Origin of the sequence: Paenibacillus sp. PL91, from assembly GCF_012935325.2 — a bacterium.
Taxonomy (GTDB): Bacteria; Bacillota; Bacilli; order Paenibacillales; family Paenibacillaceae; genus Pristimantibacillus.
Genome location: NZ_JABBYG020000003.1, coordinates 460,745 through 518,415 on the forward strand (window position 1 = coordinate 460,745; position 57,671 = coordinate 518,415).

55 protein-coding genes (2 of these 55 running past the window's edge) are annotated in these 57,671 nt (G+C 42.9%); 13 read left to right on the forward strand and 42 right to left on the reverse strand.

Features of this window, described 5'->3' with window-relative positions:
* The 5 genes from HI950_RS10795 to uptA form a co-directional block, all read right to left on the reverse strand.
* On the reverse strand, positions 1 to 379 hold the 5' portion of the coding sequence (locus HI950_RS10795) for an RrF2 family transcriptional regulator (RefSeq protein ID WP_169083636.1). The gene continues 68 nt to the left of window position 1, outside the view; only the first 379 of its 447 coding nucleotides appear in the window; it begins with the start codon at positions 377 to 379; the stop codon falls past the left edge of the window.
* Between the two features lie 105 nt (positions 380 to 484).
* Complete coding sequence (locus tag HI950_RS10800; protein WP_169084006.1) at positions 485 to 2,641, reverse strand: Tex family protein; 2,157 nt, start codon at positions 2,639 to 2,641, stop codon at positions 485 to 487.
* Between the two features lie 123 nt (positions 2,642 to 2,764).
* Positions 2,765 to 3,430 carry an MBL fold metallo-hydrolase gene (locus tag HI950_RS10805; RefSeq protein ID WP_223285203.1) on the reverse strand — a complete coding sequence of 222 codons (666 nt, stop codon included), beginning with the start codon at positions 3,428 to 3,430 and terminating at the stop codon, positions 2,765 to 2,767.
* Between the two features lie 7 nt (positions 3,431 to 3,437).
* The gene (locus tag HI950_RS10810; RefSeq protein ID WP_169083635.1) at positions 3,438 to 4,004 is read right to left on the reverse strand and encodes a thioredoxin family protein; all 567 of its coding nucleotides are present in this window, start codon (positions 4,002 to 4,004) and stop codon (positions 3,438 to 3,440) included.
* Between the two features lie 61 nt (positions 4,005 to 4,065).
* Positions 4,066 to 4,674, reverse strand: coding sequence for an undecaprenyl phosphate transporter UptA (gene uptA, locus HI950_RS10815; protein WP_169084004.1), 609 nt, complete (start codon positions 4,672 to 4,674; stop codon positions 4,066 to 4,068).
* A 168-nt stretch (positions 4,675 to 4,842) separates the two neighbouring features.
* Here uptA and HI950_RS10820 point away from each other — a divergent pair, with 168 nt between their 5' ends.
* Positions 4,843 to 5,289: a cupredoxin domain-containing protein gene (locus HI950_RS10820; protein ID WP_169083634.1), complete on the forward strand. Its 447-nt coding sequence runs from the start codon at positions 4,843 to 4,845 to the stop codon at positions 5,287 to 5,289.
* Between the two features lie 79 nt (positions 5,290 to 5,368).
* On the forward strand, positions 5,369 to 5,680 hold the full coding sequence (locus HI950_RS10825) for a dehydrogenase (RefSeq protein WP_169083633.1): 312 nt from the start codon (positions 5,369 to 5,371) through the stop codon (positions 5,678 to 5,680).
* An 82-nt stretch (positions 5,681 to 5,762) separates the two neighbouring features.
* Here HI950_RS10825 and HI950_RS10830 read toward each other — a convergent pair whose 3' ends face one another.
* The 26 genes from HI950_RS10830 to HI950_RS10955 form a co-directional block, all read right to left on the reverse strand.
* On the reverse strand, positions 5,763 to 5,948 hold the full coding sequence (locus tag HI950_RS10830; RefSeq protein WP_169083632.1) for an H-type small acid-soluble spore protein: 186 nt from the start codon (positions 5,946 to 5,948) through the stop codon (positions 5,763 to 5,765).
* 55 nt (positions 5,949 to 6,003) lie between these two features.
* The gene (locus HI950_RS10835; RefSeq protein ID WP_169084003.1) at positions 6,004 to 6,219 is read right to left on the reverse strand and encodes a hypothetical protein; all 216 of its coding nucleotides are present in this window, start codon (positions 6,217 to 6,219) and stop codon (positions 6,004 to 6,006) included.
* 89 nt (positions 6,220 to 6,308) lie between these two features.
* Positions 6,309 to 7,739 carry a cardiolipin synthase gene (gene cls, locus HI950_RS10840; RefSeq protein WP_169083631.1) on the reverse strand — a complete coding sequence of 477 codons (1,431 nt, stop codon included), beginning with the start codon at positions 7,737 to 7,739 and terminating at the stop codon, positions 6,309 to 6,311.
* A gap of 150 nt (positions 7,740 to 7,889) precedes the next feature.
* Entirely contained in the window at positions 7,890 to 8,861 is a 972-nt protein-coding gene (locus HI950_RS10845; protein WP_169083630.1) for a glycosyltransferase family 2 protein, read from the reverse strand.
* Positions 8,851 to 10,257 (reverse strand): undecaprenyl-phosphate glucose phosphotransferase, encoded by a 1,407-nt coding sequence (locus HI950_RS10850; RefSeq protein WP_169083629.1) that lies wholly within the window; start codon positions 10,255 to 10,257, stop codon positions 8,851 to 8,853. Before HI950_RS10850 ends, HI950_RS10845 begins: the two co-directional genes overlap by 11 nt.
* A 104-nt stretch (positions 10,258 to 10,361) precedes the next feature.
* Positions 10,362 to 11,300, reverse strand: a complete 939-nt coding sequence (locus HI950_RS10855; protein WP_169083628.1) for a glycosyltransferase family 2 protein — start codon at positions 11,298 to 11,300, stop codon at positions 10,362 to 10,364.
* 8 nt (positions 11,301 to 11,308) lie between these two features.
* Complete coding sequence (gene rfbD, locus HI950_RS10860) at positions 11,309 to 12,157, reverse strand: dTDP-4-dehydrorhamnose reductase (protein ID WP_169083627.1); 849 nt, start codon at positions 12,155 to 12,157, stop codon at positions 11,309 to 11,311.
* Position 12,158: 1 nt separating this feature from the next.
* Positions 12,159 to 13,181 (reverse strand): dTDP-glucose 4,6-dehydratase, encoded by a 1,023-nt coding sequence (gene rfbB / locus HI950_RS10865; RefSeq protein WP_169083626.1) that lies wholly within the window; start codon positions 13,179 to 13,181, stop codon positions 12,159 to 12,161.
* A gap of 9 nt (positions 13,182 to 13,190) precedes the next feature.
* Positions 13,191 to 13,718, reverse strand: a complete 528-nt coding sequence (gene rfbC, locus HI950_RS10870; protein WP_169084002.1) for a dTDP-4-dehydrorhamnose 3,5-epimerase — start codon at positions 13,716 to 13,718, stop codon at positions 13,191 to 13,193.
* Between the two features lie 168 nt (positions 13,719 to 13,886).
* Complete coding sequence (gene rfbC, locus HI950_RS10875) at positions 13,887 to 14,423, reverse strand: dTDP-4-dehydrorhamnose 3,5-epimerase (protein ID WP_169083625.1); 537 nt, start codon at positions 14,421 to 14,423, stop codon at positions 13,887 to 13,889.
* Positions 14,424 to 14,465: 42 nt separating this feature from the next.
* Positions 14,466 to 14,876, reverse strand: coding sequence for a GtrA family protein (locus tag HI950_RS36970; RefSeq protein ID WP_169083624.1), 411 nt, complete (start codon positions 14,874 to 14,876; stop codon positions 14,466 to 14,468).
* Positions 14,877 to 15,431, reverse strand: coding sequence for an acyltransferase (locus HI950_RS10885; protein ID WP_169083623.1), 555 nt, complete (start codon positions 15,429 to 15,431; stop codon positions 14,877 to 14,879).
* Positions 15,432 to 15,433: 2 nt separating this feature from the next.
* Positions 15,434 to 16,375, reverse strand: a complete 942-nt coding sequence (locus tag HI950_RS10890; RefSeq protein WP_169083622.1) for a glycosyltransferase family 2 protein — start codon at positions 16,373 to 16,375, stop codon at positions 15,434 to 15,436.
* Positions 16,365 to 17,456, reverse strand: a complete 1,092-nt coding sequence (locus HI950_RS10895; protein ID WP_169083621.1) for a DegT/DnrJ/EryC1/StrS family aminotransferase — start codon at positions 17,454 to 17,456, stop codon at positions 16,365 to 16,367. The genes HI950_RS10890 and HI950_RS10895 overlap by 11 nt, the downstream gene beginning before the upstream one ends.
* Positions 17,457 to 17,497: 41 nt before the next feature.
* Positions 17,498 to 18,826: a hypothetical protein gene (locus HI950_RS10900; protein WP_169083620.1), complete on the reverse strand. Its 1,329-nt coding sequence runs from the start codon at positions 18,824 to 18,826 to the stop codon at positions 17,498 to 17,500.
* On the reverse strand, positions 18,820 to 19,248 hold the full coding sequence (locus tag HI950_RS10905; RefSeq protein ID WP_169083619.1) for a sugar 3,4-ketoisomerase: 429 nt from the start codon (positions 19,246 to 19,248) through the stop codon (positions 18,820 to 18,822). Before HI950_RS10905 ends, HI950_RS10900 begins: the two co-directional genes overlap by 7 nt.
* On the reverse strand, positions 19,248 to 20,123 hold the full coding sequence (gene rfbA, locus HI950_RS10910) for a glucose-1-phosphate thymidylyltransferase RfbA (protein ID WP_169083618.1): 876 nt from the start codon (positions 20,121 to 20,123) through the stop codon (positions 19,248 to 19,250). Before rfbA ends, HI950_RS10905 begins: the two co-directional genes overlap by 1 nt.
* A 229-nt stretch (positions 20,124 to 20,352) precedes the next feature.
* Complete coding sequence (locus HI950_RS10915) at positions 20,353 to 22,713, reverse strand: glycosyltransferase (RefSeq protein ID WP_169083617.1); 2,361 nt, start codon at positions 22,711 to 22,713, stop codon at positions 20,353 to 20,355.
* Complete coding sequence (locus HI950_RS10920; protein ID WP_169083616.1) at positions 22,710 to 23,915, reverse strand: glycosyltransferase family 4 protein; 1,206 nt, start codon at positions 23,913 to 23,915, stop codon at positions 22,710 to 22,712. Before HI950_RS10920 ends, HI950_RS10915 begins: the two co-directional genes overlap by 4 nt.
* A gap of 18 nt (positions 23,916 to 23,933) precedes the next feature.
* Positions 23,934 to 25,049, reverse strand: coding sequence for a class I SAM-dependent methyltransferase (locus HI950_RS10925; protein ID WP_169083615.1), 1,116 nt, complete (start codon positions 25,047 to 25,049; stop codon positions 23,934 to 23,936).
* Positions 25,049 to 26,362, reverse strand: coding sequence for an ABC transporter ATP-binding protein (locus HI950_RS10930; protein ID WP_169083614.1), 1,314 nt, complete (start codon positions 26,360 to 26,362; stop codon positions 25,049 to 25,051). Before HI950_RS10930 ends, HI950_RS10925 begins: the two co-directional genes overlap by 1 nt.
* A 14-nt stretch (positions 26,363 to 26,376) precedes the next feature.
* Entirely contained in the window at positions 26,377 to 27,153 is a 777-nt protein-coding gene (locus HI950_RS10935) for an ABC transporter permease (RefSeq protein WP_169083613.1), read from the reverse strand.
* A 4-nt stretch (positions 27,154 to 27,157) separates the two neighbouring features.
* Entirely contained in the window at positions 27,158 to 28,123 is a 966-nt protein-coding gene (locus HI950_RS10940) for a GDP-mannose 4,6-dehydratase (RefSeq protein ID WP_169083612.1), read from the reverse strand.
* A 16-nt stretch (positions 28,124 to 28,139) separates the two neighbouring features.
* Complete coding sequence (gene gmd / locus HI950_RS10945) at positions 28,140 to 29,111, reverse strand: GDP-mannose 4,6-dehydratase (RefSeq protein ID WP_169083611.1); 972 nt, start codon at positions 29,109 to 29,111, stop codon at positions 28,140 to 28,142.
* A 25-nt stretch (positions 29,112 to 29,136) separates the two neighbouring features.
* The gene (locus tag HI950_RS10950) at positions 29,137 to 30,213 is read right to left on the reverse strand and encodes a mannose-1-phosphate guanylyltransferase (protein ID WP_169083610.1); all 1,077 of its coding nucleotides are present in this window, start codon (positions 30,211 to 30,213) and stop codon (positions 29,137 to 29,139) included.
* Position 30,214: 1 nt separating this feature from the next.
* Positions 30,215 to 31,519, reverse strand: coding sequence for a glycosyltransferase family 4 protein (locus HI950_RS10955; protein WP_169083609.1), 1,305 nt, complete (start codon positions 31,517 to 31,519; stop codon positions 30,215 to 30,217).
* A gap of 358 nt (positions 31,520 to 31,877) precedes the next feature.
* On the opposite strand from HI950_RS10955, the gene HI950_RS10960 reads away from it, so the two are divergent.
* The 3 genes from HI950_RS10960 (at position 31,878) to HI950_RS10970 (ending at position 35,769) form a co-directional block, all read left to right on the forward strand.
* Positions 31,878 to 34,139 (forward strand): O-antigen ligase family protein, encoded by a 2,262-nt coding sequence (locus HI950_RS10960; protein ID WP_169083608.1) that lies wholly within the window; start codon positions 31,878 to 31,880, stop codon positions 34,137 to 34,139.
* 179 nt (positions 34,140 to 34,318) lie between these two features.
* A complete protein-coding gene (locus HI950_RS10965; RefSeq protein ID WP_169083607.1) occupies positions 34,319 to 35,332 on the forward strand; it encodes a M23 family metallopeptidase in 1,014 nt (337 codons plus the stop codon).
* A gap of 5 nt (positions 35,333 to 35,337) precedes the next feature.
* Positions 35,338 to 35,769 carry a bactofilin family protein gene (locus tag HI950_RS10970; RefSeq protein ID WP_169083606.1) on the forward strand — a complete coding sequence of 144 codons (432 nt, stop codon included), beginning with the start codon at positions 35,338 to 35,340 and terminating at the stop codon, positions 35,767 to 35,769.
* 83 nt (positions 35,770 to 35,852) lie between these two features.
* Here the strand turns inward: HI950_RS10970 and HI950_RS10975 are convergent, their stop codons facing one another.
* The 5 genes from HI950_RS10975 to HI950_RS10995 all read right to left on the reverse strand — a co-directional run bounded on the left by HI950_RS10975 (position 35,853) and on the right by HI950_RS10995 (position 40,360).
* Positions 35,853 to 36,647, reverse strand: a complete 795-nt coding sequence (locus HI950_RS10975) for an ABC transporter permease (protein ID WP_169083605.1) — start codon at positions 36,645 to 36,647, stop codon at positions 35,853 to 35,855.
* Positions 36,640 to 37,560, reverse strand: a complete 921-nt coding sequence (locus HI950_RS10980; RefSeq protein WP_169083604.1) for an ABC transporter ATP-binding protein — start codon at positions 37,558 to 37,560, stop codon at positions 36,640 to 36,642. Before HI950_RS10980 ends, HI950_RS10975 begins: the two co-directional genes overlap by 8 nt.
* Before the next feature lie 451 nt (positions 37,561 to 38,011).
* Positions 38,012 to 38,473: a S24/S26 family peptidase gene (locus HI950_RS10985; protein WP_169083603.1), complete on the reverse strand. Its 462-nt coding sequence runs from the start codon at positions 38,471 to 38,473 to the stop codon at positions 38,012 to 38,014.
* Positions 38,474 to 38,484: 11 nt separating this feature from the next.
* Positions 38,485 to 39,867: a sugar phosphate nucleotidyltransferase gene (locus HI950_RS10990; protein ID WP_169083602.1), complete on the reverse strand. Its 1,383-nt coding sequence runs from the start codon at positions 39,865 to 39,867 to the stop codon at positions 38,485 to 38,487.
* A gap of 52 nt (positions 39,868 to 39,919) precedes the next feature.
* The gene (locus HI950_RS10995) at positions 39,920 to 40,360 is read right to left on the reverse strand and encodes a PilZ domain-containing protein (RefSeq protein ID WP_169083601.1); all 441 of its coding nucleotides are present in this window, start codon (positions 40,358 to 40,360) and stop codon (positions 39,920 to 39,922) included.
* A 131-nt stretch (positions 40,361 to 40,491) separates the two neighbouring features.
* Here HI950_RS10995 and HI950_RS11000 point away from each other — a divergent pair, with 131 nt between their 5' ends.
* Positions 40,492 to 40,860, forward strand: coding sequence for a helix-turn-helix domain-containing protein (locus HI950_RS11000; RefSeq protein WP_169083600.1), 369 nt, complete (start codon positions 40,492 to 40,494; stop codon positions 40,858 to 40,860).
* Here the strand turns inward: HI950_RS11000 and HI950_RS11005 are convergent.
* Positions 40,835 to 40,990, reverse strand: a complete 156-nt coding sequence (locus HI950_RS11005) for a hypothetical protein (RefSeq protein WP_169083599.1) — start codon at positions 40,988 to 40,990, stop codon at positions 40,835 to 40,837. The genes HI950_RS11000 and HI950_RS11005 overlap by 26 nt on opposite strands.
* 213 nt (positions 40,991 to 41,203) lie before the next feature.
* Entirely contained in the window at positions 41,204 to 45,808 is a 4,605-nt protein-coding gene (gene gltB / locus HI950_RS11010) for a glutamate synthase large subunit (protein WP_169083598.1), read from the reverse strand.
* A 429-nt stretch (positions 45,809 to 46,237) separates the two neighbouring features.
* Here gltB and HI950_RS11015 point away from each other — a divergent pair, with 429 nt between their 5' ends.
* Positions 46,238 to 47,590: a stalk domain-containing protein gene (locus HI950_RS11015; RefSeq protein WP_169083597.1), complete on the forward strand. Its 1,353-nt coding sequence runs from the start codon at positions 46,238 to 46,240 to the stop codon at positions 47,588 to 47,590.
* A 2-nt stretch (positions 47,591 to 47,592) separates the two neighbouring features.
* Here the strand turns inward: HI950_RS11015 and kapB are convergent, their stop codons facing one another.
* A complete protein-coding gene (gene kapB / locus HI950_RS11020; protein ID WP_169083596.1) occupies positions 47,593 to 47,988 on the reverse strand; it encodes a kinase-associated lipoprotein KapB in 396 nt (131 codons plus the stop codon).
* Positions 47,989 to 48,191: 203 nt separating this feature from the next.
* Here kapB and HI950_RS11025 point away from each other — a divergent pair, with 203 nt between their 5' ends.
* The 3 genes from HI950_RS11025 (at position 48,192) to HI950_RS11035 (ending at position 51,838) form a co-directional block, all read left to right on the forward strand.
* Positions 48,192 to 49,307, forward strand: coding sequence for an MGDG synthase family glycosyltransferase (locus HI950_RS11025; RefSeq protein ID WP_169083595.1), 1,116 nt, complete (start codon positions 48,192 to 48,194; stop codon positions 49,305 to 49,307).
* An 81-nt stretch (positions 49,308 to 49,388) separates the two neighbouring features.
* Positions 49,389 to 50,804, forward strand: a complete 1,416-nt coding sequence (locus tag HI950_RS11030; RefSeq protein WP_169083594.1) for an NAD-dependent malic enzyme — start codon at positions 49,389 to 49,391, stop codon at positions 50,802 to 50,804.
* Positions 50,805 to 51,196: 392 nt separating this feature from the next.
* Positions 51,197 to 51,838: a YqaA family protein gene (locus tag HI950_RS11035; RefSeq protein ID WP_169083593.1), complete on the forward strand. Its 642-nt coding sequence runs from the start codon at positions 51,197 to 51,199 to the stop codon at positions 51,836 to 51,838.
* Between the two features lie 67 nt (positions 51,839 to 51,905).
* On the opposite strand, the gene HI950_RS11040 is transcribed toward HI950_RS11035, so the two are convergent.
* Both HI950_RS11040 and HI950_RS11045 read right to left on the reverse strand, forming a co-directional pair.
* Complete coding sequence (locus HI950_RS11040; RefSeq protein WP_169084001.1) at positions 51,906 to 52,811, reverse strand: cation diffusion facilitator family transporter; 906 nt, start codon at positions 52,809 to 52,811, stop codon at positions 51,906 to 51,908.
* A gap of 259 nt (positions 52,812 to 53,070) precedes the next feature.
* The gene (locus tag HI950_RS11045) at positions 53,071 to 54,069 is read right to left on the reverse strand and encodes an ABC transporter substrate-binding protein (RefSeq protein ID WP_223285204.1); all 999 of its coding nucleotides are present in this window, start codon (positions 54,067 to 54,069) and stop codon (positions 53,071 to 53,073) included.
* A 281-nt stretch (positions 54,070 to 54,350) separates the two neighbouring features.
* Between HI950_RS11045 and HI950_RS11050 the strand changes: the two genes are divergently transcribed.
* The 3 genes from HI950_RS11050 to HI950_RS11060 are packed head-to-tail and all read left to right on the forward strand — an operon-like array spanning position 54,351 to position 57,278.
* The gene (locus HI950_RS11050; RefSeq protein WP_169083592.1) at positions 54,351 to 55,358 is read left to right on the forward strand and encodes a FecCD family ABC transporter permease; all 1,008 of its coding nucleotides are present in this window, start codon (positions 54,351 to 54,353) and stop codon (positions 55,356 to 55,358) included.
* A 1-nt stretch (position 55,359) separates the two neighbouring features.
* Positions 55,360 to 56,406 carry a FecCD family ABC transporter permease gene (locus tag HI950_RS11055; RefSeq protein WP_169083591.1) on the forward strand — a complete coding sequence of 349 codons (1,047 nt, stop codon included), beginning with the start codon at positions 55,360 to 55,362 and terminating at the stop codon, positions 56,404 to 56,406.
* A gap of 56 nt (positions 56,407 to 56,462) precedes the next feature.
* The gene (locus HI950_RS11060; protein ID WP_169083590.1) at positions 56,463 to 57,278 is read left to right on the forward strand and encodes an ABC transporter ATP-binding protein; all 816 of its coding nucleotides are present in this window, start codon (positions 56,463 to 56,465) and stop codon (positions 57,276 to 57,278) included.
* Between the two features lie 103 nt (positions 57,279 to 57,381).
* On the opposite strand, the gene HI950_RS11065 is transcribed toward HI950_RS11060, so the two are convergent.
* A protein-coding gene (locus HI950_RS11065) for a glycoside hydrolase family 13 protein (protein WP_169083589.1) crosses the window boundary here: on the reverse strand, positions 57,382 to 57,671 show its 3' end. Its footprint extends 1,372 nt past the window's final position; only the last 290 of its 1,662 coding nucleotides appear in the window; the start codon falls outside the window, past its right edge; the stop codon is at positions 57,382 to 57,384.

The following is a 57,671-nucleotide window of genomic DNA, read 5'->3' on the forward strand; positions in this document are numbered from 1 at the left end:
TTTTCTGCTCTATCTCTTGCGAAATATCAGTAAAGGCAGCTTTCATTTTCAGCTCTAAATCATGAAAGCCGATCGTATCCAGCATCCCGCTGCAGAAAGGCTCTCCGACCTTAAGCGCGATATATACTTCAGCGAGCGAGATAGTTTCAGGCGGACGCTTCAATCTATAGCCTCCGTCGCGGCCTTCTCTCGTTTCAATGAGCTGTGCTGCCGCCAGCTTTGCAAGCACTCTGCGCAGCTGCGTCGCCTCCGACTTCAAGCAGTCCGCAATTGCAGCGCTCGGGCAAATTTCCGACTTTTGCGATAATATAACGAGCGCCTGCAGCGATAGTCCGAACCATTTGGGATGGGCGGTACTGCTGCTTTTGTCTGCTTTCATAGTCATCTAACTCCTTTTTGTCTGGTAGTAGGGGATGCCCATGTTATTTCTAAAGTATAAGGGCTTGCCTTGTGACAGGCAAACCCTTATTCTGGGGGATACTGTTTAGTTAGGCTTGCGCATAGTCAAGCTTACGCGGCCCTTCTTCTCGTCAACGCTGAGCACCCATACGGTGACCGTATCGCCAACAGATACGACATCCATCGGACGCTTAACGAATTTATCGCTCAGCTGGGAGATATGGACGAGCCCGTCATTTTTGATGCCAATGTCAACAAAAGCACCAAAGTCAATAACGTTGCGCACCGTTCCATGAAGCTCCATCCCTGGCTTCAAATCTTCAATGTTCAGCACATCCGTATGAAAAATCGGAGGCGGAAGCTCCTCGCGAGGATCTCTTCCCGGTCTAATCAGACTGTCCATAATATCGCGCAGCGTCGGAACGCCAACTCCAAGCGTAGGCGCAACTCGGTCTGCATCCAGCTCTGCAAGCTTCATCTTCAGCTCCTCAGAGCCCAAATGCTTAAGCGTTAAGCCTAGCTCCTTAAACAGCTTGTCTACCACATCATAGGACTCTGGATGAATAGGCGTGCTGTCGAGCGGGTTCACTGGTTCCACGATACGCAAAAAGCCGATGCTTTGCTCATACGATTTAGCGCCAAGGCGCGGCACCTTTTGGAGCTGCGCCCGCTTCACAAACCGACCGTTCTCATCGCGGTATTTGACAATGTTTTTGGCGATCGTTGCATTAATGCCCGCTACATAGGAGAGCAGCGATGCGGATGCCGTATTAACATCAACTCCGACATGGTTAACCGCCGATTCGACTACGCCGCCAAGCGTCTCATCGAGACGTTTCTGGCTTACGTCATGCTGGTATTGGCCCACGCCGATTGCCTTCGGCTCAATCTTGACGAGCTCAGCGAGCGGGTCCTGCAGCCTGCGGGCAATCGATACTGCGCTTCGCTCTGCCACGTCAAGTGACGGAAACTCCTCCTGAGCGAGCTTGGAGGCTGAATAAACGCTTGCGCCGGCTTCATTGACAATTATATACTTCAGCTCGGGCCCGCCCGGAGCAGCCGTCTTACGCTTGCCTATCAAGGTCGCAATAAATTGCTCCGTCTCCCGGGATGCCGTACCGTTGCCGATTACGATTAATTCAACTTTGTATTTATCAATTAGCCCGTTGATCAGCTTCTCCGCCTCTGCCACCTTGTTGTTGGGCGGGGTTGGGTAAGAAACTGCAACTTCAAGCAGCTTTCCAATATCGTCGATAACAGCAAGCTTGCAGCCCGTACGGAATGCAGGATCAACACCAAGCACAATGTTGCCGCGAACAGGAGGCTGAAGCAGCAGGTTGCGCAGGTTTTCGGAGAAGATCGAAATCGCATGCTCCTCCGCTTTCTCCGTCAGCTCGCCGCGCACCTCGCGTTCGACGGAAGGCGAAATTAAACGCTTGTAGCAATCCTCAATAACGGCAACAAGTACATCTCGTACAGATTGGACTGTACCGTTTCTAAGCAGCTTTCGCTGAATATGTTCATGAATACGTTCCGTTGGGACGTCAAATGAAACGCGCAGCACGTCCTCTCGCTCCGCGCGGTTGATGGCAAGCACGCGATGCGGAGGCAGCTTGCGAACCGGCTCCTGGTAGCTGTAATACATATCATAGACCGTTTCTTCGGCGGCATTCTTTGCTTCTGTCTTCAAGAGCGCTTGATCAAAGGTGAATTTGCGCACCCAAGCACGAATAGAAGCATCATCTGCAATATTTTCCGCGATGATGTCCATTGCGCCGTTAAGAGCATCCTGAGCGGTCGGCACCCCTTTATCCTCATTTACATAGCTGGCAGCTTCAGCAAGCGGATCACCGCTGCGAGGCTGCGACCATAGCCATTCAGATAGAGGCTCCAGCCCTCTTTCCTTCGCGACGCTGGCGCGTGTTTTGCGCTTTTGCCGATAAGGACGGTAAAGATCCTCGATCTCCTGCAGCTTCACCGATTTATTGATATTTGCTCTCAGCTCTTCCGTCAGCTTGCCCTGCTCATCGATGAGGCGTATTACCTCGCGCTTTCGCTCTTCCAGATTGCGCATGTACTGCAGCTTCTCTTCGATCGCTCGTAAGTCATTCTCATCAAGCTCGCCGGTCATTTCCTTACGGTAACGGGCGATAAATGGTATTGTATTGCCCTCGTCAAGCAAGCTAACAGCCGATTTCACCTTCGTGATCGGAATGGAAAGCTGCGCAGCAATGCCGTTCATGATTCGCTGGCTTTCAGCCGCCTTCTGCTCTGCTGTCAGCTTTGTTTTACCCGTGCCTTCATCTGATTCCTCTGTAAAATGCTGTACCTTTATATCCGCCAAACGTCATGCCCCTTCCTTGCATCATGCTCCCGTATACGGGTTGTTCGCCATTTCAAAACCTATCGTCGTACGTCCGCCATGTCCCGGATATACAATGACATCTGGACTTAGCTTGTACAGCTTTAAGCGAATGGAATCATACAGATCCCGCTCGCGTCCGCCAGGCAAATCCGTGCGGCCAACCGACAATTTGAACAGCACATCGCCAGAGAACAAATGGTTGCCGCACAAGAGGCTGACACTGCCGGGCGAATGGCCTGGCGTATGCATAACTCGGAAGGATAAGCCGAGCAGCTTTAAGGTTTGGCCCTCCGCAAGCGCAAACTCAGCAGCTTCCGTAGAGAGCGGCGGCGTTACATCCTGCCATCTCATCGAGCCGTTCTTGCGCGGATCGGTTAGCCAGTCCGCCTCCAAATCATGTATGTAGACCGGGCAGCCGGCTGCCTTGCGCAACTCGTCTACTCCGCCCATATGGTCAAAATGCGCATGCGTCAGCAGAATAGCTTCCACCTTTACGCCCTCAAGCCGCTCAAGCAGCTTTTTGGGATTCATGCCCGGATCGATGACGATAGCCCGTTCTGTAGGCTGCTCTCCTTCGCTCGATGCCGGTTCTGTTACTGTAATCAGATAACAATTTGTCTGCAGAGGTCCTAATGTAAAGGTTTCGATTTTCATATTTGCGCTCATGCCCTTCTTAAAACGACTCCAGCAAAGTACGGAGCTCTTTAACGATTACGGATTGATATTCGGTGCCTTCACCGTAGCGCCGGCCAATCTCTTGCCTTGTAACAGCGAGGTTATCTTGATAATCTGCTGCTTCACGATCTGGATTTTGCTGTTTGAACGCAATCATCGCTTCCTGCACGTGGCTAGGACGCGGTCCCCATTGTCCAAGCACAGCACCGCCTGTATCCGCAATAATAACGACGGGAACGGAACGGCCGCCCATCGTCAGAAATTGGTCCATCGTATCGAGATGCTCTTCCATAATAAGCACTTCTGTCGGAATTCCGCTATTCTCAAGCGCCTTGAATACAACGGGAATGTTGCGAACAACGTCACCGCACCAATCTGCCATCAGAATCAGCACGCGAAGATCATCACGATTGTTCAGCGAATCGAAATATTCCTTGTCGCTCTCATCTGTCCAGACAAACTTTTCGGACCATTCGATAAACTTCTCTTTATTTTTTGTCATGCCGTCAATGAACTGCTGTGGGCTAATGCCTTTGCCGAGCTTGTCTGCTACGCTTTTGCTCATAAGAATCCCTCTTTCATCCATTTAATGGTTAATGATTCATTCTGCTTCCTTCACTATTCCATTATACCGACTTCCCGCGTGAGCGCACAAATTTGAAAAGAACATATACGATCAGAAGCGCTATTGCAATTAAGATGGCTGGCTGTACATATGGCGCAGCTTTCTCGTCGATTTTATCCCAGTTCTCGCCAAGAGATTTGCCTAAGTAAACAAATAAAATGGACCAAGGCAGCGAAGCAAGCGCTGTGAGTAGTGTAAATAATCCAAAGTTCATACGTGCCATACCGGCTGGAATCGAAATAACTTGTCTCATTACTGGTACGAAGCGTGCTGTAAACACGATACCCGCACCATACTTGTTGAACCATCTCTCCGAAATGTCGACATGCTTTTGCTTGATTTTAATATACTTGCCATACTTCTCAACAATTGGACGTCCGCCGTATCGACCGATCCAATAAAGGATCCAGTTTTGCCCGATTGCGCCAAGCGTACCGAATAAAACAGCACCCCAGAAGGAAATATCTCCTTTCCATACGAGATATCCTCCATAGCCTAATACAATTTCACTTGGAATAACTTCAATTAATAGTCCGATCAAAATACCAAAATACCCTAAGCTCTCCACCCATTTCAGTACGCCATCCAAAAGTTCATGAATCAAATCCATTTCTGCTCTCAATCCGCCTTCCTTGATAAAAATGAAACATTTGCTTGCAATTCCAGCACTGAAGCTATTCTAACATACGTTACAGACAGCCTTCCACTTTTGTCATGTGCTGACAAGCCCATGCATAGACTAGCCTTAAATGATACGAAAAGTTGAGGTGATCGTTTCATGTCCAAAGAATTTATCGTAAGCAAACGACAAATTCAATTGTTCATCGTAGTAGCTGCACTGATCATTTTAACCGGCGTTTACTTGAGCTGGAACCAATCGCGAACGGTTAGCGGACAGGCTGCCGAGGCACGAGTCATCCAGCTCGTGACCGGCGAATACAAAACACAAACCGCCGACGGCAAGGAGCTTGAAGTGTATGTCTGGCATCCAGGCACTGTGCACGTAAACAAAGGCGAGTCGATTGAGCTGCAAATTAGCGGCGTCAACGGGAACAGCCACCCGTTTGTCGTTGAAGGGCTGGGCATTCGGGGCGAAGTGACAAAGGGCAAAACAACGGTTGTCCGATTCACGGCCGATAAAGAAGGCACCTATCCGATTCAATGCTTGACCCATACCGATATGCGCCATGGCGGCCCTATGGTCGGTTATATCGTGGTGCAATAACGCTTAACTGTTAATTGAGTGACAGTGACCTCCTTCTCCCCAGGCGCATACATATGGGATAGAGAGGAGTCGGTCTACAATGAAAGCCAACACGCCTAAGCATGACGCCGGCTATCCGACCGCGCGAAAATTCCGCAGAGCCTGCAGCAAAGAGCTTTATCGTACCGTTAAGCGAATGAAGCTGTGGATATCGAAGGAAAAAATGGAGCAAGCTGAAGAGCTCTATTTTAAGAAGGTTATTTTAAATCTTACCTGGATCGTCGAAAATCAGAGCAACCGCAAGGTCCAATCCGATTGGTGGGATGAGAATGTCAGCGCTGAGATTGCGGAGCTATGGGAAGTTGATCGCGCCCGGCTATGTGCTGCCTTTCGTGACGCGTACGGCGGATAAGGCCGAATATACAAATGAAAGAGGCTACCCCGCCAAATACGGGATAGCCTCTTGTCATTTGTACCTACTGTAAAATGAAAGGTTACGTACTGACTTCCTTCAATCGTTCGCAAGATACCGTCTTTGTATTTACCGGGTTGTTCCCAACCATTACGGTCGCCATCCCATTTGTTTCGTCCACATTTTCGATCCAGACCGAATCCTCGTCAAGTTGAACCAAAAAGGTCTGCTCCGACTCATAAATTTGCATTGCGCGCGCTGTATCCATTTAACCAATCCCTCCCTTCTGCCTTTTATTGTATTCCCTGTTTGAATAACTTCTGTTACTTTGATTCCCGCTCCATCGTATCGGTAGTCGACTCGTCGATCAGACCGTTTTGCAGCGTAACGTTGCCGCCGCCGAGGCCTTCATTTACCATCCTGTCGATATCCATAAAATAATCATCCCGGCCCTCATGCTTCGGCTCTGCTGTTGCTTGCTTTTCGTCATTATTCGTATCAGTCACTGTAGAACCCTCCCATAAGTTTTGCGCATGCATGGCGGCTTGCGCATGCATGCGCTGCGTCGGCTCGCTGCTCTGAGCCACTACGAAAAATATGCCCGAAATGGCTTTGAGCCATGCATCCGTCAGAGCAGCGGAGAGAGCATATGAAGCAGAGATTCTGCTGCCTTTTGCCCCCTTGGACGATTTAGGAAGGAGTGGCGCTCCAGTTCCCTACTATTCCGAATATCCTCCATAAAATCAGCCTCTAGTCGATTAATCGTCCCTTCATCAAAAAGCACCGCATTGAGTTCAAAGTTGCTAAGCAAGCTTCGCATATCGACATTCGCTGTACCAACAGTTGCCAGCATGCGATCAACGATCATCACCTTCGCGTGAACGAAGCCCTTCTCATAACGATAAACTTTAACCCCCGCATCCAGCATAGACTGGATATACGATAAGGTTGCCAATAGCACGAGCTTTGAGTCTGCTATGCCAGGAATGATCAGCCTAACATCTACGCCGCTGAGAGCCGCCGTTCTGAGTGCCATCACAAGACTAGGATCTGGAATAAAGTAGGGGGTCGTAATAAAAATTCGCGAGCTTGCTGCGGTAATTGCGGCAAACATAACCTCTATGATTTCATGGTTATGCTGACCCGGCTTGCTTGGCACAATTAGAACACGCTCGTCCCCTTCGCAATTGTGGTGCGGCATATATACTTCGCTATCAAGCTCTTCTTTCGCAGCAAACGCCCAATCGTTCATGAATAGCTCCTGCAGGTAGTAAACCGAGTCCCCCTTCAATTGCATATGGGTGTCACGCCAAAAGCCCAGCTTTGGGTCCTTACCTAAATATTCATCACCGATATTGATGCCCCCGATAAATCCTACCTTTCCATCAACAACGACGATTTTGCGATGATTGCGATAATTTAATTTCCTGTCATAAAAGGCGATACGAGGCGGAAGAAAGCAGCTTGCCCTAACGCCTGCAAGTCGCAGCTCATTAAGATAGGCTTCTCCTAAATGCAAGCTGCCTATCCCATCATATACGACGCGAACCTCTACACCCTCTCGGGCTTTGCGCGTAAGCACCCGCAAAAAACGCGAGCCGATTTCATCATCACGAATTGTGTAATAATCCATATGTATATGATGGCTCGCTTGATCAAGCTGCTCCAATATCGCTTCATAGGTGTCCCGGGCATTCGTTAATACAATAGCTTGATTGTTGCGAGTAATCGGAAAATTGACTAGTCCAGTTAGCATGGCATACAGCTTGTCTTGTTCCTCTAGCTGCTTGTTCCCCATGTCCTTTGCCCCATACACCTTTTCAGACATTTGGTTCGCGCTGCGTATAGCCTCTTGCTTGAATCGTTCTATGCGCCTGCGTCTTGTGAAATCTTTCCCAAGAATAAGATAGGCTATAAAGCCTACAAAAGGGCATGCAAAAACAATCAGCAGCCATGCCGTCAGCTGCGTCGGCCTGTGATGCTCCATAATAAAAACGGCAGCTAATTGGACGATATAAACAACAAGCACTGCTATCAGCCAAATGCACCACGTAGTCATAAAAAAGAACACCTCTTTTCTTCTTGCCGACAGGCCGCTGACAAGTGTCTCTAGTTTGAGCGCAGTGTATGAAACGTATACTTGCTGAACATAAAAAGCCCATCCGATGATCGAACATCGGATAGGCTTTGAAACTGCATAACGATTGGATTATTGTTTTAGCGTTACGCCAGGACGGTTATTCTCGATATGAGTAAGGATAAGGCGATGCATACTAAGCCTTCTCGTGATAAAGGAAGGCAGTCGCCGGAAATTCATGCCTAGCTTATAGCCGATGAGCTTGGCAGCTGATTCGGCAACCAGCCTAGGAATATGGTGCCACTGGCGAGACTGATGCAACTTCTGCAGCTGCAGCTTAACAAGCTTTGAGCCCGCTTTGCCAACAGCGCTGTAAGGCGTTATCCACGCATTGCAGCGCATCGAAATTCCGTTATCGAAATAGCGCTTGAATTGCTGCTTGATCGAGTAATCATGCGAATGATATACGACAGCCTCTGCGCTATAGGCTACCTTGTAGCCAGTCAAGATACATTTTGCAGCCATAAACAAATCCTCATTAAAAATGACGGGCTCTTGAAAACGGCCCATCGCCTCAAACGTATCCCGCTTGATAGCTGAACAAACATTGGAACAGAAAAAAGTTTTTATCCCCAGCTGCTCGATATCTTCATACGACTTGATCTGCGACTCTGCAGGATAATTATATTGTCTGGCAAGCTGCTCCAATACGTTCGCACCCGGTCTCGCAAGCTGTCTGGCATAGGAATAAACAATGGTCTCCTGTTCGATGAGCGGTCTCGTTAATGCTTCTATAAGATTCTCATTATAAGGAAGCGCATCCTGAGTCATGAAGAGCAATATATTGCCTTGTGCTTGATTGGCAGCTTGGTTGCGCGTTCCGCCGTGATCAAAATCTTTTCGTTCAACGTTCATGAGGCGTACACCAGCTTTGCGAGCCCGTTCCTGCGTCCCATCCTCAGAAGCAGAATCAATAACGATAATTTCATGAGGGGGGACAGACTGCCGCTGCAGCCGCTCTAATAGCTCATCAAATTCTGAACCTGCGTTTAACGTAGGAATAATAACCGATACCCGGAATGCTGATTCACTGTTAGTAAGCATTTTTGTTAATCAAGCCCTTCAGTACCGTTTTAAAAATAATTTTGATATCAAAGAAAAAAGTCCAGTTCTCGATATAAAAAATATCAAACATGATGCGGTCTTTTATGGAAGTGTCGCCTCTAAGGCCATTCGTTTGCGCCCAGCCTGTAATTCCAGGCCTGATTTGATGCTTAATCATATATTTCGGAATTTCTTCCTTGAACTGATGAACGAAATAGGGTCGCTCAGGACGAGGTCCGACGACGCTCATATGACCAAGCAGCACGTTAAAAAACTGCGGGAGCTCGTCGAGACTCGTACGACGCAGGAAGCTTCCGAATTTAGTGCGGCGCGGATCGTTTTCCACTGTCCACTGCGTGTCTGAGATTGCATTGTTTGATACGTGCATCGAGCGGAATTTGAACATGTGAAACGTTTTGCGATCCAGCCCCATTCGCTCTTGCTTGAACAAAACCGGACCAGGCGAGGTCAGCTTGAGACCTAAAATAATAAATAACATAATTGGAGAAGTTATAATGATTGCAGCCAATGAAAACGAAATATCAAACCAACGCTTTAGAATACGATTGCTTAGCTCATCGAGCGGTACATCCCTTACGTTAATAAGCGGAATACCAGCAAAGTTGTCAAAAAACGGCCGCGCAGGCAGCAGATCGAAAAAGTCGGGAATGATCAGCGTCTTGACGCCAGTCTGCTCGCAGGTTTCAATAATTTCCGCGTACTTCACATGAGCATCGAGCGGCAAAGCGATAATGACCTCATCGATTGGCTCCTTCTCCAGCTTCTGCTTCAGTGCATCCAGCCTGCCAATAATCGGTTTCATATGCTGATACTCCGGCGCATGATCCGTTTGATAATCATCTAGAAAACCGACTACCTCGTAGCCCAGATCCGGGTGCTGCTGCAGGTTCGTATAAAAGCTGCGTCCCACTGAACCCGCTCCAACGATGAGCACAAAACGTTTATTAAAGCCTTTGCGTCTAAACGAGGCAAGTATCGTTTTTACCCAAAAGCGGTATAACGTTATTGCAATAAAATTCATAATGAAGAAAATCGCCAGAAATTCACGGGAGATATGTACTTCACGCGTAAAGAAGAACAAGCTGAGCAAGCCAAGAAAGCTTATCGTTTGAATTTGTAAAATCCGCAGCACTTCATAGGAATAGTTTTTGCGTCGCTTGGGCGAATAAAACTGAAAGTAAAAACCGATCAGCACCGCTGAAAAGGAATAAATAGTTCCCCACAGCAGGTACGTCGAGAACGACACAGAGTTATAGCTAGGCAGCAGACCGCTATAAAATTTAAGCCAATAAGCGGCCATAAATACGACCAACGTACAGGATAAATCCGCCAACATATATAATTGCGTTAAAAATCGTTGATTTTGCCTAAGCATTCGCCGCTTTCACCCGCATTCTCTTAAATTTCGACTCTATCTGCATTGTACCAAAAATAGAATGCGAGGAGAACCCCATATTTTACCACATTTTTCTATTGGGATTAACGCTTTTTTTGTTTCGCTCTATCCTTCGTCCATTTACGTTTTTGCAGCATGCTTGGCAGTGAACGAAGAATAGTAGGCCAGCAGTGCAGCAAGCCGGGTTCTCGCAATGCAATATAAGCAAGCTTTACAGTCTCAACTGCTAGTATAAGTGGCACAATCGCTAGCGAATGCCAGCCGATAGGTTCATTTTTTATTAATGTAAAGAAACGATTCTGGTAGGAATGCTGCCGCACGAACAACGGAACGCTGCTCCGACTGCCCTTCTTCCAGCCTCGGTGATGCAGCGCGCTCGCTGCCGGTACATAATAGGACGTCCAGCCAAGCTTCTGCGCACGCCACGCCACATCAACATCTTCCTTGTATGCAAAATAATGCTCGTCAAAAAATTGACCTTCGTATTCCACATCGTGAATCATCGCCGTCCGATAAACCGCCGCAGCCCCCGAAACGCCAAATACGGCTTGCGTCGTATTCCAATTCGATACTGGCTCGCCAGCACCAAGGTCAAATGCATTTCTAGTCCGTTTCATGCCTAGTCCCGCGCTATCCATTACTTCTGTATTAGACGCAAAAACGAGTCGACCGGTTGCACTTCCAATCGACGGATCTTGTTCCATGTATTTTATTATTTCAGAAATGTAGTCCGGATCAAGCGTCACATCTGGATTTAATACGAGTACATAATCCGAACGGGTTTGCCGGATAGCCTGATTTTGGCCGCCGGCAAACCCGTTGTTCACTTCGTTCGCTATAAAATGAACGTTGTCCGCAAATCGCCGTACTCGCTCAGGCGTTCCGTCTGTGGACGCATTGTCGATCACGACAATGCGTTCAACCGGGAAGCTTTGCTGCATAACAGCATGGATACAGCTTTCAATGTCTTTAGCGCTATTATAGGTCACTATACATACGCTAGCTGTGGGCACTTTAGTCATACCAATTATCACTCACTGTCTTTGAGAAAGTGGTTTAGCGCTTCACGCCAAGGCCGCAGCACGTTTAGCCCATTGCTGCGAATGGCGGAATGCTCCATAACCGAATATGCGGGTCTTGGAGCCGGTCTTGGAAAGTCGGCCGTTGTACAGGGCTCAACTTGAATGTCCGTAGCGCTATCTTCGAAAATCGCTTTGGCAAAATCGTACCATGAGCAGCTTCCGCTATTGGAAGCATGGTATATCCCGTAGTAATCGGTATGCACGAGCTCTAATAAGAATGCAACTAGATCATGCGTATAGGTCGGTGATCCGATTTGGTCGGCGACTACTTTTAGTTGATCGCGCTCGCCAGCCATTTTCAGCATCGTCTTCACAAAGTTATTGCCATATTTCCCATAAACCCAGGAAGAACGCACGATAAAGAAGCGATCATGAAGCGTAAGTACAGCCTGCTCGCCCGCAAGCTTCGACTTTCCGTATACGGTTTGAGGATTCGTCTGGTCATATTCATTGTAAGGCGCTGCGCTTGTTCCATCAAATACATAGTCCGTGCTTATATAACAAAGCTTAGCGCCAACCTCGCGAGCAGCAACAGCTACGTTGCGTGTAGCCGCTCCATTCACACGAAAAGCCTCATCCGGCTCGGACTCGGCTTTATCTACCGCTGTATAGGCAGCGCAGTGTATGACAACGTCAGGACGATGAAGCGTAAAAAGATTGCGGCAGGCTGGCAGGTTCGTGATGTCCAGTTCATCGCGGCCAAATCCAATGATGTCGGCCGTATCCGTCGTCCATTCTGCCAATTCACGCCCAAGCTGTCCATTTGCTCCAGTAATGATGATTTTTAGTTTAGACATATTATTCATTCGCCTCCAGGCGATCCTTATACTGTGTATCGTAATATTGTTGATAAGAGCCGGAAGTCACTTGCTCCATCCATTCGGCGTTGCTCAAATACCAGCGAATCGTTTCCTTTATTCCGTCCTCGTAATTGAACTTTGGCTGCCAGCCAAGCTCGTTTCGGATTTTGTCAGCATCAATCGCATAACGGCGGTCATGACCAAGACGATCCTTCACATAAGAGATAAGCGACTCGGGTTTTCCAAGCTCTTCAAGAATCGTACGAACAACCTGAAGATTGTTCCGCTCATTCCGTCCACCTACATTATACACTTCGCCGCTGCGGCCTTTGTGAAGAACTAGATCAATAGCACTGCAATGATCCTCTACATATAGCCAGTCACGCACATTCAGGCCATCACCATAAACAGGTAGCGGCTTATCCTGAAGAGCGTTCTGTATCATCAACGGAATAAGCTTCTCCGGGAATTGATAGGGACCATAGTTATTGGAGCAGCGCGTTATGTTAACATTAAGGCCAAATGTTTCGTGATAGGCTCTAACGAGAAGGTCAGCTCCAGCCTTGCTCGCCGAATACGGGCTATTTGGAGCAATCGGCGTATCTTCAGTGAAGAGTCCCGTCTCGCCTAAAGTTCCATAAACCTCATCCGTTGACACCTGAACAAATTTCGTCACATGATACTGCTTCGTAAGATCAAGCAGCGTCTGCGTACCAAGAACATTCGTTTGCACAAAAATTTCCGGATGCAAAATGCTGCGATCCACATGCGACTCTGCTGCAAAGTTGATGACAGCATCGATCCCTTGTTGGAATAATGGCTCTAGCTCTTTCCGTTCGGCAATATCTGCCTTTACAAATGTATAGCTCGGATGCTGCTCGATCGAGCGTAGGTTTTCAAGGTTGCCTGCGTATGTTAACGCATCAACATTGATGATTTCATAGCTCGGATAGTTATGGATCATGTAGAGAACAAAGTTGCTTCCAATAAAGCCGGCACCGCCGGTAACAAGTAATTTCACGAGTCTAACTCACCCTTCATATACAAAGTTGATTTCCGCGTCGGCTAGCATAGGATGCTTGCTATCCTTATCCGATAAGATCGGACTCGATGTAGGCCAGTCTATCGCTAGAGATGGATCGTTCCAGGCGATGCCCCGGTCGTGTTCGGGGGAATAGAGGGCATCAACCTTATATTGAACCTCACAGTTTGGAACGAGAGTACAGAATCCATGAGCAAAGCCCTGCGGAACTAGTAGCTGTCGTTTATTTGCTGCACTTAAAATAAATCCTTGCCATTGTCCAAAAGTTGGGGAGCCTCTACGTATATCAATAACTACATCGTAGATGGCTCCTTCAGTAACTCGAACTAGCTTTGTTTGCGCCTTAGGCGATAATTGATAGTGCATGCTGCGGAGCACTCCGGCTTCTACAGATAGGGAATGATTGTCTTGGAAGAATTCAATATTAATACCATTACTAATAAAATAACTTGAATTAAAGCTTTCTGTGAAAAAACCACGAGCATCTGATATCACTTTAGGCTCAATGATCTTTATATCAAAAAATCAACATCTATTATCTTCATTTATAGCCACCGCCAATTACGCGTTACTCACCGAAATTAGAAGGTAAATTGAAGGTATAAAAATGAAGTTTTGATTCGGCTGTTATATATACATATTCTAATGCATAAAAATTTACACCTAAAAAGTCGGTCTTCTTGCTCAAATGATTTCTTTAAGAAGTGGCAGTGTTTGATCTTTTTTTGAGAGAATTGGATTATCTACTGGCCAGTTAATTCCGAGCTCTGGGTCATTCCACAATATTCCACGATCATTCTCTGGGGAATAATACTCATCAACTTTATAAAGTACTTGTGTGCTAGCTTCTAATGTACAAAAACCATGTGCGAATCCTTTTGGTACTAATATCTGGCGTTTATTCTCAAAACTCAATACCTCACCAATCCATTGTCCGAAAGTCGGTGAATTTCTTCTAATATCAACAACAACATCGTAAATTTTGCCTGCAATAACACTTATCAATTTAGATTGCTCATGCGGATATAATTGATAATGCAACCCTCGTATAGTTCCCACATTTTGTGAAGAAGATAAATTGTCTTGTACAAAACAATAATTCAAACCTAGCATTTCAAAAGATTGTTTATTGTAACTTTCCATGAAAAAACCTCTAGTATCGACATGTACTTTAGGTTCAATTAAACATACTCCAGATAATTTTGTACTAATTATATTCATATACAGGTTCTCCGTTCGCCAATTATATTAAATAAACTTATGCTAATTGAGAACATTACTTTTTTTATTTTTTAGAACATATTTCGAAAGAATAAATGTGATTGGGAACGTTACGATAATTGAAATAATCAGTGAAAATTTCTCATTAATATTCAAAGTATCTACTAAGATAAACATTAGAAGTAAATTTAATAAATACTGCACAAGATAAATAATTGGAAATTTCAAAAGATTCTTCAAAGATATAGGTTGTTTGAAAACAAACAATGTATTAAAAAAATATGAAATAAATATCCCTGCAACATAAGATACAGAATACGAGATAACATATGGATAATGATCTAATAGAACTAAATATAATATATAAGTGATTAAAGTATTCAAAAGACCAACCATACCAAATTTTATTACTACTTTGCTTCTATTCAGAAGTGAATCTATATTTAAATTCATTCACTGAACTTCCGTTATTTGATTATTTATTAATTCATACTTTTTCAAACAAATATCACAAGAATAATTATTATTTAGTTTTTGACCACAAGTACATACATATCCTCGCATTGCAGCTGGATTTCCATACCATAATGTATGATTTGGTATTGATTTAGTAACTACTGATCCAGCCCCAACCATAGCATATTTACCAATACTGTTACCTGCTATAATTGTTGAATTAGCTCCAATTGAAGCAAACTCATTTATAATCGTCTTTTCAAATTCAATAGGATATTGCTTAGAACGTGGATTTAAATCATTTGTAAAAGTAACATTTGGACCTATAAAGACATTATCGCTGATTCTAACTCCGTCCCAGATGTAAACTCCTGATTTAACCGTAACATTATCGCCCAATACAACATCATTTTCTATAAAGGTATGATCATTAATGTTACAGTTTTTTCCTATTTTCGCACCGCTCAAAATATGTGTAAAAGCCCAAACCCTTGTGTCATCACCAATATTATCAGTCTCTACTAATGCTTGTTCGTGCTTAAAATAACTCACATCTAATCACCCTCACTATAAGCTTTATCAATAATAAATGCAGGCCTTTTCCGACTTTCATCAAGTATTCTCCATAGATACTCCCCAATTATCCCCAACATCACCATTATTAACCCGAGTAAGAATGTAATTAAAGCAATGATTGTAGCCCAGCCTTGAAGTGGTATTGAACCAAATAATGCATTGTAGATTACAAACAAACCATATAAAAAACTTAAGATAGCAGTGAAAATCCCTACAACAGACATTACTCTAATTGGAGCATATGAGAAACTTACAAAGGAATCGACGAACAATTTGACTTTCTTACTTAATGTCCATTTCGATTTTCCGTGTTCTCTCTCTTGTCTTACATAAGATAGTGTATCTTGGGAATATCCAAGCCAATAAATTAAGCTCATTATATTTGTATTTTTTTCACCAATTTTATTTATTTCTGTTACTACTTGCTTATCAAGTAATACAAAATCAAATCCACCATTCGGGTATCCTTTTAGAGCGAAACGTCTCATTAGATAATAATAAGAATTTGAGAATAACCTTTGAGAAAAACCTTCGTTTCTCCCAGATCTGGTAGCAAGCACGACTTTGTTGCCCTTTTCCCAGCTCTCTATCATCTTTTCAAATAGTTCCGGAGGATCTTGTAAATCAGCGGAAATTATACCGACACAATCGCCTGTGGCGTGTTGAAGTCCGGCTTGTATTGCCGACATAGACCCAAAATTTTTACTTAATTTAATGACTTTAATTCTGGTATCATTCTCCCGTTCTGTTAACAATAGTTCCAGAGATTTATCTTTGGAACCATCATCTACAAATATAAATTCTAAATCAAATGTTGGAATTAAGTCTTGAAGCCTTTTTAACCTCGGAATTGTATGTGGAATATTCAGTTCATTAAAATATATTGGAATGACGATGCTAAAACGCCTTTTAGTACTCATTTATTGCCTCCGTTACTTTTGCTGCATCCTCTAAAGTCATAACCGGGCTTATTGGTAAACTAAGAACTTGATTATGTATCTTTTCTGAAATTGGATATTTTTCATCATTCCATTCTCTATATGCTTGTTGTTTATGAGGCGGAATGGGGTAATGTATTAAAGTTTGTATACCTTTGTTTGTAAGATGAGTTTGTAGTCTCTCTCTATCATTGGTTCTAATAACGTATAAATGCCATACATGTGATAATCCATCCGCTTGTTCAACTAATGGTAGCGTAACAGCAGGATTAATAATGTTTTGAGAGTAATATACGGCAATATTTCTTCGAACTTGATTATCATCATCTAAATACTTAAGCTTTACTTTTAACACTGCAGCATGCAACTCGTCTAGCCTACTGTTAACACCTTTGTATAAATTCTCATACTTCCGATGCGAACCGTAGTTACGAAGGGCTTTTAATTGCATATAAATTTCTTCATCATTTAATGTGATAGCGCCTCCGTCACCTAGTGCCCCTAAGTTTTTACCAGGATAAAAACTAAAAGCAGCTGCATTCCCTAAGTTACCTACTCTTTTTCCTTTATAAATTGCTCCATGAGCTTGTGCACAATCTTCAAAAACTTTTAAATTATATTTTTCAGCCAACTCATTAATAGGATCCATATTGCATGCCTGTCCATATAGATGAACAACCATAATCGCCTTAGTGCGGGATGTAATCTTCTCCTCAATAGCTTTAGGATCAATATTATAGCTAAGTAGATCAGGTTCTACTAAAATTGGAATCGATCCATTGGCAGAAATGGCCAAAATTGATGCAATATATGTATTTGAAGGAACAATGATTTCATCTCCTTCTCCAATTCCATATGCTCGAATTATAAGAGAAAGGGCATCTAAACCGTTCGCTAAACCAATACAATACTTAGTACCACAATATTCTGCAAATTGTTTTTCGAAATCCTCAACTTGCTTTCCAAGGATATACCAACCTGAGTGCAGAAAATTTGTAAAGCTCTGTGTAATTTCTTCTTCGTGCCTCATATTAATTTGTTTAAGATCAAGAAATGGAATCATCGTCTTCTCCTTTTTAACTATTGGTTCATTTATAATACTACTTATTTAAACCAAATTATTCTTTCCGTTTGCATATCAATGAAATAACTAAAATAAAGCGATATACATATGACAAATAGTAATGAAGAGAAAATATAGAAAAGTGCTTTTTTATTATAAATATATTCATATATATATTGGACACCAAAGCCTGAAAAAAACAACATGATTAAATAAATGGGATAGCCAAATCTTGATTCTATAGCCGTTGTCGCTATAAACAATGCATATCCGACAGACGCTATCACTAAAGATACCGTCATAAAAGTATGTTGTTTACGTAACTTCAAGTATAATACACCCATCCCAATTAAGAACCATTGAATATATAGCAAAATAGAAGGTAATAATCTAGTTGACACCGCTAGATCGTTAATATATGTATCAACATAACCCCAATCAAACAAACCAAAAATATGAACTACTAATACTCCAACGAATACAAAAAAATCACTGCTCATTAGTTGAAACATACTAATATTATTATTCATTATCCAAGGAGTAACATATCTTAAACCAGGATTCTCCCCATCAATTACTACTGTACCATATTTCAAAAGCTGAGTAGCCCAAACTGACTGTTGTTCTAGAAGATTTATATGTATCAAAGGCGTAAAATGATTAAATTTAGTTATATTCATATACAGTTGAGGGAAAAATAATATTAATAGGAGTAGCCCAATAATAATAAACCTAATAGGTTTAAAATTTTTTATGATTGCCACTCTATACAGAGCTATCAAAAAAAACAAAATCATAAATATTGCACTTGAAGGTCTAATTAGAACTGCAGCATAGAGAAGACTAGCAACAATAGCGCCATTTGATAATTTATTTAGATCCGACTTCAAAAGATACATTAAAGATATTATTAAAAAACAGGAAGCCAACAAATCAGTTAACAGCAGTGTCGTTGATTGAATTAAATACGGATTCAATAATCCGAAAACTAGTATAGTAAAAAAAACCGTCTTTCTTTTTTGGAAATCATACGCTGTTCTTGCGATCATAAGTACCGTTATCAAATAAATAATAAACTGGAAGACACTAAATAGGATTTTCACGCTTGCTGCCTGTCCATCAGTGAATATGTAAAATAATGAAATAAGAAATGGGTAGAGATAAGTTCTTAGATCGTCTGCAATATTAAATAACCCACTGTTTAGAATATTTATACCAATGTCATAGTATCTTTTTTCATCGTAATAATTCTCAACGCTATTTTGATCTACAAAGTAAATGAATTGCGTCAATGATATAAGTGAAATAATCGATAATAAAATCCAATCTTTTTTTAATAACTTAATATCCATTTTCATGTTGCTCAACACGAAGAGTAAGCCTCCTCGAATAATTTGTAATCTCTAATGTAGTCTTCTGGGTCATAGTGATGTGATGCTAGCACTAGTAGAACACAATCTGATGAAAAGTCATACATTTCATGCCAATCATTTGGTTCCAGAATAAGCACCTTATGTGGAGAATTTAATAAAACTTCTTCTTTTCTCTGCAAGTTATCCAAATGAACTTTACAGGAACCAGCAACAGTGATTAATGCTTGTCTCGTTTTGTAATGTCCATGAAATCCACGTCTTACATTATTTTGGGTACCATAAATATAAAAAATCCTTTTAATTTCAAATGGAATTGTAATATTTTCTTCAATTACAGTAAGCAAGCCTCGTTCATCACCTAAAACATTTACCTCAATTACCTTACTTACGGCTTCAATTAGACTTTTATTACTTTTCATTACTGGTCCCCCTGTTCAGCTAATTCTAACAAATATTTACCATATTCATTTTTTGATAATGCTCTACCAAGATGAATTAATTGTTCCTTGTTAATATATTGTTTTGAATATGCAATCTCTTCTATACAAGCGACTTTAAATCCCTGTCGTTTCTCTATTGTTTCAATAAAATGCGAAGCTTGCATTAATGATTCATGAGTACCTGTGTCTAACCATGCAAAACCTCTTCCCAATAATTCAACTTTTAAATCCCCTTGTTTAAGATATACTGAATTAATGTCAGTTATCTCTAACTCACCTCTGTGCGAAGGTTTTATTTTTTTTGCTATATCTACAACAGTATTATCATAAAAGTATAATCCCGTTACTGCATAATTCGATTTGGGTTTATTTGGTTTTTCTTCAATTGATATTGCTTTTGAATCTTTGTCAAATTCAACTACACCATATCGTTGAGGATCCTTTACTTGATAACCAAATACTGTAGCACCTTTTTTTCGTTGTACTACTTTTGATAACATTTCGGAAAATCCTTGTCCATAAAAGATATTATCTCCCAGTATTAAAGCCACATTATCTTTGCCTATAAATTCTTCACCTATTATGAAAGCTTGAGCTAGTCCATCTGGAGAAGGCTGAATAGCATACTCGATAGATATTCCAAGGTCATCTCCATTACCTAGTAATTGTTCAAAACGATGTATATCTTCCGGTGTAGTAATTATTAATATTTCTTTAATACCTGCTAGCATTAGCACAGATAATGGATAGTATATCATTGGTTTGTCGTAAATTGGTAATAATTGTTTTGATACCGTCTTTGTTAAAGGATATAATCTTGTACCACTACCACCTGCTAATATTATCCCTTTCAAAATTATACCTCCTATTGCTATCTCTACTAATAAAATTAACTATAGGTTTATCATTTACTGAAAAACCTACCTTTCAATGCACCCAAGCAATATAGCCATAAAAATCAGCCGATTAAGGAAAGCGTTAGTAAAGTTTTAGACCTGATTAAAAGAAATATAAAATAACAAATCAATCTATTACAATACTCCATATTATATCCGTAACAATTCTTATTGTTGAGAATTACTATTAAATATTAATTGTTCTATACATTCTTTTAGCAACATTTTGAAAACTATGATTGTCCTTCATATACTTTTTTGCTATTTGAGACATCTCATAACTAAGAGAAACATTATTGCTAAGTTCTAATAAATATGCCAAAAGCAGATCTTCTTCGAAATTATCTACATCTACCTTCCAAACAATATCATCCGGATATTCAGTATACGATCCAACATTAGAGACAATGCAAGGAATACCATACCCTAGAGCTCTTGTGAGTGTCGCTGAGGTTTCACCCATTGTCGGCCATCTCAAATTAATACAAAGATCACATGATTTAATATACTCTTTAAATACATCAATATCAGGTGACTCTATAAACTTAATAGACTTATCAGCTTTTAATTGTTTAGATAACTTAGATAACTCTTGTTTTATTTCAATTTCAGCATGCCCCACTATATATAATTCAGAATCAGGATTTGTTTTTAGTAGTCTTGCAAAACTTTTTATTATTGTATCAACTCTCTTATTTGGAATTACATGTCCAAACACACCTATTATAAACTTCGAACTGTTAATGTTTAATTTTGCTTTCACATCAGCCTTATTCATAATTGCAACTTCATCTTCAAGTATACATCCTTGAGGTATAACCTCTACTTGTCCAATAAAGTTCGTATTTAATGACAGAGCTTTTTTAATCCAATCACTGTGCACGATGACGTTAGTGCTTAAATCTACGACTTTATTGTAGAGTGGGAACTGCTGACTATCAGGATATGTGCCGTTATCTATTAATTGTTTAGCAGCTTCTAATCCTTTTTCGCCATAATTGTAGTTTAGTTCATTGACAAATTGTTTTTTTAGACCACGTAAATATGTTGTGTACATAAAAAGCCCGTACAAGTTTAAGTCATGCAGCAACACAACGCCAGGATATAATTTAAGTGTCTTATAAATCCAATCATGAAGTTCATTATTTCCAATATGATAGAGCCTGAATTTAATATTATCTAAACCATTATCAAATAAGTTAATATCCCTAACATCGAAGTTAGTATTGATAAAGTCATTAGAAGGTACTATTCCGTTAACGTAAATTATAATTTCAAAATGGTTTTTTAAAGAAACTAGTAGTTCTTCACTATAATCAGAAATTCCTGATGCTTGAGGATTTAACGGGCTAAAAAATGCCAAAACCGGTTTTTCATTTGAAGAGCTAGAACTTGAGATGGATAACATCGTTTCGAATTTATTAAGACTTATCTTTGTTATTTCTTCCCATGAGAACTTTTGGGATTGCTCAATACCCAATTGGCTATACCGTTGTGAGAGTTCTTCATCATTCAACATGATTTCTATAGACTTTGCCAATTCAATAAAATCATATGGATCTACTAATATTGCTGCTTCTTCAGCTACCTCTACTATTGAAGAACTATTTGTAGATATTACAGGGGCTCCGACTCTCATTGCTTCTAAAACAGGAAGTCCAAAACCTTCATATAGTGAAGGAAATATAAAAACATTACATTCCTTATATAAAGATAATAAGCATTCTCTACTAACAAAACCTAAAAACATTATTCTATCACGATTAACATCATGCTCAATTGCAAATTTGTACAACTCTTCTTTCTCTTGTTCATTTTTAATGCCGCTGATAATTAACTTAATTAGGTGATTTGACTTAATAACCTCAGAGAATGCTTGGATGAGACCTTTATTATTTTTTCTAGGATCATAACCCGTTAGTGAATATATAAAGGGCTTTGTTAGGCCTAACTCTTCATTAAGAACTCTCAATTCATTACCAGAACGAGTATTAGTGTAAAGAGCTTCATCTGTTGAAGCATATACTACTTCTATTTTCTTGGGATCTATTTTCATAAAGCTTTCAATATCGCTTTTAGATGCATTAGATATAGTCAGAATCAAATCTGCACTTTTCACTAATTCAAGCCTATCATTATACTGTTTTTGAAGTTGTTTTGGCCATTTATCATAGTATTGCTCTTTCATTACAATTGGAATTAAATCATAGATTAAAAATGATTTTTTCACTTTATTATTTTTAATAATAGGAACTTCTATATCAAACATTAGTGGACTAGTAAAATGTACAATATCAATTCTATTATCAGTTATAAATTGCTCCACATCGGACTCTTCCCAAAACTGGTCTTGATCTAATCTATTATCGAATTGAATTTGCTTGGATACAAAAGTGAATTGCCATACGTTATCTTTTTTTCTCATTAAAAAATATCGTTTTGAGTCATCATGCTGAACAAATGTTTTTAACCAATTATATGTATATACACCTATACCTCGATTTCTCTCATCTGTATATAAGGTTTGAACATCAATTAATATTCTCATTCAGAAAATTCCTCCATTACAAATCCCTTAGACTTGAGGAAGGCCAATATACGTTCTGCTGTTTTCGCCCAAGTATAATAATGCTCAACGTACTCACGACCATGTTTACCCATTTCAGTTAACAAATCAGGTGAATCTATATATTTATTTAACACCTTATTAAAGCTTTCCATATCTTTATAATATAATCCACCTTTACTACGCTCACAGTGACCTTTTGTTACTTCACATAATTCATGTACAATAACAGGTGTATCACATAACCAGCTTTCCATAATTACAATGGAGAAGCTTTCCATTAATGAAGGCTGTATCAAAGCAAGTGAACCCGCAATCGCATCATACTTTTCTTGATCATTTAATTCACCTATTTGAACGATATTCGGTGATGATTTTATCATTTCTATGATTTGGTCTTCTCCTTGACCAACAAAGAGCAATTTCGTTGTTCCCTTATTCTTTTGTGAAAAATTATTAAAAAACTCAATTAGCTGAGGAACGTTCTTTCCAGTTACTTGTCTACCAACATATATGAAATAATCATCAGATATCCCATATTTCTTTTTAAAAGCTCCCGGATTTGGAGCAAAGTTAACTTCTACCCCTCCACCTGAAACAATTGTGTCATTTATCGATATATTATGTATTTTTGCTGTAAATTGTTGTTCTTCAATTGTATTAAACATTATCCCTGCGGTCCTTTTAAACATATCACCTATTACTTTAAAATAAGCCATATCTTCATCATGCATGCATGGAATAATAAAGGAACGTTCAGGAACTAACTTACTTCCCCAATATGTTGTTCCATACAAATAAGGTATAAACAAGAAAACATAATTAGCAGCATTTTCAGCAATAAATTGATTCAATGAATCACTATTCACAGTTTCTAGTAGCAACTGCATTTCCTCTATATAAGTAAGCTCTTTGTTACTTATTAATTTCCCCATCAATTCGTCATATAATTGTTTATTTCTACTCCGCAATGAAAACCGTCTTATTGTATAATCTTCAATTTGATACTTTCCTTCCTTATAAAAATCCTTATCCCAAGGCCAAAAAGAGTCTTTACCACAAGTTGTAAGTATTTCAACTTCATTTCCCGCATCTTGGAGGCTTTTTGCAATCCCACCTGCAAATCGTTCAGCTCCACCTGATATACTATCTGAGAACCATGGAGTAATAACTGCTATTTTCATATCTAGCCCCTTTAATATCTATTGTTTTTTTAAGACTAGTGAATAGTTATAATATTGAATTGGTGAAACTATATTTTCATCTATAGGTCCACTTAAGTATGAGTTAACAACTGAAAATCCTGTAACGACTGCTAGATGCTTCAAGGCTTCCGGTAATAATGGTTTTTCGTGTGTAGGATCTAAATAATAAAGATTATGCATAACATACACAGATGAAGCGTTCGGTGTTTCTAGTACTAGTACTCCATTATTTTTTAATTTGGTTAAACATAAATTTAAAAATTCTATTTTCATGTTTACAGGTAAATGCTCAATCACATGTCCCATAAATATTCCACTTAAACTATTATCTTCAGCTTTATTTAAATAATTAATAGCATCATTAGTTTCAGCACGTAACCCCTTTAATGAACAGATATTAATTAGTTCTGCATCAGAATCAATACCAAATCCATTAATTCCATTTTCTTTCAGTAACTCTAAGAAGTAACCTTTACCACATCCAATATCAAGAACATCTTCACAATCGGCAAAGTACTGGATATATTGAGAATAGATATCTTGAACCGTTTTGGAATCCGCACTAAATTTCTCAGCGAATTTCGAATAATCAAAATCCAAGGTTTTAGTTTTTTTAAACTCAATTTCAAAAAGCTCAAATTTCTCGTTAAGCTCTTGAATTTCAAGGTTTTGATCATAAGTTTGCTTTTGAAGGTTGTAAATCAGTTTTTGTTGATCATTAATTATTTCTAAAGATGCATTAATTCCAAACCAAATATCATGATTTAAATGCTTTTGTTGATTAACAAAAACATCAGCGTACCATTTAGTAAACAATCTCGTACCAATTTTTCGTAAAGGGATAATTATTTTCCCTAACCACTTATATCTAGATACTAGATGTGGCTCTAGAAATGCAACAGGTATGTTAGGAGTTACTCTATGATTTAGTCTTTTAAAATTATTAGAGATATTGTTCATTATTTCTTTGGAACTTTGATCCGTGTTATATATATGTCCGAAATCAGTATTTGTATCAAAAACCTCCTTTGAGGATGTTGGATTATTATCATTTTTTCGTACACCATTTCTTATTTGGTTCATAATAAAACCAGGAGTAATTTTACCCGGCATCAAGATTCCTCCCTACTATTCTCATTTATCCAATGATGATTCAATTTTGCGATACCAACATCGCTAACAGTACTTGAAACTTTAAAAGAGAATCTTTTATCATGATAATCATATTGATTTCCATTTATATCGTGAACCGCTGCTGTGACTAAATAAGTATTAGCAACAAGATCAAGTGAAGTAATAGTAAATGAGATCTCCCCATTATCATTTGCATTTAAATTACCTATAGGATACTGATCTATATAGGTATTTGTACCATAGCAATTAATGTGATCTATAGTATGTATCCCTAATCCAAACACTGGACTATTCACACTATGATTAACCTTATATCTAATTACAATCCTCATAAAATCGCCAGACATAAAGCCAATTTTTTTATTGTTATTTTCATCAGTAAACATTACTTCAATTATTTCAATATTACGATTTCCCCACCTATCAACTGTTTCATGCTCGGTTAATGAAGTGGTTTCGTTAGTAATATCTTGAGTCAGTTCAATTTCCTTAATTTCATCAACTTTTAACTCTTCAAGATTATTGGAAATATCTTCGTCTTCCCTTATAAGTCTTTTATTCTCCTCTTCACCCAAGTAAGTTAAGTACTTATCAATCATTCTTCTTGGTTTTCCCTCATCAACAATCTTACTTTTATTTATCCAAACAACTCTATCACATAGCTTTTCCATAGCTCCAAGATCATGAGATACAAATACAATTGTTGTTCCTTTGCTTTTCAGTTTCATTAACTGCTCCATACATTTTTGTTGAAAAGCAGCATCACCTACTGCCAATACCTCATCGATTAACAAAATATCAGGTTCAACCATTATAGCAACAGAAAAAGCTAGCCTCATATACATACCTGAAGAATAGCTTCGCACGGGATTCTCAATATATTCTTGAAGTTCAGAAAACGTAATTATCTCATTTAGCTTGCTTTTAATTTGTTTTTTTGATAGACCTAGTATCGCAGCATTCATAAAAATATTTTCTCTTCCCGTAAAATCAGGATGAAAGCCAGCACCTAATTCAAGTAAACTTGATACTTTTCCGGTCATATTAATGCTACCATTATCAGGATATAATATTCCTGTCAACAATTTCAGTAATGTACTCTTACCAGAACCATTCCTACCAATTAATCCAACTGTCTCACCTTTTTTTATCGTCAAAGAAACATTATCTAATGCCAGAAAGGCTTCATACTTATTTTTTCTTCGGAAAATAATTCTATCTTTTAAAGTTGAACTCCGCTCTTTGAACACTTTAAAAGATTTTGTAACATCAGTCACTTTTATAACATCCATTATCAATACCATCCTTATATTTCTTCAGCGAAATTACGGCTTAACTTTTCGAAAACAAAGAAGGAGATTTTTAGTAGTACAGCCGAAAATAACAATACAACACCAAGACTAATAAAATCAGGCATTTCATTATAAAAAAACACCTTATGGAAACTTTCGATAATAACTTTTAATGGATTCAGATTAAATATAAATGCGATTTTTTCAGGAATCATACTTGATGTGAAAACAATTGGCGTTAAATAAAACCAGGCCATAATAACAACACCCATAATATGTTCCAAATCACGAAAGAAAACATTGAGACTCGAGATCAATAAAGTCATAGCAAGTGTAAACATCATATGAATAAAAAGAACTAACGGAAGCATTAACAACGGCCAACCTAAATTTATTTTATGAATAAATAGTATTGGAAATAATATTAGTAAACTAAATAAATAATTAATAACTCCTCCTAAAATAATAGAGAGAGGTAAAATTTCTTTAGGAAAATATATTTTTTTTACTAAACCAGCATTCCTTACTATAACTCCAGCTCCTGAAGTTATTGCTTGACTAAATAAAGACCAAGATATTAGCCCTATAAATAAATAAGCGGTGTAATTTTCCATATCAATGCGTACCACATACTTAAATACTATCGAATATACCAGTAGCATCAGCAATGGATTTAAAAGCGTCCAGAAAAACCCTAAAAATGATCCTTTGTATCTTGTCCTTAAATCCGTCAGCACTAGACTCTCTAACATTTGCCTATAGTTGTATATCTCTTTTAACTTCCTAAACATGTATCTATGACTCCTTAGAGGAATTAATTTCAGATCTCCAATAATTCAATATATTAATTAATGATTGATCAAGATCTATTTGGTTCTCCCAATTAGTCGATCTTATAATTTTAGCTGGATTACCGATATAAAGGGGCAAATCAGAAGGCCTCATTCTAGAAGGATCTTCTTGAATTTCAATAGAATCACAAATACTCGCTTCAACATATTTCTTTAATATTTCTTTTATAGCAATTGGCTTTCCAGAACAAACATTGTAGACTTCACCTTTATTACCATCACTTAATAGCTTTTCGTAGGCTACCACAATGTCTCTTACATCACTAAAATCTCGCTGTGCATCTAAATTTCCAACGTTTATTATCGGAGGAACTATCCCCTTCTCAATTTGTGCAATCTGATACGCAAAATCGGAGGTAACAAAACCTAACGCCTGCCCAGGCCCAATATGATTAAATGGCCTTGCATGCACAATATGCAACTGATGTGCACGCGCATATTGTTGTGCAAGCATATATACTGTTGCTTTCGATAATCCATATGGACTAATTGGATGTAATGTTTCCTCTTCATTAATTGGATTTTCAAAATCCGAAACTTTTCCATACTCCTCAGACGATCCTACAGTCAATATTCTCACCGATTTAGCTACATTACTTTTTCTTATCGCTTCCAACAATGCTATCGTTTTGGACACATTGGCTTCGAATGTACCTTGAATGTCTTCCCAAGATAATTTGACTGAGCTTTGACCAGCAAGGTGATAGATATGATCAGGCTTTATTTGGTTAATCGTTTCGACAATACAATCTTCATCATTGAAATCAATAGTTACTAAATTCAATCTGGTGTCATTAAGATCCAAAGATGACATGCGAGTCGCTCCCCAAACCTCATAACCCAAACTAGTCAAATAGTCTGCCAAATAGCCCCCAACAAATCCAGTAATACCTGTAATCAAAGCTCTCATCAATTAATACCGCCTTCTACCGTAAACTTTGTTGTACTTTAGCAAGATCACTATCTACCATCATTTTCACAAGCTGATCAAATGAAACTTCCAATTCCCATCCAAGCTGTTTTTTCGCTTTTGTACAATCCCCTAGTAATAAATCAACTTCTGCTGGACGTACAAACTTAGGATCAATTACAACATAGTCTCTCCAGTTAAGACCGGCATGACTAAAAGCAATTTCAACTAACTCTTCAACAGTGTGTGTTTCACCGGTAGAAATAACGAAATCATCAGCTTTGTCCTGCTGCAGCATCAACCACATAGCTTTAACATAATCGCCTGCAAATCCCCAGTCCCGCTTGGAATCTAGATTTCCCATTCGAAGCTCCGTTTGTAAGCCCAGTTTAATCCTTGCAACGGCATCTGTTACTTTGCGAGTTACAAACTCAACACCGCGACGTGGAGATTCATGATTAAATAAAATACCAGAGCAAGCAAACATATCAAAGCTTTCTCTATAATTAACAGTAATCCAGTGTCCATAAACCTTAGCAACACCATATGGGCTTCGTGGATAAAAAGGTGTTGTTTCCACTTGAGGCGTTTCAACCACTTTACCGAACATCTCACTACTTGAAGCTTGATAATATTTTGCCTCAGGCTTGGTCAGACGAACTGCCTCAAGCATATTAGTTACTCCTAATCCTGTTACATGGCCTGTAAGTACAGGTTGATCCCATGAAGTTCCGACAAAAGATTGTGCCGCTAGATTATAAACTTCATCCGGATTAGCGATACGGACAGCATTAATCAAAGAACCTTGATCCAACAAATCCCCATCAATAAACTCAATCTCATTTTTAATATGATTAATATTCTCTAGAATCGGAACGCTCGTTCTTCTTCGTAGTCCAAATACTTTATATCCTTTTTCCAATAATAATTCTGCTAAATAGGATCCATCTTGTCCAGTAATACCAGTAATTAACGCTTTTTTAGTCATCTTGAGTCATTCTCCTTATATATGTTTATAAATATTGTTCAAGCTTTTGCATTCTTAGTTCCTTAAGCAATAGCTTTACTTCTTGTGCCTTTTCTTTTGTACAAATAAGCGTAACATCTTCTGTATCTACTATAATCAAATCCTCAATACCTAAGGTTGCAATCAACTTACCATTACTTTCAATGATGCAACGCTTCGTATCGATATTTAATATATTCCCTTTAATAACATTTCCATTTTCATCTAAATCATCAATTCTCTCCAAAGCAGTCCAGCTACCTACATCATCCCACCCAAATAAACATGGAATAACAAAAATATCCTCTGCCTTTTCCATTATGCCGTAATCTATCGATTGATCAGGCATTTTGACGAATTCCATTGCAATTATATCATTTTGATTCTCTTTCCCAAAAGCAAATTTCATCGTTTCCAAAATATCATGCATTTCCGGCATAAGCTCTTGTATATATTTTCTTATTACTTTTGTTTTCCAAATGAAAATTCCACTATTCCAATAAAAATTTCCAGCCTCTAAATAATCTTGAGCTGTCTCAAGATTAGGTTTTTCAACAAATTTATTTACTTTAAATACACTGACATTATTGACTGGATTGTTCAAACCAGTACTTTCTATGTAACCATAACCCGTTTCTGGATATGTCGGTTCTATCCCTAAGGTAACTAAGTTCCCATTATCGTTTGCCACTTCAACAGCCGTTTTAAGAATCTCAATAAATCCATTATCGTTCTGAATAATATGATCGGATGGCATAACAATCATTGTACTATCCGGATAACGATCTTCAATAATTAAAGAAGCGAGTCCAATACACGGTGCCGTATTTCTGCCTATGGGTTCGATAATAATATTTTCATGAGGGAGATGAGGAATTTGTGCTTTTAAAAGTTCTGCGTAAAGCTCATTTGTAACAATGAATATTTTGTTAATATCAATTAGTAATTCCAATCTTTCAATTGATTGCTGAATCATAGACTTGTTCCCAGATATATTTAAAAACTGCTTTGGCAGGTTAGTTCGACTCTTAGGCCAAAATCTTTCACCTTTACCTCCTGCCATAATCACACAAGTAATTGTCATATTAACCTCCATTGTTCCACATAGTTATATATTCCAAGCGTTTCTTTATTAATTGTCCTACACGCTCAGGAGAAAAATCGGTTTTTATCGTAATTTCGCCTTGTTTAGCAATTTGATTGCGATAATTTTCATCGTTAAATAGTCTCTTCATATAGTCGCTAGCATGACTAACGTCAGGCTCTGCCCAGTATTGATAAGCTTCATATGGACCATATGTGTATCCTAGACTTACTAGTTCAAAATTAACCGGACAAGAATTACTCTGATTCATAAAATCTGTATTGGAAGACCAATTAGTACCTATTACAGGCTTTCTCAAGTACATTGCTTCCGCTAAACCAAGTCCAAAGCCTTCACTTCTATGAAGGGAAATGAAGCTATCTGAAATGTTAATCAATGCATTAATATCATTTCTTGATAGTACCTCTTTAATTAAATAAATATTTTTATATTCTCCGATTAACTCTTGAAGCATTTGCATTTCTTTAGACTCAGGACTGCTAATATTTACTTTAAGAACTAAACCTACATTGTCATCATCTTTACTAAAAGCTTTTTTAAATGCTTCAACTGATGCTTGTGGATTTTTACGTTCCTGATAGCTTTTCACATCGTACATCGTTAAAAATAAGAATTTATGATCAGGAAGATTAAAATATTTTCTTGTTCTGATTTGCTCGATTTTAACTTCAATCGAATGAGGAATTCTAATTACGGGAACAGGGCTCTTGAGAGATAAAGCTTCAGCAACAAATGTCGATGGAGCCCACACTTCGTCGACTAAACTGAAACTTTCCTTCCATCGATCAGGAAAGTCGGGCAATTCCCAGTGCCAATATCCGATATTGTAACGATTATTGAAAATCCTGTTTCCATAATGAGCATATATTTCCATCATCTGCTCAGCATTAATATGAAATACGTTTACATCATAAAGAGGGCTTTCGATTTCCTTGTGCATCCAGGAGGTATCTGACATTCTAGCACTATTAGTTCCCTTAAAATTTAGAATACCAAAAGGTAAATCACCAGCTGTCAGTGATTTAGCAGCTATTCGACATGATTCCCCTATTCCCATTTCCGCTCTAGCGTACCCAACTAAGTTTATTCCTTTTCCCTCTATTTGAAGTTTAGTTGATTTGCTTTTCTGTTCGATTGGAAAGGCTGACTTCAGCAATTTTCTCTTAATTTGCTGCATTTTATGTGCTGGCACAAATAAAGCTGCAATTTTTTTAGTCGGTATTGCTGCTTTATACAATGCTCTTGAAACTAGCCTTTTAATACTGACCACCACCGCGAATTTCATTGTTATTATCTATGACAGAAACGAATCTGTTTTTAACAATTTCAATATTTAAACTTTATCCCCATCAGAAATGTTGCATTGCATGACGTATTGCTTAGTAAATTTGTCTTATTCATCCTAGCTATTCTACCAAAGTTCCTCCCATATTCATACCTAATTCCATTTCCAAAAACGAAATTTTTGTAGAATCAAGACTTAACTTGTCAATAACCAACAATACCCCATTCCCTACAAATTTGTAAACGCCATACATTTTTAACCTTTCTATTATAGTAATCTACTCCCCCATTTGTTAAAATACTTAATGTAGCAATAACAGTTTCATATATACATAACTATGGATGAGGAGTACTTACGAATGAGCGCACGAAACAATTCAAAAAGCAGTACGCAGACGATATCCGCTGATTTATCGCTTTTGAGGTGGATTGGCACGATTGGAATTGCCCTGTTTCTTATCATTTTCCCTTATAATCGAGGATTGTTCAACGGCTATGAGATAGGCTTCGAGTCTGCAATCTATGGTGCGGCCATCTTTGGATACGTTGTACTGATCGTAACAGCTGCCTACATGTTCCGCAGCACGCTGCTGAGCAGTTACCGCGGTATTTTGTCGATTGCTGTCATGGCGCTTCCGCTCATTTATTGGTTATCTTCTTTCCAAGCCGTATCGAGCTATTATGCAAAGTTCATGACTCTCGTTTATTTTTTGCTAGCTGCTCTCTTTATTAGCGGACTCTATTTTGCAGACACCAAGCTTTCACGCAAAACGATCGAATATGCCCTTATGCTCTCGTCCTATTTAGTCGTCATCTTTGGCTTATTGAATCTGTTCGGCCAAATGTACTATAGAGATGCGCTATGGCTCGCGCATGACGGCTACCGTCTGTCATCCGTTTTTCAATATTCAAACACTTATGCCGGCTTCTTAGCCGCATTGTTTCTAATTAGCCTCTACTATGCTGTACACTGCATACGTCCTTCTGCGCGGCTCATTCATGCAGCTATGCTTGTACCGATTTGGATTTCGTTTATGTTTACCTATTCGCGGGGCGCTATCGTAGTTATACCCGTTATGGTACTGATCCTACTGCCGTTTTTACGCCTGACGAAACAAATCGCGTACATCGTATTTATGGCTTTGTCTGTTGTCGTCTCAATGGCTATATTAGGCAAGCTTACGACGAATGCCGATGCCATTGCCGCACTCGTGCAGCCGACCGAAACGAAAGCGCAAAGCCCAATTTCGTTGTTCAACTCTTTGCCGCTGCAAAACTGGGGACTACTGCTGCTAGGAATGGCCATTACTGCCGGCTTGGTCTTGCTTTACCATGCCAAAGTTAATGCCTTCCTTGAAGCAAAGCTAGGGAATCTATCTACAAAAAAATGGTCATTCGCGGCTGTACCCGTCGTCGCAATCATCCTCGCAGCCGTTGCCGTTGCCAGCCTATTAGGCAGCAGTGCGATCCGCGGCATGCTTCCGGATAAAATTGCGGCTCGCTTTGAAAATATTAATTTACAGCAGCATAGCGTACTAGAGCGCTTGACCTTCTACAAGGATGGTCTTCATGTAGCTCAGGATTATCCGCTTCTCGGCGGAGGCGGCGGTGCTTGGCAAGCGATGTATGAGCAATATCAGAACAATCCTTATTGGAGCAGACAAGCGCATAGCTTCTTTGTTCAGACGCTTGTGGAAACCGGCTGGATTGGTTTAATCGCCCTACTCGCTCTGCTCGTTTTTGTTTACAGCTTATATATCCGTTCCTTCATCCGATATCCAGAGCTGCGTGGAAGTCATTTCATCTTTTTTATTCTTTCGTTAACGCTGCTTATCCACAGCGCGATTGATTTTGATATGAGTTATCTGTTCATCAGTGCACTCTTATTTATTTCACTGGGCTGCATGCTAGCTCCTTATAGCAGCAAGCTTGTGATTGAACGCCTCAAAGAAAAGACGGTACGTCCTTGGCAAAAGGCCGCTTACCCAGCGATTCTCGCTCTATTGTCACTATTCCTGATCGTCGTTGCCATTCGGGAAAACAGCGCCGTTCATAAATACAATCATGTTTATTCGCTAGCCATTCAGCAGCAAACGCCTTTGGACGAGATGGTGCCTCTTTTGAATGAAGCCATCGATGCATCGCCTAAGCATTCGACTTTCTCGTTAACGATGGCAGATTGGATGGAACAGGCTTATAAACAAACGTCAGATCAATCCTATCTAGATAAAGCTTTAAACACGGTCAAGCAAGGTAGAGATTCTGATCCATATAACCGCGGTCTTCTTCTTGCGCAATATCGTCTTCTTCAACAGAAGGGACTATTCGAGGAATCACTTGCTATACTTGACGAGGGTGTCACCAAGTTCCCTTGGGACATCAATTTATATGAAGCTGCGATCATCTCTTATGTAAAAGCAAACCAGACAGCTTTCTCCGAGAAAAACGAAGATAAAGCAAAACAATACGCGCAGCGTGTAGCCGACCTCTCCAATGAAATAAATCGAAGGATCGGTCAGCTTGCCGCCTTACCGGCTGAACAGCAGCAGGGGCGCTCCTTTGCCATTACGCCAGCTATTGAGCAAGCTATTGCACAGGTAGAGCTTGCAGCCGTTAAATAGAGGTTACCATTAATCTTACTAGTATTCCTAAGACTGTCCGCCCGCACGAAATGTGCATGGCGGGCAGTCTTTTCTTATTTCCGCGCAAGTTTTATGGCATGTTTTAAAGCTTCCAAGAATAAATAGCAATAGGACGTTCTGATCGAACATGCATGAGCTCAGCCGGAAGGAGTAGGCTATTGAAACGAGCGAGGAATCCAAAATGGTCCTTTGTCGTGATGCGCGGCGCGGATAAAACCGTAAAGCAATTTCACGTATCGAAGCGATCTGTCTTTGCCGTGCCTACGGCAGCGGTTCTAGCGGTTACGGGCTGCATTGGTGGCCTCCAAATGAAATCAGCCTATGAGCTGCATCATTTGGAGGAACAATTGTCGAAGCAGGATGCTCAGTTTGCTCAAACCGTAACCGATAAAGACAGAGCCATCACCTCTTTGCAGCATGAAATACTCGGTCTATCGCGCCAAAGCCTTGAAATGAAAGCGAAGATCGATGAATTGCAGCAGCTTGAGCTTAAGCTTAAGCAATTTATTGATAACTATGGAAACAAAGCAGCCCCATCTTCCTACCTGAAGCAAAGAGAAGCAAAAGGGTCGACCTCACGGACGCAGCCTATTTTGACCAACATTTCCAGCGCTCACTCCACTAGTCTAGAAGACTCAAAAAGCTTTGCTTTACTCGCACAAAACACCAGCTATGATCTCACTTCACTCGGCAGGATGGTCGATACGATGGAGGAAACACTTGGGTTAACGCTTGAATTGGCACAAACTACCAGATCCACTGTAGATGCTTACCCTTCCTCCTGGCCGACACGCTCAAAGCTGCTTACATCCGGTTTTGGTTATCGCAGCGATCCTTTCACCGGGCGTTCTACGTTCCATGCAGGCATTGACATAACAGGCAAGCTTGACGACCCCATACTTAGCGCAGCAGACGGCACTGTATCCGAAATAGGGTACAATAGCTCTCTCGGCCATTACATCGTTATCGACCATCTAGGAGGCTTACAGAGTGCCTATATGCACTTAAAGGAGGTCGAAGCGAGTAAAGGTGACGATGTCGTCCGTGGCGAGAAAATCGGCTTATTGGGCTCAAGCGGCAGAAGCACGGGTCCGCATTTGCATTTTCAGATCATGCAAAAAAATGAGCCCGTCAATCCAATTAAATTTCTGGCACTCATAAAGGAGGACTAGCATTTATGTTTAAAGACCACAAACGGCCCGTATCAACCGATACGCTGATTGGTCAAGGCACGCTGAGTGAGGGCAAAATGAACTGTGAGGCAAGTCTTCGCATCGAAGGCGAATACCGTGGCGATATTGAATGCAAGGCTGATGTCATCATTGGGGAGTGCGGCATTGCAAGATCAAATATAACAGCAAGAGATATTACGATAGCTGGAAAAGTTTACGGCGATATCGTTACGAAGGGACGGCTCATCATTACCCCTTCCGGTCATTTAACCGGCACCATTACGGCTAGTACAGTCATCATCCAAGATGGAGGCAGACTTAACGGCATGTGCCACATGGATTCGGCTGCGGATGCGAAAAATCGTGCGCTTCCGGAATCCGATACAACTCATCATCATGCCAAAGAGACTAAGGAAAAATCAAGACAAGCCGGATAATCAGCAAAAATAAAAAGCCGTTCGTCTACTGTCTCCCTTCAGAGGAAGAAACAGCAGGAACGGCTTTTTGCTAAAATTGAAGCTTAGGTTGCAACGTCTCGTTTATTGAATATATACCAGGTCAATGCAAGGAATATAACATAATAGACACCCAGCACGCCAAGCGAATAGCCTAAGGTCATGCCTTCACGCATCGGGTTGCCTTCTAAATATTGCGTAAGGTTCAAATGGACAAACAACAAATAATCGATCCATTTGTAATCGAGCATTGCAATCAAGCCAATAAAGCTGTTAACCCCAAGCAGAAGAAACAGAGCCATACCAATTGCAAGCCCGCTGCTGCGGAACACGGTCGAGAGCATGAAAGCAAGCGTAACCGTCACGACGAGCGAGATTAACGTTAAGCCATAATACTTCAGCATATATGCAACTGGATTAGATCCTTCTTCTCCTACGAAGGTTGAACTCACATCAGGCGATGCGTTGATGCCAAAGCAAATCCAATTCACCAGCAATGTGCTTGCGAACAATAAAATAGCGAGCAAAATAGCGAATTGCATGATCGAAATATATTTGGAAAGCAATATTTTCGACCGCGACCATGGACGGATTAGCAGCAGCTTAATCGTACCGCTCGTAAACTCCTCCGCAACCCCGCCGGCAGCGATAACTACCGTAAATATCGTTACAAGCAAAAACAAAATCGAAGACTCTAAAAATACGACATCCCACATCGATGTGTCCCTGCCGCCAAAAACTAGCCATAAAATAGATATCGTTAATACTAGAAGCACCAAAATGGCTGCCATTACCCATGTGCGGGGACGACTGTATATTTTCATATTTTCATTTTGAATAAGCGGCAAGAAATTACCCAATGCGTTCCCCTCCCGTTACTTCCAAAAATTGATCTTCAAGCGTTTTGACTTGTGCGCGTATGCCGTATACTTTAATGCCCGCTGATACTAGCGAAGCATTAATTGCAGCTGTGCTTTCCTTGTCCGCCTCGATAGCGAGTGTATTCTCGCCCTCAAGTTCCCCTGCAAATCCGGCAGCTTGAATAACCTCAATGGCACTCTGAGGACGATCGACCTCGATGACAACGCGCGTATTTATTTTGGCTGCATGCTCGCCGCGTATCGTTCTGACGTCGATCAGCTTGCCGTTTTGGATAATGGCGACGCGGTCGCACATCAGCTCCATTTCGGACAACAAATGGCTCGATACGAATACGGCAATGCCTTCCTCCTTGGAGAGCAGACGCAAGTAATCACGCAGCTCGCGTATGCCTGCAGGGTCGAGACCATTAGTAGGCTCATCCAAAATAAGAAGCTGCGGTTTATGTAAGATGGCCTGCGCAACGCCCAGACGCTGCCGCATGCCAAGCGAATAGGTTTTTACCTTGTCGCGAATTCGCCCTTCAAGGCCTACAAGCTTCACGACCTCATTGACACGATGCTCTGTAATGCCTGGAATCATGCGCGCATAATGGATTAAATTATCATACCCGCTCAAATATTTGTACATCTCGGGATTCTCAACAATCGCTCCAACATGGCGAATCGCCTTCTCGAAGTTTTTCGTGATGCTATGTCCACTAATCGTTATTTCGCCCTCAGTCAATGACATTAAGCCAACCATCATGCGAATGGTGGTCGTTTTGCCCGATCCGTTAGGGCCAAGGAAACCGAATACTTCACCAAGAGGCAAATCAAGCGTCAACCGGTCAATAATCGTTCTTTTACCGATTTTTTTAGTTACATTTTGCAATCTAACAATAGGCTGCTCCATCTCGTAGCTCCTCTTCAAAAAGATCCAAATCTCATCCATTATAATCGATTTAGGAAGCAATTGGTAGTTTGCAAAAAAAGAGCCCCGCTCTACAGTTAGACTGTAGGGCAGAGGCTCTCATCATCATTCACTCGATAGGGCTGTATAACATGTTCGGCAACTTTCGCATCTGCACGAAGGAACATTTTATAGTCATAGTTACTGGTCTTACCCGGCGATCCTACTATAGCATCCAGCTTATCCTGCTCCACGCTGCATGTTAAGCAATAACCCATTGGATGTACCACTCGGAAAAATCCTGTCCGAAACAATATATCTGCCTCAGGATTTGCTACCATCTCTCCGCAACTAACACAATAAAAACGGTCCTTTGAACATATCATCCGATAGATCGCTCCCTCTCTCTTTCGTAATGACTGTATCAACCTCTTCCTAACGGGTGCATGATGCGTTAAATGGCGGATGTTCGATCATAACGTCGATTTGCAATCCATCTAGAAACTTTAGGCCAAAACGGAATTTGAAGCACGGCAGTCTCGAGAAGCCGCGAGCTCCAATGACTGACATAAAGCACTTTTCCATCACGGTGAACAGCTTTCAATTTCCCTATAATGTTGGAGTAGGCTACTGGCCGCTCAGGTACATCGCATGTATCGCCTCGGAAAGTATAGCTTGCTGACTGCTGGTCATATATAATCTCAATCATTCGATAAAGCAACAGTTGTCCTTCGTTACTTTCAAACAAGCACACATCGCCGATCTGCAGCTCCTCTTCGCGTACACGTACGAAAGTCGTTACATTCCCATCTCGTAAAAATGGAAACATATCGTTGCCGTAGCATGTGACATCAATAGAGCCTCGCTTTTCAACGACCTTCGCAATAATGACAGTCAGCTCATTCCGAAGCATCATACGCTATTCTCCTACGCCAAATTTAATTGGCTAGTAATCTCATCCCATGTTACGCCTAGCTTAATGACATCATCTTCATGTATTTGCTGGCCTGTCTGCACTTCAATGAGATCGATATCCGTACTTGCACGCAGGCTATGCCTACAGCGCTCTGGGATGACTATTGTATCGCCTGGCCCAACTTTGCGGTACTGCTCATCGATGACAATCAGCCCTTCTCCAGCTAAAATCGTCCACACCTCTTTTCGTCTAAAATGCATGTGATAGCTGATGTTCTGCCCTGCAGCAACAAAGCTCCGTTTCGTCACGCTATGTAAACCTGATGCCATTACTGCTGTATCAATGATCCTCGAATGCCCCCAGCGCCTCTCTTCATACTTGGGACGTTCATTCATTGACTGGAGCTTTGCATTCAGAATGGAATCTGCATTTTTACTTGTTACGAGAATTCCATCGGGACTTGCGGCCACAATCACATTTTTTAAGCCAATAATTGAGATTGGAATGTCCAGTTCATTTATAAGCTGAGATTGCTCGCTATCCTCTGACACTTCACCCCTACCTAGTCGATCAAACGAAATTTCCTCCGATAATGTTTTCCAGGTGCCCAAATCCTTCCAAACGCCTTCATAGCCTACTACAGATCGAGAATATGTTTTTTGTGTAACCTCGGTTTCAAGGCTTGCACGCGGGATTTTAAAATACTGCTTATAGAGCTCATCGTAATGAATAGGCAGTCCACGATTCACAAGCATCGCAATTATAAAATCAAGCGAAAAGGCATAGATGCCGCTATTCCAAAATGCCCCGTCCGCAATAAGCTTTTTCGCTTCTGCCTCATAAGGCTTTTCCTTAAATGTTAGCACCTTACTCTCGCATATGCCCTCATCATCCCGATAGCGGCCTAACTCAGGTACGATGTATCCGTATTGCTCGGATGGAAAGCTAGGCCTTGTCCCAATCATCAGCAGCTCAGATCTGCTTTCCCTTGAGAGCTTAGGAAGCCCTCTTATGCATGAAAAGAAATCACTATCAACATATGCGTCTACGGGCATTATAATGACTGTTTCACTTAAAGATACACCAGCGATGGAATACAAATAAGCGGCAGAGAGTGCCACTGCCGGAAAGGTGTCTCGTTGCTCAGGTTCAATAATAAGCGGTGCTTCTGTACCCACTTGTCTTTGCAAAAGCTCGACCTGCTCGCGGCAGGTTGCAATACGGGCATGCTCCTGTAAATCTGCCTCGTCAAGCTGGCGCCACAAACGCTGCAGCATGGATTCCATGCTGCCTTGCGGGCCTTCGAGCACCGGCAAATACTGCTTCGCACGCTTGCTATTAGCTAAGGGCCATAATCTCTTTCCAGATCCGCCTGATAACACTATGATCTTCAAAGCTTGTCCCCCTTCAATCAAACGCTAACCAAATTACAGATGCTTAAACAAGCTAGCCGCTGTAATGCATGCGCTTCGTATTTAATAGTCTGCTATATAAATAATGTATTTTTTTCTGCTGCGGCTGACTTTCCAGTATTTCTTGATTCATTACGCCAATAATTAAAGAACGGAGTGTATTCGAGCATTCAAATAGGACGCCATGTGCAAACTGATTATCAGTCTTCGAATTCCATACTATTCGGCCGCGCACATTGATTTGTACATTGGAAATCGTCATTCGAAGCTCTACGGAATAGTTATGCTGAATCGGCAGCTGCAGGCCGGATAAGAAACATAGGCCGTTTGGGCTTAAGTTAAGCAGCAGTACCGTAGTCGTCGAGGGTGTGAGCATCTGCCCATCTTTGCTTATGAGTCTAAGCTCTGCTTTAACGCCATCTGTGAAGCGAAGCCTGATGTGGGCGCGCGAGAGATCATTTGAATTCGTCGCCATACTTAATTCCTCCATCATACCTAATAACAAAACTGTTTAAAGTTCGCTTATAATTTGCAGCAAATGAATGCAATTGCTGCGTTTCCGTATTAATATAGAATGAGCAGCCTTTCTAAGACAGGAGGAGTTCGATGAGCATCGGCAATCGGCTTGCAGAATTGAGGGACGGGCGGAGGTGGACGCAATTGCAAACCGCCACTGCGCTTGGCATTTCACGAGCGGCTTTATCGCATTATGAGAAAAATCGAAGAGAGCCTGACACCGAAACATTATCGAAGTTCGCGGATCTGTTTCAGGTCACAGTCGACTTCTTGGTAGGTCGGACTTCAATCCCTCAACAAACATTAGCCGATGATGTTCGCGCCTTTGTCGACCATCTCGAGCTTTCAGACGAAGAGCTATTAAAAACCTATCATTTAAGCATAGACGGACGGACTCTGACTCCGGATGAAACCAAACGCTTTATCGCTTTTATTAGAGCTGAGCGATTGTTACGTTGACATCCTTTTTTGAAATCCACCTTTCCTGAGGAATGCCGAGTTGATCGAGTATTTCATTTATTTCAAGGGTGGTGACCTGCGAATGTTGTGCATCATCCTCGATCGACATTTCTATTTCATCTCTCAACATACGACCGACTCCTCATCGTGTAATGATAATGAAAGGAATAATAACATCATTATACCCGAGCCTTCGGATAGAATATGTCGGTTAGTGGGTGCGGCTTTCTTCTAATTTGCTGACATTTTGTCGAAAAACAAAAGGGACTGTCGCCTGAAGTAGTGTATCTACTTCAGGGACAGTCCCTTTTTTGAAATCTATAACATTATAAGTCTGTAATTATTATTTGCCGCCTGCGCGAGCAAGCTCTTTTTTGTTCGCTTCAAAGGCTGCAAGCAATGCTGCTTCGCCCACTAAGCCGGTATCCTCGACTTTGCGGATTTGTTCAAGCATGCGTTTGTAGTCCTTCGGAATGACTTTGACGAACTTCGATAACGCTACATCCCAATCATTTAATATACGGGAACCGATAGCACTCTCCGTATACTGTACATGGGATTCAATCAAGCCACGCAGCTCAGCAATATCAAGCGAATCCTCAAGACGCTCCAGCAATACCATTTCCAAATTGCAATGGTTGTAGAAATCGCCTTTCTCATCGTAGACATATGCGACGCCGCCAGACATGCCTGCTCCGAAATTGCGTCCTGTGTTGCCGAGAATGACAACGCGTCCGCCTGTCATATATTCGCAGCCATGATCGCCAACGCCTTCTACGACAACATTTGCTCCACTATTCCGTACCGCGAAGCGTTCGCCGGCAGCACCGCGGATATACGCTTGACCGCTAGTTGCGCCATAAAGCGCAGTGTTGCCGATAATGACGTTATCCTCAGCAACGAAGGTTGCTTTTGGTGACGGAGCTACGATAATTTTACCGCCCGATAAGCCTTTTCCGACATAGTCATTCGAATCGCCCTCGATCGATAGCGTGATGCCATTTGGCACAAATGCGCCAAAGCTTTGACCAGCCGTTCCAACGAAGTGATAAGAAATCGTATCCTCGGGCAAGCCAGCCGCGCCGTAACGACGAGTGACTTCGCTGCCCAAAATCGTTCCGACTACACGGTTCGTGTTCAGGATCGGGAACGTACCGCGAACGCGCTCACCGTTCTCAAGCGCTGCCTGCGCAAGAGGAACGAGCTGCTGCATATCAAGCGATAGCTCAAGTCCATGGTTTTGCTCTTGAATATTGTAACGAACGGCATCCTGCGGAAGATCCGCTTCGTACAGCAAGCCCGAAAGATCAATGCCTTTCGCTTTGTAATGCTCAAGCAGCTGCTTCGTTTCCAAAATGTCGACGCGTCCAACCATCTCTTGAATGGTACGGAAGCCAAGCTCTGCCATAATCTCACGCAGCTCTTCTGCAATGAAGCGCAAGTAGTTGACAACATGGCTAGGATCGCCCATAAATTTCTTGCGAAGCTCTGGGTTTTGCGTCGCAACGCCTACTGGACAGGTATCCAATTGACATACACGCATCATGATGCAGCCAAGCACGATGAGCGGAGCAGTCGAGAAGCCGTATTCTTCGGCTCCAAGAAGCACTGCGATTGCAACGTCGCGGCCATTCATCATTTTGCCGTCTGTCTCAAGGACAACGCGATCACGCAATTTGTTCAGCATTAGCGTCTGGTGGGTTTCTGCAAGACCAAGCTCCCACGGTAGGCCGGCATGACGGATCGAGCCCATAGGAGAAGCACCTGTTCCGCCGTCATAGCCGCTGACCATAATAACGTCTGCGCGGCCTTTCGCAACGCCTGTCGCAATTGTGCCTACGCCAACGCCTGATACGAGCTTCACGTTGATGCGGGCGCGCGGGTTGGCATTTTTCAAGTCATGGACAAGCTCAGCCAAATCCTCGATCGAATAAATATCGTGATGCGGCGGCGGCGAGATTAGGCCCACGCCAGGCGTTGAACCACGAACCTCGGCAACCCAAGGATATACTTTTAGGCCAGGCAATTGTCCGCCTTCACCAGGCTTAGCGCCCTGAGCCATTTTAATTTGGATTTCGTCAGCGTTAACCAAGTAGTTGCTCGTTACGCCAAAGCGTCCGGATGCAACCTGTTTGATTGCACTGCGTCTGGAATCTCCGTTCGCATCAGGAATGAAACGCGCAGGATCTTCTCCGCCTTCGCCTGTATTCGACTTGCCGCCTAGACGGTTCATCGCAATAGCCAGACTCTCGTGCGCTTCTTTGCTAATTGAGCCAAACGACATCGCGCCTGTTTTGAATCGTTTTACGATGGACTCAAGCGATTCTACTTCTTCAAGAGGCACCGATTGGCGACCTTCCTTAAACTTAAGCAGCGAACGAAGCGTTAAATGCTTCTTGTCCTCGCCTTGTACAAGCGCAGAGAACTTCTTGTAAAGCTTGTAGTCGTTCGCACGCGAAGCCATTTGAAGCGTATGAATCGTTTGCGGCGTGAACAGGTGGTCCTCGCCGTCTTTGCGCCATTGGTAATCGCCGCCGGAGTCAAGCTCCTTCTCTCCGCCTTCTTGCTCAGCGAATGCGCGGTTGTGATGCTTAAGCGTCTCTTCAGCGATTACATCAAGGCCGATACCGCCGATGCGGGACGGTGTCCATGTGAAGTATTCGTTAATGACATCCTCTTTCAAGCCGAGCGCTTCGAAAATTTGTGCGCCGCGGTAGGATTGAATAGTTGAAATACCCATTTTGGACAATATTTTAATAACGCCTTTAGTGGCTGCTTTAATAAAGTTTTTGACTGCTTTGTCATGCGATACGCCGCGAAGCATGCCTTGACGAATCATATCATCAAGCGTCTCGAACGCAAGGTAAGGGTTAACGGCGCTTACGCCGTAGCCGAGCAGCAAGGCAAAGTGATGCACTTCACGCGGTTCGCCCGACTCAAGCAATAGGGCTACCTTCGTACGAGTACCTTGGCGAATAAGGTGATGATGCAAAGCCGATACCGCTAGCAGTGCCGGAATGGCAGCATTGTCCTTGTCGACGCCGCGATCGGATAGAATCAGCAAGTTGTGACCCTTCGCGATAACGCGGTCAGCCGCTTCGCACATTTGAGTTAGCGCTGCGCGCAAGCCCGCTTCGCCTTCGCTCGCAGGGAAGAAGATCGGAAGCGTGATCGAACGGAAGCCAGGACGGCGCACATGACGCAGCTTAGCAAATTGCTCGTTCGATAAAATCGGCGTAGCCAATTTGATATGACGGCAGCTTTCCGGCTCCGGGTTAAGCAAATTGCGTTCAGGACCGATCGTTGTGCCAGTCGCCGTAATAATTTCCTCGCGAATCGCATCAATCGGTGGATTCGTAACTTGGGCGAACAATTGCTTGAAGTAGTTGTACAAACGCTGCGGGCGTTCCGAAAGTACTGCAAGCGGTGCGTCGTAACCCATCGAAGCGATCGGCTCCGCGCCGCTGCCAGCCATCGGCTCAAGCACTTTGCGTACATCCTCGAACGTGTAACCGAAGGCTTGCTGTCTCATTTGAACCGTTTCGTGGTTCGGCTCCGGCAATTCCGGCGCTTCCGGCAGGTCCTCCAAATCAATGAGATGCTCATCCAGCCATTCGCGGTAAGGATGCTCGGCCTCGATTTCCGCTTTCACTTCCTCATCGGAGATGATGCGGCCTTTCTCTGTATCAACAAGCAGCATGCGTCCAGGACGCAAGCGGTCTTTGTATAGAATATCCTCTGGCGGAATTTCAACTGTTCCAGCCTCGGAGCCCAAAATGATGTGATCGTCCTTCGTTACATAATAACGGGCCGGACGAAGACCATTGCGGTCAAGCACGGCACCGATTTTTACGCCGTCAGTAAAGCCGAGCGCGGCCGGTCCATCCCACGGCTCCATCAATGTGCTGTGGTATTCGTAGAATGCTTTACGCTCGTCGCTCATGCTCTCGTGGTTGGACCAAGGCTCCGGAACCATCATCATCGCTGCATGGGCCATCGAACGACCGGACAAGAACAGAAACTCCAGCGTGTTGTCGAACATCGCCGTGTCAGAGCCGTCAGGGTTAATGACCGGCTTGATTTTCTCGATGTCATCGCCGAACAATTCCGTTGCAAACAAGGTTTGGCGGGCATGCATCCAGTTCACGTTGCCGCGAAGCGTATTAATCTCGCCGTTGTGGATCATGTAGTGGAATGGATGCGCGCGCTCCCAGCTTGGGAATGTGTTCGTGCTGAAACGGGAGTGAACGAGCGCCATTGCCGATACTACCGACTCGTCATTAAGCTCAGTGTAGAACGAGCGTACTTGCTCGGTCGTAAGCATCCCTTTGTAAACAATCTTTCTCGAGGATAAGCTCGAGAAGTAGAACATATTGCCGCCTTCTTTGCCGGCATAACGAATCGCAAGCTCTGCGCGCTTACGAATCACATATAATTTGCGTTCAAATGCCATATTGTCCTTCAAGCTATCGTTCATGCCGATAAATAGCTGACGAACATACGGCTTCACCGCTAATGCGGATTCACCCAGCTTCTTGTCATCCGTCGGTACCGTACGCCAACCGATTACCGATTGGTTCTCCTCTTGAACGATCGACTCCACTTCACGCTCAATTGCGTTGCGAGCAGCTTCATCCTGCGGCATAAAGATCATGCCGACAGCATAATGGCCTTCGGCCGGAAGCTCAAGCTCTTGCTTCTTTAATTCTGCTGCAAAAAAGGCATGCGGAATTTGAAGCAAAATACCCGCTCCATCTCCGGTATTCGGTTCGCTGCCTTGACCGCCGCGATGCTCCATATTCTCGAGCAGCATCAGCGCTTGGCGGATGACCTTGTGTGATTTAATTCCCTTGATGTTGGCCACAAAGCCCATGCCGCATGCATCTTTCTCGAACTGCGGATCATAGAGCCCCTGCTTAGGCGGCAATCCCAAAATATGTTCTTTCATTGTGTGCAACCTTTCTATGAGAAGATTTTTGGGTAAGCGTGAACGTGTTGAAAATAAGCACCGATGAATACGCATTACGCTTCATTTTTGGCTTGTTTTATCATAGAATGGTAGTCAGCGAGGCGCATCGGCCTGCTCCTTGCCATTCATAAGCTAAACGGCCGGCGGCTCGGCTTAATGAGCGCCATTCGTTCAAGTGACCATATACCGGGCCTATACCGCGACATTGCGATTATTATATTATTTTAACATCAGGCCATAGCGGAATCAATTTAATATTTTCATAATTATTTGCACTATTTTACTTCATTCGCAAACCTCGAATGTTGGCCTTCTGGCCGTACAGCCTCCCGTTTCGCCAAGAATGATAAGCATATCATAAGATCTCATTTATCATTCATTTTATTTTATCAGAAGGATGTGTGCGTTTTGTATAGCAAGTTAAGGAAAGCTGCGCTGCGCGCGACAGCTTCCGTCGTCATTGCCGGGTTGACGACGTTAGCGTTTGCCCTTCCTCTTAAGGCTGCAACAAGCGGAAGCCTTTCAACAGTTTCAGCTGTCGCATATGCCGCCCCGCAATCAGACCATGCTATTGAAGAAAAAATTTACAAAATCGTCGCAGTTGGCGATTCCGTCACAGCAGGCTACGAGCACGGCTTTACCGAGCAATCGATTCCATACGGGTATGTAGAGCATGTCTATGAGCAAGCTCTGTTCCATGGACTTCGCTCGGACTACAGCAATTATGGCGTACTTGGGCTTCGGACGACAGGACTGAAGCGCTTTTTGGAGGCAGTCGCAAGCGGAGTCAGCGTGATGAGTTCAGATATACAGAGCCGTCTTCCCGACCCGCGGGCTGACCGTATTTTCGCAAAGACGAAGCAGCTTCGATCGGATTTAACGGTTGCCGATTTGATCGTGATGACGATCGGCGGAAATGACATGTACGAGGTCCTTGCGAAGCTGGAAGCTGGAGCAGATCAAGCGGAAGCAGCAGCCGTACGTGAAAGCACGCTTGCCAATTACGAATCTGAGCTTGAAGCCACGCTTCGATTGCTGCTGAGCCTGCAGCCGAAAGCGGCGGTCGTAATCGCGGATCAATATTTGCCGATCCCGCCGCCGATTAAGTTCGGAGAGTTATTTTTCCCACTGTATCCCGAAGCTAATCGCTTGTTTCTTATGGATAGCGTCAAGCAGCTTCGCGAGCGGCTTAATTTAGTATCGGAGCGTTTAACGGAGGATGGCTTTCATGTTCGCATTGCGGATGTCGCTTCTTCATTTACAGACAACGAGCTTAGCTTCACTTCAATCGCTAAGGGAGATATTCATCCTACTCGTGCCGGCTATGCGGCAATGGGGAAAGCATTTGCGAAGGCCATATGGAGCGATTACCGAGTCGTGAAGCCTAGGGAGAGCGAAGTGCCCGTGTCGATTGTTGTCAAAGGCAAAGAGCTCATAGGTTCTAACAAGCCGCTTCTCGTGCAAAATCGAACCTACGTGCCGCTTCGCAGCATAACGGACGCTCTGGGGGCTTCCATTAAATGGAATGCCATAACACAGACTGCGTCCATCAAGCTGCAAAGCGGATCGGTTGAAATTACCGCCTTATCAACATCATACAAGAGCGATGGAGTCTCTAAACCGCTCCAAGCGCCGCCCGCTTTTATCCATTCGAGCGGCAAAGCAAGCACGCTGTACGTTCCGCTTGCCGCTATATCAGAGGGTTTACAATTTCAAGTTGTTTATCGGGATACGTTAAAAACCGTCTTCATTAATGAATAATGTTACTTGTATTCTTTTAGAAGCTGCTGCATTTGCTCAAGTCCCTTTGCAGCCCAGCGCTGCAATCGGTCTAGACCTGCAATTTCCGCTTCAGCAGCCGCCCTTAACGAAGCGCCGTATTCCGGAATGCTTCCTGTAAACCGCTTCACATCGCGCAAGAGAACGGTCGTTTTCTCCGTATAGCTAAGTGCACGCCGCTCGTGAAACATAGGAACATCCGGATTATAAGGATTGTGCAGATCACCTTGCTCGGGGTGCTTCAGCACGGCCAGTACCTTTACGAGTGCGCGCGGCCCGTTTATTTCGATTAGCTCGCCTATATACTGCCCTGAGCGGACTTCCGCTCGAACGTGTTCTCCAATTTTCAAGCTCTGATCTTCCTGATTATATGATTCCATTGGCCTCATCCTCGCTGGTTATTTTTTTATTTACTTGTAAAAAATATGTAAATATAGTTGACACTAGTGGTACATATCATAATAATATGCACATCTGCATTTAAGGATAGATTATCCACCTCAATATTCGCAACCCTATCGGATAAAACTTGTGTTAGTCGCACTTGCATCGTAATATGGAATTAGAAAAGTAGGTGGAATGAATGCGTAAGAAAAGAGTGCTTCTGCTCTCTGAAGGCTTTGGCTCCGGTCATACTCAAGCTGCCTATGCGCTCGCTGTCGGACTGAAGCAGTTAAGTCCGGGGATTCAGACCCGCGTCATCGAGCTTGGAAAATTTCTTAATCCGGTGCTTGGTCCATGGATCATATCTGCATATCGCAAAACGGTAAACAAACAGCCTAAGATGGTCGGTCTTATGTACCGCAGCAACTATAAAAAATCTTTTAACCGCCTTACACAGCTTGCGCTTCATCGCATGTTTTATACCCAAACGTCTCAAGTCATTTCACAGCTAAAGCCTGATTTAATTGTATGTACACATCCAGGCCCAAATTCGGTTGTGGCCAGACTCAAGCGTCTAGGACTGGAAATTCCGCTGTATACGCTTATAACCGACTACGACGCACATGGCTCCTGGGTAAGTCAGGAAGTCAATCGATATCTCGTTTCCAGCGAGCTTGTGAAAAATCGACTAATAGAAAAAGGGGTTACAACCGAACGGATTGAAGTAACAGGAATACCCGTTCATCCGAATTTCTGGCATACATACGATAAGGAAGAAGTAAGGCAGCAGTTTGAGTTAAAAAATATGCCTACCGTACTCATTATGGGCGGCGGCTGGGGAATTATGTATGAGGACAACGCCCTTGAGTATATGACCAAATGGCGCGAGAGCACCCAGCTCATTTATTGTGTTGGCTCAAATGAGAAGATGAAGGAAAAAATGCTCGCCGATCCGCTGTTCCAGCATCCAAACATCCGTATCCTTGGATTCACTCGAGAGGTTCATAAGCTGATGGATGTATCGGATCTGCTTATTACGAAGCCAGGCGGCATGACCTGCACCGAGGGGATGAGCAAAGGAATTCCTATGCTGTTCTATGAACCGATCCCCGGCCAAGAAGAAGAGAACTGTGAATACTTTATTAGCAACGGCTTTGGCGAAATGCTCGATTCGAACGATACTGTCGATCGCTGGCTCTCACTCATCCATGAGCCCTATGCCTCAGGTCAATACAGGCACAGTCTACTAACGAAGCGAAACCAACAATATGACCCGACGAGTTGTCCGAACGCCGTCCTGCGCCTCATGCAGTGACGGCTTTCTTTTATATAAAAGAAAAGCATAAAATGTACGTCCTTTTCTAAATATTATAATTGATAAAGGGGGCCATTTATTATGAGTTCGCATATGACAGACGGGAAAACGATTATTTTGAGGGTGGAAATCGATACGAATATCGCGCAGTTCGGAAGAGCGGCTACGGCAATCGAGAAAGCCGGCGGAGACATCATCGCTATTGACGTCATACACACAGACAAAAACAAAAGCTTGCGCGACTTAACGGTCAAAATTACGGAGCAAGGCGCAGGCGACCGGCTGGCGTCGGCACTAAAATCATTAGTCGGCATCCGACTAGTCCATATCTCCGACCGTACCTTCCTATTGCATCTTGGTGGAAAAATTACCATTCAACCCAAAACGCCTATTCAGAACCGCGACGATTTGTCGCGTGTATATACACCGGATGTCGCTAGAGTATGCCAAGCTATTTTCGAAGAGCCGTCCAAAGCCTTTACGCTTACCGTAAAAAGAAATATGGTCGCAGTCGTTTCTGACGGCAGCGCCGTGCTTGGACTGGGCAATATCGGCCCTTATGCCGCTATGCCGGTGATGGAAGGGAAAGCGATGCTGTTTAAGCAATTTGCCGATGTTGATGCGTTTCCGATCTGCCTGGACACACAGGATACAGAATCGATTATAGAAACGATCAAGAACCTCGCTCCAGCCTTTGGCGGCATTAATTTGGAGGATATTTCAGCACCGCGCTGCTTTGAAATTGAGCAAAGGCTAAGGGAGGAGCTGGATATCCCCGTCTTCCATGACGATCAGCACGGAACGGCGGTCGTCTTATATGCAGGTCTGCTTAATGCGCTTAAGCTCACTGGGCGCAGCTTAAGCGAAACCCGCATCGTTATTTGCGGAATCGGCGCTGCCGGTACGGCATGCACCAAAATGCTGCTCGCAGGCGGCGCTCAGCATATCATCGGCGTGGACCGCGAAGGAATCTTGACCGCAGAACGCACTTACGATAATGCGATGTGGCAATGGTACGCAGACAATACGAATCCGCAGCGCCGAAGCGGCGGGCTAGCTGAAGCACTGATTGAAGCCGATGTGTTCATTGGCGTTTCGGCAGGCGGCATATTGACTCGCGCCCATATCGAGACGATGGCTAAGGAGCCTATCGTATTTGCGATGGCAAATCCGGAGCCTGAAATACGACCGGAGGTTGCAGAAGATATCGTTGCCGTCTTTGCGACAGGACGGTCCGACTATCCGAATCAAATTAACAACGTTCTTTGCTTCCCTGGCATTTTCCGCGGAGCGCTCGACAGCCGCGCCACAACGATTAATGAAGAAATGAAGCTTGCGGCTGCCGAAGCTATCGCCTCTGTCATCAGCGACGATGAGCTTAGCCCCATGTACATCGTACCGAGCGTTTTCAACACTAGAGTCGTTGAAGAGGTTCGCCGCCGCGTCATCCAGGCGGCCCAGCTCAGCGGCGTCTCGCGCCGTCAGACTCGGGAATAGCTCTATATCCACATCATTAGCAAAAGCCTCTTGTCCTGGGATTCTTCCCTTGGACAAGGGGCTTTTTTTATCGGATCCTGACAAATCATAAAAAAAGTCGATGAAACCTAAGAGCAGAAGAGTACGTATTCGTTCTTATGACTTTTCAAATAGCTGGATATAGAACCTAAGAACTAAAGCAAATACGCATTCGGTTTTGCTAATTTTCAACAAACACATGACAACTATCATCTTTTTAACTGTTTCAATTGTGCTATAATTAAAATATTAAGCGCTAAAGCGCTTTTTCAACAAGCTGCAGCATATGTTAGCACATAGGAGAAGTTCCAAATGGCATAACTCGTTAAGCAGGCTTTTATGTGCAGGTTAGTTGATGGAAAGGGAGCCTGGTAATGTTTCAAGCTGTAGTTGACTTTTTAAAAGATTTCGGGCCGCTGGGATTGTTTATTCATTCGTTTCTTGATGCAGTCATTTTCCCTATTCCCGCCTTCTTTCTTCAAGTTTCATTAAGCTTACTAAATCCATCAACAGCGCTTTGGCTAGCTACAGTTGGCTATGTCGCCTGTCTTTTAGGTACACCTGTTGGGTATTATCTAGGGAAAGTTATGGGTAAATCAGTCCTTTATAAATTTCTAAAAAAAGAATGGATCGACGCCGCTACAGATAAATTCCAAAAGAACGGCGAAGCCGCTATTCTAATCGGCTCGTTCACACCGATTCCTTTCAAAGTGTTTACCATTTTATCCGGCTGCTTAAATTTCCCGTTATGGCGATTGATCGGCTACGCAGCTATCGGACGAGGATTGAAATTTTATATTGTTGGTGCATTGTTTTACTTCTATGGACGGGCCGCGGAAAGCATGGTTAAGGATGTTTCCTTATATATCTTCGTAGGAGCAGTACCGATTATAGTCGTATATCTTTTCCTTCGCAAAAGAAACAACAAGAAAAAAGCGCTGGCCGAAAAGGAAGCAGCAGTTAAGTCCGAACCCATTAAACAATCCGAAAGTACGACTATACAAATAGATTCTTAAACCATTTAGCGCTTATCTCAAATAAAGGCCGGTTAGGGGATTGCCCCTGACCGGCCTTTCGCTTTTCTTAATGCTTATCCGCTGTACTTACCTCAATACTCTCCACAAGCTCATGCGGCTCGACGTGAACATGTACGCTCATAATATTGTGCTTGCGGCCCATGCGATTCTCGATTTCGTCGCTAATCCGATGGCTTTCGATCAAGGTTAGCTCGGGATCTACCTGTACGATCACATCGACGAGCACATGGCTGCCATGCACTCTCGCCTTAATATCCTTTATCGTTTTAACGCCCTTCGTTTTAGCGATTGTTGCACGTAGGGATGAAAGCTCGTTTTCGTCAAAACCATCGGTAAGCGCATGTGTAGAGCTGTAGAAAATTTCCCAAGCCGTTTTACATATAATAACGCCAACCGCTAAAGCAGCAACCGGATCAAGCCACGGCAGTCCAAATTGCGCTCCTATAATACCGATAGCCGCGCCAATGCTGACAAGCGCATCCGACAAGTTATCTTTTGCAGCGGCTAGCAGAGCTTGATTGTTTATGCGAAGGGCTAGCTTCCGATTGTAAATATAAACGCCGCCCATACATACAGCCGCAAACAATGCGACCCATGCCGACATTAAATTTGGAATATGATGATCGGCCGCAAACAATGATTTGACAGCCCCGATTAATACCTGAATGCCGACTGTGGCCATAATGAAGGATGCAATCAGCGCCGCAATCGTCTCTGCCCGAAAATGTCCATACGGGTGATCCTTGTCCGGCGGCTTCTGAGATATCCGCAATCCAATTAAAACCGCTGCCGATGCCACGATGTCCGTTAGGTTGTTAAAGCCGTCTGCAACGAGAGCCCCTGACACGAACCAGTAGCCTGCGCCAAGCTTAATCGCAGAGAGCGCCAAGTAGGCTGCTATACTTACCCAGGCACCCTTCTCGCCCTGTTTTATTTCTTCATACTGATTCAGTTTCGATACCCTCCCAAGCGTAAAACGTATATATTTTAAAACCAATAAAATAACCTATCGGTATCATACCCGAGAGAACCTATGTGGGTCTAGAGAAACAGTGTTTACCAGGTGCGCACTTTTATGCACCCGTGCAACAATTCATCCTCTTGGTGATAGATAAATGATTCGCATAAACATGTTTTCTGATACCATATTCGCAATATTACCTAAATAATAAAAAAAACAGCCGGCGTATTTCCGGCTGTTTTCTTATTATTTATTGAATTTCATAAATTTTATAAAGCTCATCAAGCATTAGGTTAGCCGCAATTACGCCGCCTGCTGTATTCCAGATCGCATCGCTCACTCGAATCGCTTTGTTGTTTTTCACAACCTGCAGGCTTTGCCACAATGGATCCTTCAGCATTTCTTCTTCCATCGCAGTTCCCTTGCCGTCACCTGTCTCATACGTAAAGTAGAAGAGCATGTCCGCGTCTACCTCAGGAAGACGCTCCTTCGTAATTTCTTCAACGAAGGTGTCTTTATACTTTTGGTTATCAGGACGTGTAATGCCAAGCTTGGAGAATGCAATGCCAGTAAACGTATCATCTAAGTAAATACGGGTTTTGCCTGCCATGAAACGAACGACGGACACTTTCTGGTTCAGCTTGTCGCCAGCTTTAGACTTAAAGTCGGCAGCACGGCTATCATAATCAGCAATGACCTCTTCTCCCTCAGCCTTCTTGCCGATTGCATCTGCATACAACAAGAAATTGGACTGCCATGCCCCGCGAAGCGTTTCGGAGAAGACCGTTGGCGCGATAGCAGCCAGTTGATCATAAACTTTCTCCTGGCGCAATTTATTACCAATAATAAGATCCGGCTTAAGGCTAGCGATCAGTTCCATGTTCGGCTGGCTTTCTTCGCCTACTTCCGTAACGCCTTCCATATCCGCTTTGATGTGCTCATACCAAGGATCACCTGTCCATGATTTTACAGCGCCTACCGGTTTAATGCCAAGCGCTAGTAAAGCTTCCGTTCCTTCGTTCGTCAACACGACGATACGAGCCGGCGTTCCTTCAACTTTCGCGTCGCCCATTGCATGCGTAATTACTCTAACATCTTCCGTCTTCGGCGCGTCTGATTGTTCGGGAGCTGCCGCATTCCCGTTGCTATTGTTTGACCCGGCTTGGCCGCATCCTGATACGACTACGGCAAGAGTAAGCAGCATCGTAGTTGCTGTCCAAGTCATTTTTTTCTTTAATAAATGAAACATTTGATATTTCTCCCCTTCTTGATGAAAATCATTCTCATTGTTTTCCCAATCGAAACTATACCAGCTGTTCAAGGCAATGTCAATAATGATTGATAATGATTTTCAACTTCATTGACACTGCGTATCCGATACCCTAAAATGTTTTAGTAGCTATAACTTATTCAATAACCGAAAATCTTTACCCCTTACCCTTAAATATTTAGTCCCATGGCATGGAACGGGGCTATTTATGACAAAATTAGGAACAGTCATTCTATGGGACACTGAGGAAAGAGGAATTTATGGATACATTATTACATACACGCTCCCAGAAAGTAGCAGGACTTTTTGTTGGACTGCTTCTCTTTGTTGCGGGAATCATTTGCAGCATCGCCTTCGGTGTAACCAATATCAGCTGGCGTACCATTATAGCTTCCTATAATGCGTTCGATGGCTCGCAGGAGCATCTCATTATACAGACGGCTAGAATGCCGCGCGCGCTTATCGCTGCTATCACCGGCGCAAGCCTAGCTGTTGCCGGCTCACTCATGCAAGGCATCACCCGCAACCAGCTGGCTTCGCCAAGCCTATTCGGCATTAATTCAGGTGCTGCTTTCTTCATAGTTGTTGGCTCAGCCTTTTTTGGCGCAAGCGGATTATCGACGTTCGCTACTCTTGCTTTCATTGGCGCTGCCTTCACAGCAATGCTAGTCTATACGCTCGGCTCAATCGGAAACGACGGCCTGACGCCGCTCAAGGTTACTTTGGCTGGAGCCGCGTTAACCGCGTTCTTCTCGTCTCTATCGCTAGGCTTGCTGCTTACGAGCGGCCAAACGTTCGATCAAGTGCTCTACTGGTTTGTTGGCTCCGTTTCTGGGCGCGATATGCCTATCTTCACTGCTGCCGCTCCATACATGGGGATTGCCTTAGTAGGCGCAGTTGTGCTTGCAAGACATATGAATGTGCTGGCACTTGGGGAGGATGTCGCCGTTGGGCTGGGGCAAAAAACCATCTATATTAAATTAGCTGCTGGCATCATCATCGTCTTGCTGGCCGGCGGCTCGGTCTCCATGGCTGGTCCGATCGCTTTCGTAGGCATCATCGTGCCTCATCTTATGCGTTATATGGTTGGCATAGATTACCGCTGGGTTATTCCATACTGCGCATTGTATGGCGGTATTTTGCTGCTGGCAGCCGATATCGGCTCACGCTATATTTCTTTTCCGAAGGAAGTTCCTGTAGGCATTATGACCGCGATCATAGGCGTTCCTTTCTTCGTTTTTATCGCTAGAAGAGGAGGCCAATCCTAACATGAACAAATGGATTACGCTTAGAGGCCGCAGACATTCCTTTCAACTGGACCGGCGAACATTAATGGTCATTTTGTTTTTAGCTATTGCAAACGCAGCAGCGGTCGTCATTTGCGTCGGCCTTGGCAGCAAGATGATAAGTCCGCTCACCGTCATTCGGGCATTTTTTGGAACCGCCGACTCAGCTGATTCGATGATTATTTTTTCGCTTCGGATGCCGCGCGTTTTGATTGCCGTGATGGTAGGCTCTGCGCTCGCTGTCTCAGGAGCCTTGCTGCAAGGCATTGTACGCAACCCTTTGACATCGCCCGACATTATCGGAATAACCGGCGGAGCATCGCTTGGCACCGTCATATTCATTCTTTACTTCTCGCATGTCAGCATCCGCTTCATGCCGCTAAGTGCAATCATTGGAGCTTTTGCTACTGCTTTTCTGATTTATATATTCGCTTATCGCAAAGGAATTACGCCGCTTAGGCTCGTCCTTATCGGCATTGGGATGGCAACTGCGCTAACGGCCTTGACCTATATGCTCATCCTAACGGCATCCTTTACGCCTACTGCCGTTGCAGTCAAAGCTTTTACGTTTATGACGGGCAGCATATATGGAGTGTCGTGGGAGCGGGATGTGGCGACGCTGCTTCCTTGGATTGTTGTCCTTCTTCCAATCGCTCTTGTCTTCGCTCGGCATCTTAATGTACAAGAGCTTGGGGATGAGGTTGCAACTAGTGTAGGAAGCTCGGTCCAAGTGAAACGGACCATTCTTCTCATCATCAGCGTGGCGCTTGCTGGCGCAGCGGTTGCTATCGGCGGAGCCATCAACTTTATTGGCCTAATGGCACCGCATATTGCTCGAAAGCTTGTAGGGCCGTCTTACGGAGGAGTTATCCCCGTATCCGCTTTAATCGGCTCGCTCGTATTGCTGCTCTCGGATCTAATCGCGAGGATTGCGTTCATTCCGCTTGATATTCCCGCTGGTGTTTTCACCGCGGCCATAGGCGCACCGTTCTTTATCTATTTGCTTTACCGTCACCGAAACGGATCGTAACCACCTCTAAGACGTGAATGTATATAAATTGAGAAAAATAAAAGGGAGTGGTCCTCGTGTCCTCCATTCAAGCAAAAAACCTTACCTTATCCTATGGTCAAAAAGCGATATTCAACAATCTCGACTTGCTCGTTCCTCCAGGCAAAATTACGGTGTTCATTGGCAGCAACGGCTGCGGCAAATCAACGCTGCTTCGTTCCCTTGCCCGTCTCTTGAAGCCTCAGGAGGGCTCAATCCTGCTTGATGGAGCTGAAATAGCCAAGCTATCGAGCAAGGATATCGCTAAACGTCTCGCTATCTTGCCGCAAGGTCCGCTCGCGCCGGAAGGGCTTACCGTTCACCAGCTTGTGAAGCAAGGACGCTATCCTTACCAAAGCTGGCTGCAGCAATGGTCACGCGAGGATGAGAAGATGGTGAAAAAAGCATTGGAAGCGACGCATATGAACGAGCTATCCTCCCGTTCCATTGACTCGCTATCCGGAGGTCAGCGTCAGCGTGCTTGGATTGCAATGACGCTCGCTCAGAACACGCCGACTATTTTGCTTGACGAGCCGACCACCTATCTTGATATGGCTCATCAAATAGAGATTCTTGATTTGCTTTATGAATTAAACGAGCAAGAGAATCGTACGATTGTGATGGTACTGCATGATATTAATCTCGCTTGCCGTTATGCCGATCATATCGTAGCTGTGAAAGACGGCCGCATACATGCCCAAGGCAAGCCGGAAGCCATTATGAACGAGCAGCTCATCCGTTCCGTCTTTGAGATGGAATGCCAAATCACGACTGATCCTATCTTCGGAACGCCGCTTTGCATCCCTTACGGCAAAGGGCGCAAGCTGCCAGTTGCACATCGAAGCGCGCTTTAGTCGGTTAACGAAAAAAAATGGTGAAGCAGGAATTATCCTGCTCCACCATTTTTCGTTTACATGCGGCAAGCTTGCTATTTTTTCGCAATAGAAGATATTTGAGCTAAGATACTACCTCATAAATTCGGGCCTCATATGGCCTCAACTCCATTTTGCGATCCTCATCATTCCATGTGCTGGATGTACTTTCATAGTTGCCAAGCACAAGCTTTAGATTCATCGTCTCGCTTCCACAAATCGGTTCCGAGAACGTAAAGATATGAGCTTCTTCCCCGTGGTTCAGCAGTACGATCCATTCGGTTCCCTCAAGCTCCCGCACATAAACGTATAGATGCGGATCATCGCCGCTAATATCGGTAAAATCACCATAAACCATAACGGGATTGTTCTTTC

Coding starts and splice junctions, on each gene's coding strand:
- HI950_RS10960 (WP_169083608.1), top strand. CDS start 31,878: ATGAGCGCACGAAACAATTCAAAAAGCAGTACGCAGACGATATCCGCT.
- rfbC (WP_169083625.1), bottom strand. CDS start 14,423: ATGAATATAATTAGTACAAAATTATCTGGAGTATGTTTAATTGAACCT.
- gltB (WP_169083598.1), bottom strand. CDS start 45,808: ATGAAAGAACATATTTTGGGATTGCCGCCTAAGCAGGGGCTCTATGAT.
- HI950_RS11025 (WP_169083595.1), top strand. CDS start 48,192: ATGCGTAAGAAAAGAGTGCTTCTGCTCTCTGAAGGCTTTGGCTCCGGT.
- HI950_RS11045 (WP_223285204.1), bottom strand. CDS start 54,069: ATGTTTCATTTATTAAAGAAAAAAATGACTTGGACAGCAACTACGATG.
- HI950_RS11000 (WP_169083600.1), top strand. CDS start 40,492: ATGAGCATCGGCAATCGGCTTGCAGAATTGAGGGACGGGCGGAGGTGG.
- HI950_RS10905 (WP_169083619.1), bottom strand. CDS start 19,248: ATGAAAAGTAATAAAAGTCTAATTGAAGCCGTAAGTAAGGTAATTGAG.
- HI950_RS10855 (WP_169083628.1), bottom strand. CDS start 11,300: ATGACTAAAGTGCCCACAGCTAGCGTATGTATAGTGACCTATAATAGC.
- HI950_RS10935 (WP_169083613.1), bottom strand. CDS start 27,153: ATGTTTAGGAAGTTAAAAGAGATATACAACTATAGGCAAATGTTAGAG.
- HI950_RS10955 (WP_169083609.1), bottom strand. CDS start 31,519: ATGAAATTCGCGGTGGTGGTCAGTATTAAAAGGCTAGTTTCAAGAGCA.
- HI950_RS10850 (WP_169083629.1), bottom strand. CDS start 10,257: ATGCTTAGGCAAAATCAACGATTTTTAACGCAATTATATATGTTGGCG.
- HI950_RS10805 (WP_223285203.1), bottom strand. CDS start 3,430: ATGAGCGCAAATATGAAAATCGAAACCTTTACATTAGGACCTCTGCAG.
- HI950_RS10920 (WP_169083616.1), bottom strand. CDS start 23,915: ATGAAAATAGCAGTTATTACTCCATGGTTCTCAGATAGTATATCAGGT.
- uptA (WP_169084004.1), bottom strand. CDS start 4,674: ATGGATTTGATTCATGAACTTTTGGATGGCGTACTGAAATGGGTGGAG.
- cls (WP_169083631.1), bottom strand. CDS start 7,739: ATGACTACGTGGTGCATTTGGCTGATAGCAGTGCTTGTTGTTTATATC.
- HI950_RS10930 (WP_169083614.1), bottom strand. CDS start 26,362: ATGGATGTTATAAAAGTGACTGATGTTACAAAATCTTTTAAAGTGTTC.
- HI950_RS11005 (WP_169083599.1), bottom strand. CDS start 40,990: ATGTTGAGAGATGAAATAGAAATGTCGATCGAGGATGATGCACAACAT.
- HI950_RS10810 (WP_169083635.1), bottom strand. CDS start 4,004: ATGAGCAAAAGCGTAGCAGACAAGCTCGGCAAAGGCATTAGCCCACAG.
- HI950_RS10820 (WP_169083634.1), top strand. CDS start 4,843: ATGTCCAAAGAATTTATCGTAAGCAAACGACAAATTCAATTGTTCATC.
- HI950_RS11050 (WP_169083592.1), top strand. CDS start 54,351: ATGGATACATTATTACATACACGCTCCCAGAAAGTAGCAGGACTTTTT.
- HI950_RS10845 (WP_169083630.1), bottom strand. CDS start 8,861: ATGCTTACTAACAGTGAATCAGCATTCCGGGTATCGGTTATTATTCCT.
- HI950_RS10950 (WP_169083610.1), bottom strand. CDS start 30,213: ATGACAATTACTTGTGTGATTATGGCAGGAGGTAAAGGTGAAAGATTT.
- HI950_RS10940 (WP_169083612.1), bottom strand. CDS start 28,123: ATGAGAGCTTTGATTACAGGTATTACTGGATTTGTTGGGGGCTATTTG.
- HI950_RS36970 (WP_169083624.1), bottom strand. CDS start 14,876: ATGAATTTAAATATAGATTCACTTCTGAATAGAAGCAAAGTAGTAATA.
- HI950_RS10825 (WP_169083633.1), top strand. CDS start 5,369: ATGAAAGCCAACACGCCTAAGCATGACGCCGGCTATCCGACCGCGCGA.
- HI950_RS11030 (WP_169083594.1), top strand. CDS start 49,389: ATGAGTTCGCATATGACAGACGGGAAAACGATTATTTTGAGGGTGGAA.
- HI950_RS10830 (WP_169083632.1), bottom strand. CDS start 5,948: ATGGATACAGCGCGCGCAATGCAAATTTATGAGTCGGAGCAGACCTTT.
- HI950_RS10925 (WP_169083615.1), bottom strand. CDS start 25,049: ATGCCGGGTAAAATTACTCCTGGTTTTATTATGAACCAAATAAGAAAT.
- HI950_RS10970 (WP_169083606.1), top strand. CDS start 35,338: ATGTTTAAAGACCACAAACGGCCCGTATCAACCGATACGCTGATTGGT.
- HI950_RS10980 (WP_169083604.1), bottom strand. CDS start 37,560: ATGGAGCAGCCTATTGTTAGATTGCAAAATGTAACTAAAAAAATCGGT.
- kapB (WP_169083596.1), bottom strand. CDS start 47,988: ATGGAATCATATAATCAGGAAGATCAGAGCTTGAAAATTGGAGAACAC.
- HI950_RS10800 (WP_169084006.1), bottom strand. CDS start 2,641: ATGAACGGCATTGCTGCGCAGCTTTCCATTCCGATCACGAAGGTGAAA.
- HI950_RS11035 (WP_169083593.1), top strand. CDS start 51,197: ATGTTTCAAGCTGTAGTTGACTTTTTAAAAGATTTCGGGCCGCTGGGA.
- HI950_RS11055 (WP_169083591.1), top strand. CDS start 55,360: ATGAACAAATGGATTACGCTTAGAGGCCGCAGACATTCCTTTCAACTG.
- HI950_RS10995 (WP_169083601.1), bottom strand. CDS start 40,360: ATGGCGACGAATTCAAATGATCTCTCGCGCGCCCACATCAGGCTTCGC.
- gmd (WP_169083611.1), bottom strand. CDS start 29,111: ATGACTAAAAAAGCGTTAATTACTGGTATTACTGGACAAGATGGATCC.
- HI950_RS10890 (WP_169083622.1), bottom strand. CDS start 16,375: ATGAGTACTAAAAGGCGTTTTAGCATCGTCATTCCAATATATTTTAAT.
- HI950_RS10895 (WP_169083621.1), bottom strand. CDS start 17,456: ATGATTCCATTTCTTGATCTTAAACAAATTAATATGAGGCACGAAGAA.
- HI950_RS10985 (WP_169083603.1), bottom strand. CDS start 38,473: ATGATGCTTCGGAATGAGCTGACTGTCATTATTGCGAAGGTCGTTGAA.
- HI950_RS10915 (WP_169083617.1), bottom strand. CDS start 22,713: ATGAGAATATTAATTGATGTTCAAACCTTATATACAGATGAGAGAAAT.
- HI950_RS10835 (WP_169084003.1), bottom strand. CDS start 6,219: ATGCATGCGCAAAACTTATGGGAGGGTTCTACAGTGACTGATACGAAT.
- rfbD (WP_169083627.1), bottom strand. CDS start 12,157: ATGTCTAAACTAAAAATCATCATTACTGGAGCAAATGGACAGCTTGGG.